We start from the raw sequence: 55,613 nt of genomic DNA, 5'->3' as shown, positions 1-55,613 counted from the left end.
GAGCGCGGCGGGCAGGAAGATCGCGACGAGTGCGACGGTTGCGCCGAGGACCCCGCCGGGGCTGCCGTGGGCGACGGCGCCGAGGTACGCGGCGAAGGTGAACAGCGGCCCGGGTACGGCCTGTGCGGCGCCGTACCCGGCCAGGAAGTCGGCGTGCCCCACCAGGTGTGTGGCCACTGTCTGCGACTCGAGCAGCGGCAGGACGACGTGGCCGCCGCCGAAGACGAGCGAGCCCGCCTGCGCGAAGACCCCGAACAGGCGCACGGCACCGGTGCCGTGCGCGGCGATCGGGGCCGCGACGAGCAGGGCGGCGAACGCGACGAGCGCCGACACCGCGACCCAGCGGGGGAGCCGGACGGCGCCGCCCGTGTCGGTGGCGCCTGCATCCACGCCCACGGCGACGACGCCGCGGAGCCACACGGCGCCGACCACACCGCACACCGCGATCACCGCGACCTGCGGCCCCGGGCCGGGGACGAGCAGCACCACGATCGCGGCTGCGGCAGCGACGGTCGCCCGTCGGCGGTCCGGCGTGAGCGAGCGCGCCATGCCGAGCACCGCCTGCGCCACCACCGCGGCTGCGGCGGCCTGCAGCCCGAGCAGCCACCCGGCGCCGGCCAGGTCGGGCGTGCCGGACACGAGCAGGGCGAACGCGACGAGCAGCACCGCGGACGGCAGCGTGAACCCGCACCAGGCGGCGAGGAGTCCGAGCATCCCGGCGCGCTGCAGGCCGAGTGCCATCCCGACCTGGCTCGACGCCGGCCCGGGCAGGAACTGGCAGAGCGCGACGAGGTCGGCGTAGGCGTCGTCGCCCAGCCACCGCCGACGCACCACGAAGGCTTCGCGGAAGTACCCGAGGTGCGCGACCGGCCCGCCGAACGAGGTCAGCCCGAGCCGCAGGAACACCAGGAACACCGTGGCCGCGGACGACCGCAGGGGCTCGGGGCTCGTCGTCACCCGCTCATCTTGACGACGGCAGATGGTTCAGTCAACATTGAACTGATGAACATGCGGCAGCAGGACCTCGAGCAGCGCGCGGCGCAGCACGCGGCCCTCGGCGACGTCGCACGCCTGGCGGTCGTCGACCTGCTCGCGGCCTCCGACGCCAGCCCGAGCGAGGTCCGGGCCGCCCTCGGCCTGTCCGGCCCGCTCCTCGCGCACCACCTGCGCGTCCTCGAGCAGGCCGGCCTGGTCACGCGGCGCCGCTCCGACGGCGACGGCCGTCGCAGCTACCTGCACCTCGAACCGAGCGGTGTCCCGCACGGGGCGGCGGCGGTGCCGGGTCCGGTGTCGCGCGTGCTGTTCGTCTGCACCGGCAACTCCGCCCGCTCCCCGCTGGCCGCGGGCGTCTGGGCGCAGGTCAGCGAGATCGGTTCCCTGTCCGGCGGGACGCGTCCCGCCCCCGCCATCGCCCCCGGCGCGGTCGCCGTCGGTGCGCGCCACGGCCTCGACCTCGGCGACCACGTCCCGCGGTCCTTCCACGACGTCGTCGCCGACGGCGACCTGGTCGTCACGGTCTGCGACCGTGCGCACGAGTCGATCGACGACGGTGACAGCCTGCACTGGTCACTGCCGAACCCCTCGCGCACCGGCACGCCGGAGGCGTACGAGGCCACCTACGCGGACCTGCGGTCCCGCGCCACGGCCTTCGCTGCGCGCCTCGCCGCCTGACGCGGCCCCACGAACGGAACGCCCCGATGAGATCCCCCCTCCTCATCGGGGCGTTCTCCCTGTGCCGTGGTCGGCACGCACCGCCGGGCGGGAGGCTCGGGGCGGGCCCGCACCGTGCCTCCCGTCCGTCCCGTGGCGGCCCCACGGCCGAGCGCGTCGCCGCGGGGACCGCGCGCTCCGGGACGGTGCGTTCAGGGACCGCAGTGATCCGCGACGAGCCCGAGGACCTGCTCGGTGTGGCGTTCCGCCGTCGCGAGTCGGGCGTGCTCGATCGCGGCGTCGGTGTGCGGTCGCAGCAGGTCCCGGTCCGAGGCGAGTTCGATGATCGTCGTGGCGAGCCCGAACGCGGTCTCGTCGTCCGTCAGGACGGCGGCGGATCCGAACTCGCTCGCCAGACGGATGTCGGAGACGATGACCGGACGGTGGTCGCGGAACGCCTCGAGCGCGGTCATCGGCTGGCCGTCGTGCTCGAGCGAGCAGATGACCGCTGCGTGCCCGCAGAGCAGCAGGTCGTGGACGCCCTGCAGGGACAGGCGGCCGTGCACGCGCACCGACACCGGCGTGCGCGTCGGAGGGACGGTCCCGCCGGCGACGTCGACCCGGACCGCGTGCGCCCCCAACCGGATCTCGACCAGCCGGATCGCGTTGAACAGCACGTCGAGGCGCTTGTCCGGCGTGAACCGCGACGCCCAGACGAGCCGGAGCGGGCCGAGCTCCGGCGGTGGCGGCGGTGTCACCGTGCGGTTCCCGATGGCGTTGGGCACGACGTGCACCTCGTCCAGGCCGGCGGCACGCAGGACTCCCGCCTGTCGGGTGGTCGAGGTGACGACGACGTCGGCGGCCGCGGAGACAGCGACGGCCATCCTGCGGCGCGCGTCCTCCATGGGGTGGCCGCCGACGCGGTGCCGGCCGGTCCGGAGCCCGGTCACGACGCGGTGGGCACGACGTGCCAGGGGCGCGAACGCCGCGGCGGTCCGCCCGCGGATCGGAGCGGAACCGTGCACGGTGTGGATCGTCGGCAGCCCGAGCGAGCGCGCCGTGGTCAGGGCTGCGGCGGCGAGACCGAAGTCCGAGTGGGTGACGACGAGACCGATCCGTTCCTCGAGCATCACCGTGCCGAGGTGCCGACGCACCCGCACCGAGTTGCGGACCACCGGCAGGTCCGCCCCCGGGACGCTGATCGACGGCTCGACCTCGAGCAGGCGCACACCGGACTTCCGCAGGTCGGCGGTGTCGCTCGTCGGGGGAGTCGCCACCCAGACGACGTGTCCGGACGCGGCGAACGCCTTCGCCTGCTGGACCAGGGCGGCTCGTTCGCCGCGCATCGCCGACAGCGGGAAGTCGCTCACGAGCAGGACGGTGACCTTCGCAGCTGCCACGTCAGCTGCCGGGCCCGATCAGGGGTGTGGTCTGACGAGGGGTGCGCATGCGGTCTCTCACGGTTCGTGGCAGGACGGGGTGTTCGGAACCGTAGGGGTTCAGAAGACGATCGTCTAGTGAACTCGCCCACCGGCTGAGCGCCCCTTCACGACACCCCGGGCGGACGTCCAGCCGCCGGTGCGCCACCGGATTCGGACCAGACGGCGTCCTCGCACCGTCGCGGCGACTACCGTCGGGAACGGCCGGCCCCGATCGCGGGGCAGCCACCGGCCAGGGGACGACGGGGGACACCATGCAGCAGCGCACCACCACCACGCTCGCGACGCTCACCGCGACGATCGCGCTGGCGGTGACGCTCAGCGGGTGCACGGTGACGACGTCGACTTCGACCGCTTCGTCCTCGCGGACCGTCACGCCGGAGGCCTTCGAACAGGTCGTCGTCGACGCGCTGGCGGACATCTCGGACGCGACGCCCGAGGTCGACTGCGGCGAGGACGACATCGCGATCGAGGACGGCGCCGAGGTGCACTGCGACGTGAACACCGCGGGCTACGACGTGGTCTACGACTCGGTGTCCACCATCAGCACCGACGGGGGCGACGAATACCACGTGGACGTGGAAGTGGCCGACCAGCCCAAGGGCTGACCGGCCACGGCAGGGTGTCCGGCGACTAGCGGTCGGACGCCTCGACGACGCAGCTCTCGACCTGCTGGGCGGCCTCGGAGTCGTCGGCGAACGGCGTCGGCGCGTCCGAGGTGGTGGTCGACTCGTCGGCGACGGCCTGCTTCGCGACGTCGTTCACGGCGTACAGCGGACCGTCGAAGCCGTCGGCCGTGGGGTCGGCGGTGGTCGCCCAGACGGTGATCTCGTCGTCGTTCGAGTCGTTGCTGTCCGCCGGGACGATCGCCGCACCGAGGTACCAGCCGCCGTCGCCCTCCTGGACGTTCGCGAACTCGGTGGTGTCGTGCGACCCGACCGCCTCGTCGATCATGTCGACGGTGGCACTCGCGGCAACATCGCACTGCGCCGACTGGGACTTCTGCTCGGAGCCGGGCACCTTGCCGACGGGGTCGATGTTCTGCGCTCCGCCGGGGTCGCAGGCGGTGAGCAGCAGGGCTACGGTGGCGGCGCCGAACAGCGCCGTGACGGTCTTCGCTCGCGTGGACATGGGCCAGAACGTAGGCCGCTCGCGGTGGGCGACGGTTCAGGGGGAGCGTCCCCCGACACCGGTCACCCGACACCGGTCACCCGGCACCGGCCGGCCGGCCGGGCGCCGCGTACCCCGTTCTGTCCGCGAAGATGTGTGCGTGGCCCGACGGCGGCCTACCGTGGCACCGGATCAGGGAACCGTCACCGCGGCGGATGCTCCTCTTCACCAGGGAGCAACGTTGAAGTATGTGAACTACGCGGGCACCGTCCGTGTCCTGACGAGCGACTCGATCGCCGAAGCGGTGATCCGCTACGCGGCCGCGCTGCACCAGAGCCGACTGAGCGACGTCGTGTCGATCCCCACCGCCGATGACTTCGGGGTGGCGAGCACCGTCGAGGTGCTGCTGGCCCCGGGTGTCCCGGTGGCGGTGGAGCCGGCACCGGACGACGACCTCGAACCCGAGGGCGAGGCGTTCCTGCTCGAGGTCGCGCGCCGCACCGAAGCGGTGCTCGCCGTGGACACGAGCGCCGCGCCGCCGGACTTCGGGCGCTAGCCAGCGGTCCGCGTCCCCGCGTCCGCAGGCCCTCCTAGGTCACGGGCCCCTCGGTCAGGTCCGACCGGGTGTCCGCGTGGATCACCTCGTCGTGCTCGAACGTCAGTGCGGCGGCACGCAACCGCTCGACGAAGTCCGCGTCCTCGCGCTCGAGCTCGTCCTCGTCGGCATCGGCGACGACGAGCTGGCTCGACGGGCCGATGAGCACCTTGGTGGTCGTCATGGTGCCGTCCGCCGCCACCGAGGGGATCGCGACGGTGTCCGCCCGGTTGCCGCCGGCCAGGGCCGCGGCGTACTCGATCACGGCATCGGCCACGTCGTCGCTCGTCAGGATCGTCGAGCGGTCGTACTGGATCTGCTTCATGTGGCGACCTCCTGGAGCACAGCAAACAGTGCCCTCGCTGGTCGCCGTACAGGAACCCGGCGCGTCGCTCGTTGCGCGGACGCCGAGATCTCGGGAGGATCGTCACGTGCCCGAGACGATGCACCGCCTGCTGCGGGAGATCCAGACCGTCGAGCCGTCGGTCGCGGCCGAGGCCCTGGCTCGGACGCACACCACGCACGACCTGTCGGTCGAGCCGACGGACGCCGAGTTCGTCTTCGAGGAACGGATCCGCGGGACGTCGCTGCTGTCGCTCGAGTCCACCCGCTGCACGGGCGACCTGCGCGGAGCGATCGAGCCGGGCAGCGAGATGATGATCGTCTGGATGAAGTCGGGCGTCGCGCAGCTCGACGGCGAGCCGGTGCAGATCGGCCGCCCGATGCTGTTCCGGCAGGGCCCGCAGCGCTTCCGGTGGATCGACTGCAACAAGGACGTCCTGCGCATCGACCGCGCGATCGTCGAGCAGGTCGCAGCGGAGCGTGGGGACTGGGCCCCGGGTCCGCTCGAGTTCCGTCCGCGGCACGTCCCCGAGGGCGCACCGCTGGCGGCCTGGTGGCTGATGGTCCGGTCCGTCGCCCAGGAGGTCCTGGCCGGACCGGAGACCGTGCCGGTCGAGCGTGAGCGAGAACTCGCCCGCTTCGCCGCCGGTGGCCTGCTCACCGCCATCCCGCACTGGCCCGTGGGCCAGCACGAACCGGTCGTGGCCGCCACGGCCCGGTTCGCCCGAGCCGAGACGTTCCTGCTCGAGCACGCCACCGAACCGATCAGCGTCGACGACGTCGCCGAGGCCGCCGGCCTGAGCGTGCGCGGCGTGCAGGCGGCGTTCCAGCGCCACCACGGCATCACCCCGACGATGTACCTGCGTCGGATCCGGCTGCTGCTCGCGCGCGAACAGCTCGAGTCCGGAGACGGCCGGAGCGTCGCCGAGATCGCCCGTGCCACCGGGTTCGCCCACCTGGGCCGGTTCGCGGGGAGCTACCGCGAGGAGTTCGGCGAGCTGCCCCGGCAGACGGCGTCCACCGCCCGCGACGGCGCACGCGCGTAGCCGAGCCGGCGCGTGGCCGAGCCGGCGCGTGGCCGCCGAGCGGCGCGGCCCCGCAAGAATCCCGCAACCGCCCGTCGTCCGGCCGGTCGCCGACGGTCGTCGTCCTACGGTGGCGCTGCACGGACACGCAGCCACGACGACTGGAGACCCCATGGCCGGCTCAGCAGCACCACCCGTCCCGACCTCGGCACCCGCTCCGGCGGTTGCTGCCCCGTCGACGTTCGGTCGGCGGCTCGTCGAGGACGCCGCACACGCCAGGGAACACCTGCTCTTCACCGCCGTGCTCGGGTCGGCGCTGCTGCCGCGGATCGTGCGGCGGCTCCTGCTGCTCGTCGCCGGGGCCCGCGCGGAGTCCGGTGTGGGCGCCGGGTTCTCGCTGACGGGCGATCCCAGGCACCTGACGATCGGCCGGGGCGTGTTCTGCAACCGGAACGTCACCGTCGAGGCCGTGGCACCCGTGACGATCGGTGCGAACACCGCGATCGGCATGCAGGTGCTCATCATGACGAGCCACCACGACATCGACGCCGACGGCCGGTGGAACGACGTCCCGACGGGCCGCCCGGTCCTCATCGAGGAGCACGTCTGGATCGGCGGTCGGGCAACGATCCTGCCGGGGGCCCACATCGAGCACGACGTGGTGGTCGCAGCCGGCGCCGTGGTGGTCGGCCGCCTGGCGGCGCACGGCGTCTACGCCGGCGTCCCCGCCAAGCGGATCCGTGCGCTCGCCCCGTCCGCGCGGCCGCCGGTGGTGGACCCGGCCGACTGACGGACAGGAGGCCCGTGGCGGCGCCGCCTGGCGCCTCCAGGCCGGTGTCGGTGCCGGTCCGGACACGCCGGCGTCACGCCGAGACGCCGGCGTGTCGTCGAGACGCCGCCCCGTCGTCGAGACGCCGCCGGAAACGGAGGCGTCTCGACGACCCGGCGGCGCCGAACGACGACGCCGGCGTCGTTAAACCGCTCAGCGGCGCGACGAGGTGAGCGGCACCGAGCCCACCCGAGCGGGGATCGGCCACCGAGGCACCCAGCAGCGCACCTGCTCGGCGTACCGGCGGAAGTCGTCGCCGAACCGCTCGTCGAGGTCGGCTTCCTCGAGCGGTCGGACGATGCAGTTCCACACGACGGAACCCGCGACCGCGTAGACGACGACCAGCCACGACGACAGCAGCAGGCCGACGGCGACGCCCTGGGTGATGCCGGCCAGGGCCATCGGGTTCCGCACCGAACGGTACGGCCCCGCGACGACCAGGCGGTTCGCCGTCGCCGAGGGCAGCGGGGTGCCGCCGCCCTTCGTCGACATGGCCGCCGCCGACGCGATGCCGAGTGCGCTCGCCAGCAGGAGCACGACCACCCCGAGGACGGTCGAGGCGCTCACCAGGGGAGCGGGCAGGTCCGGGTGCAGGCCCCATCGGTGCTCCGCGAACGCGATGACCAGGGGGAACACCCCGAGGAACAGACCCCAGAACACGACGATCTGCAGCACGGTCGCGGCGACGTGCCGGGACCGCGGGGCGTCGGCGTCGGCGGTGCGGATCCGCAGCGGGCCGCTCGTCACCCACTCGGTCGGGATCCGTCCGAGCAGCACGAGGCCGAGCGCGAGCACCGAGCCGATCGTGGCCGCGAGCATGATCAGCACGCCCCAGCCGGCCTCGCCGGTTGCCGTGGCCCAGACGGCGAGCGCACCGAGCACCACGGCGGTCCATCCCGTCGTGACGACCGCGGCGGCCCGGACACCGGCGGCGGCGAGGGCCGAGGCCACGACGAACAACGGGACGTCGAGGACGGCGACGAGCACCGGGTCGAGCGAACCGAGCGTGGTGGTCCGGACCCACGGCAGCGTGGCGACGGCGATCCACCAGGCCGCTCCGCCGACGGCTTGCAGCGCGTAGTACCGCCGGCCCCAGGACATGGGTGCACGGTAGCAGTGCCGGCGACGGCGACTGCGGCGGCGACAGGCCGTGCCTGGCGGGCCGAGTGTCTGGGCCGGTCCGTGCGTGCCGTCACCGGGCGCCGGCTCAGCCGGTGTGGTTGATCTGTCCGAGCCAGCGGCCGAAGGACGGGGTGCGCTCGTCGTGCAGCTTCGGCAGGACGGTCGTCTGCAGGCACGTCCGCTCGTCGGTGACGATCCGGGTGCCGGTGCTCTCGTGGAGGTCGACGCTCATGGTGGGCTCCTTCGTGGTCAGTGGAGAGTTCGACACCGCGCGGGGTCGTTCCATTCCCATCTGACCCGGCCCGCACTGCGCAGTCGTCCAGGACCGACGGGTTGTCTCGACCGCATGAGCGAGCACGACGACGAGCAGACCCGGGCCGACTTCGACGACGCGGTGAACATGACCGCCACCGAGTTGCGGAAGTGGCTCGACACCGACGAGTCGAAGTCCGTCGGGCAGAAGCCCTCCGGCGGCGGCGAGTCGACCGGGCACGAGAGCGGTCGGCACATCATCCGCATCCTCCAGAAGCGCAAGGCCGACCGGACCGAGGACGACCTGGCGCACATGCGGAAGGTCGTCGGCTACGTCGCCCGGCACGCGGAGCAGCGCCCCGACGGCGACGTGCACGACACCCCGTGGCGGTACTCGCTCATGAACTGGGGACACGACCCGGAGAAGCACTGACGGCATCGGGCAGAATGGGTGACGTGAACGAGACGGGCATGCCGCGCTTCCGACGGATCTGGTCGACCGTGCAGGTCGGTGTCCTCGCGATCGCCGTCGTGTTCTGCGTCGTGATGCTCGTGATCGGGCAGGGCAAGCTCGACCGGGTGTACGCGGTCGCCGCGGTGTTCTTCGGACTCGCCCTGGTCGGGCACAGCACCTACCTGTGGCTCGTCGCCCGGGCGAACCGTCGTCCCTGACACGCTCCTGCTCCGGCGCGACCCCGACTAGGCGTTCTGGTGGACCCGCAGCCAGTCGACGGTCATCTGCTGCGGGAACTGCGTCGAGTCGTCGGGCGACCCGGGCCACGTGCCGCCGACCGCGACGTTGAGGATGACGAAGAACGGCTTGTCGAAGACCCACGGGTTCGAGCCCACGTCGTCGCGGGTGAGGGTCCGGTACGCGACACCGTCGACCGTCCAGGTGATCGAACCGGGGCGCCAGTCGACCCCGTACACGTGGAAGTCGTCGGCGAACGCTGCGCCGGACGGAGCCGTGCACGACGCCGAGATGCCCTGGGCACCGGAGTACCCGGGCCCGTGCACCGTGCCGTGCACGATCCCCGGCTCGTACCCGACGTTCTCCATGACGTCGATCTCCCCGCACGCGGGCCAGCCGACCTGCCCGATGTCCGCGCCGAGCATCCAGAACGCCGGCCAGATGCCCTGCCCCCGAGGGATCCGGATCCGCGCCTCGATGCGGCCGTACTGCGCGGTGGAGGTGCCCTCGGACTTCAGCCGGGCCGAGGTGTACGAGCCGTCGGCTTCGCGCTGTGCGGTGATGACGAGGTTGCCCGCGCCGTCGAGCGCCGCGTTCCGCCGCGAGTCCGTGTAGGTCTCCAGTTCGGCGTTGCCCCAGCCGCCGGCACCCAGGTCGTACCGCCAGACCGCCGGGTTCGGTGCACTGCCGGCCGGGCCGTCGAACTCGTCGGCGGCGAGCAGGACGGGTTCGGCAGTCGGGGCCGCAGCCCCGGTCGCCGCCTGCGCCGACCCGTCCGCGCCGATCGCCGTGACGCCGAGCGCGGTGGCGGCAGCGCCTGCGAGTCCGAGCGACACGAAGCGCCGTCGATCGATGTGCTGGTCCAAGTCGTGCTCCCTGCAGCGCGGCGGTGGTGTGGTCGTCGGATCATGCACCATCGGGGCGCGTCTGACCAGGGTCTGACCGTGTTCGGTCCACACCGCGCACACCGCGGCCGGCGCTGACGGACCCGTCAGCCGAAGCGCAGTGCCAGCGGCACGAGCAACCCGGCGACCCAGACGAGCACCATCACGAGGGCGCCGATCGCGATGAACCGTCGGCGGCGCCGCAGCTTCGGGCTCCGCTCCTCGCCCCACATCTGCGCACGCACGAGCACCCGGTTCGCCTGCTCGACGACCTTCCGCACCTCGGGGTCGTCGACGTCGAGGGCACCGGAGCGGGCGTGTTCGGCGATGACCGCGGCTTCGTCGACGGTCAGGTCGTCCTTGCGCATGCTCCATCTTCGCACCGTGCTCAGGGGTACGGCCCGGCTGTGCGGGAACGGACCGACGACGGGTACCAAGGACGCATGGGACATCGGTACCGCGGGAAGATCGTCGTCATCACCGGAGCATCGAGCGGCATCGGGAGGGCCGCCGCACACGAGTTCGCCCGGCAGGGCGCCACACTCGTGCTCGCCGCGCGCGGGCACGACTCGCTCGAGGCCGCTGCCGCCGAGTGCCGGAAGCTGGGCGCCGAGGCGATCGCGATCCCGACGGACGTCGCCGACGAGCGCCAGGTCAAGGATCTCATCGGCACCGTCACGACGCGCTTCGGTCGCATCGACGTCTTCGTCGGCAACGCGGCGCTGTTCGTCTACGGCCTGTTCGAGCAGACCCCCACCGAGGCGTTCAAGCGCGTCGTCGACACGAACCTCTACGGGCACCTCAACGCCATCACGCACCTGCTGCCGCACTGGAAGCAGCGCGGGAAGGGCACCTACGTGCTGGTCGGCTCGATCCAGTCGCTGCTGTCCGCCCCGTACCAGTCGGCGTACGTGACGAGCAAGCACGCGGCGCTCGGCCTGGTCGACGTGCTCGGCGACGAGTTCGCGGGCACCGGCATCAGGTTCACCGCCCTGCTGCCGTCCACGATCGACACCCCGATCTACCAGAACGGCGCCAACTACACCGGCAAGAACTCGCACCCGCTGCCGCCCACCGTCTCGGTCGAGCGTGCCGGCCGTGCCGTGGTGCACGCCGCCACGCACCCCAAGCGCTACCGCTTCGTCGGGCGACTGCAGGCATCGCTCGTGCCGCTGCAGTACGTGTTCCCGGGCCTGTTCCACAAGATCACGAAGCCGATGGTGGAGACGTTCGCGCTCCGCGGCAAGGGCGCCCCGACCGACGGCAACCTCTACGCCCCCGCCGACGCCGCGAACGCGACGGACGGCGGCTGGGTCGCGAAGCGACGGCGCGTCACGCGCCCGGTGCTGTGGGCCGGAGCGCTCGTGGCGATCGCGGCCGTCGCCCTGGGCCGACGCCGCTGACGGACTGGAGGCCCGGTGCCAGCTGGCACCGGGCCTCCAGTCCGCTCGTGCGTGCGCCCGGTCTCGCCAGGTACCGCAGCCGTTCTGGGAAGGAACGGGCGGCTAGAAGAGCTTCGCGCTCGCGCGCCGGGCACCCTCGCCCAGCGACTCGAGCTTCGCCGCGGCGATCTGCGGGTGCACCCGTCCGCCCAGGCCACAGTCGGTGCTGGCGATGACACGCTCGCGTCCGACGACCGAGGCGAACCGCTCGATGCGCTGCGCAACCAGGTCGGGGTGCTCGACGACGTTCGTGGCGTGGCTGACGACCCCTGGGACGATGACCTTGCCGTCGGGCAGCGTGACGTCCTGCCAGAGCGCCCACTCGTGCTCGTGGCGGGCGTTCGCCGCCTCGAACGAGTACGCGCCGGCGTCGATCTCGAGCATCAGGTCGACGATGTGCCGGAGCTCGATGTCGGTGGTGTGCGGGCCGTGCCAGGACCCCCAGCACAGGTGGAAGCGCACCCGGCTCGTGTCGAGGCCGCGGAGCGCGTGGTTGAGCGCCTCGACGCGGATGCGGGTGAAGGCCCGGTAGTCCTCGATGCTCGGCTCGGGGTTGATCTGGTCCCAGTTCTCGGCGATCGAGGGGTCGTCGATCTGCAGCACGAGGCCGGCGTCGAGGACCGTCGTGTACTCCTCGCGCAGAGCATCGGCCCAGGCCCAGATGTGTTCTTCCTCGGTCGCGTAGTACTCGTTCGCGATGCGGGCGGCCGAACCGGGGGAGAGTGCTGTGATGAAGCCGTTGTCCGCGCCGGCGGCCTCGACCGCGTGCTTGAGGTTCGCGGCGTCGGTGGCCGCGGCCTCGTGTCCGGTGTAGGTGATCGGGCCGGTGGTGGTCGGGAACGCGGTGGCGTTCTTGCCGGTGCCGATGCCCGACTCGGGGTCCGTGTAGGCGTCGTGGAAGATCGTCCAGTCGCGGCGGTCCGGGAAGCTCGTCAGCCGGATGTTCCCCGGGGTGGACCGGACCGGCTGCTGCGAGAAGATGTTCTCGTCGGTCAGGCTCAGGCCGCTGACGCGCTGGAACGAGTAGCCCCACCAGGCGCCGTAGTCGACGCTGTTCGACATCGCCTTGCCGAACTCGCCGTCGCCGGGCTGCGTGATGCCGAGCGCGGTCTGCCGTGCGACGACGTCGTCGACGGCCGCGCTCGTCAGGGCCCGGACCTCGTCGGTGGTCTCGAGCGTGAAGCCGTCGGCGGCGACGGGCCGCGCGGCGTTCGCGGCGATGAGCTCGGGGGTCCGGGGGAGCGATCCGGCGGTGGTGGCCTGGATGCGGTCGGTGTTCTCGAAGGGCATGCGCTGCCTTCCTCTCGATGGGGACGGACTGTCGGGAGTCGGGGGCCGCGCGCGAGGCTTCGCGGTGCGCTGCAGTGCCACTCTGCCACGAGGGATCGGGCCCGTTACGTTCCGCGACTGTGGATGCGTGCGGACGTCGAACGACATGGCCGACGTCGTCCGACACCGACTCGGTCGCTCGTTGCGCGCGCGGACGGTTACAGGCGCGTGCGAACGACAGGGTCGATGTCGTGCGACGTCGACGCTGTCGTTCCGCATCGCGCCGCCCGCGCCGCCGCGCATCGCGCCGCCCAGCCCGCCGCCCGCCCCGCCCCGCGCACGCCCGCCGACGCACGGGGACACGATCGTCGCGCCGCCGGGCCGCCCGTCGTACGGTCGACCCATGAGCACGACGAACCCGACCACCCCGGCCGCTCCGACCTTCGCCGGAGCGTGGACCGCCTGGCACGACGACCACGAACAGGCCCGGGCGAGCGAACACGGGTTCCTCGCGATCACCAGCATCCGCTGGCTCACCGCCACGCCGGAACGCTTCGAGGACGCACCCGGCAGCTGGTCGACGGACGAGGACGGCCCGGTGGTCGCACTGGCCGACGGCGAGACGATCGAGGTCGACGGGCAGCACGTCAGCGGGACGCACCGGTTCGGCCCGCTGCCGGAGCGCTCGAGTACGAACGTGGTGTGGCGCGACGGCGACGAGACCGTGGTGATCGAGGTCGCCCGGCGCGGCGGCAGCGACCTGCTGCGCCCGCGGCACCCGTCGAACCCGACCCGCGTCGGCTACCACGGCACCCCCGCGTACGCACCCACCGAACGCTTCGTCGTGGACGCGCACTTCGAGCCGTTCGACACCCCGCGCGAGGTCACCGTCGGCAGCGTCGTCGACGGCCTGCTGCACGTCTACGAGGCCCCCGGCGTCCTGACGTTCGACCTCGACGGGCCGCGGTCGCTCCTGGCGTTCAACGGGCACGCCGGCGGCCTGCACGTGCTGTTCACCGACCGCACGAGCGGGGTCACGACGTACGCGGCGAACCGGAGTCTCGACATCGCCGCACCGGATGCCGACGGTGCCACCCGCATCGACTTCAACCGGTCGACGAACCTGCCGTGCGCGTACACCCCGCACGCGACCTGCCCGCTGCCGCCCGCCGAGAACCGGCTCGACGTCGCGATCGAGGCAGGCGAACAACGCCCCGCAGCCTGACCGCGGAGCAGGCACGGCCCGACGAGCACGCACGGCCCGCACCGGCGCAGCCGACCCGTCCGGGAGAATGGGGGAGCCATGCCACGACCCACTTCCCGCATCCCGCTCAACACCCTCGCCGTCCCGTTCGGCCTCGCCGGCTTCGCCGAGACGTGGTCGTACGCCGCCCCCGTGCTGCACCTGCCCACCGTGGCGCCGCAGGTGTTCTGGGCGATCGCGGCCGTCGCGTGGGTGTGGCTGCTCGGGGCGCACGCCGTCCGGGGCGCACGCGTCGGCGAACGGCTCGTCGACCAGCTCCGCCACCCGGCCCAGGGGCCGATCGCCGCGCTCGTCCCCGCGACCGCGATGCTGCTCGGCGTCGACCTGGCGCGGTTCGCCCCCGTCGCCGGGCAGGTCGTCGTGCTCGCCGCCGTGGCCACCGCTGCCGGGTTCGCCGCCTGGCTGCTGAGCACCTGGTTCGAGGGCCGGCTCGCCCTGGAGTCCGTGCACGGCGGCTACCTGCTGCCGACCGTCGCCGCGGCCCTGGTCGCCTCGGTCGCCACGCACGAGGTCGGCGTCGGCTGGCTGTCCTGGCCGGCCCTCGGCGTCGGCGTGTTCTTCTGGGGCGTGATGACCGGCCTGCTGCTCATCCGGCTCGCGTTCCGACCGGCGCTGCCCGGGCCGCTCGTGCCGACGATGGCGATCCTCGTCGCACCACCGGCGGTCGCCACCCTGTCGCTGTTCGCGCTCACCGACGGTGCGGTCACCCTGCCCGTGCAGGCAGTCGCCGGGCTCGGTGTCCTGATGGTGCTCGTGCAGCTGGCCCTGCTGCCGCGGTACGTCCGACTGGGGTTCTCGCTCGGGTTCTGGTCGTTCGTGTTCCCGGCCGCCGCGGTCGCCACCGCATCGGTCGAGTGGTTCCGGGCACTCGCACTGCCGTCCGCCTGGATCCCCACCGCCGCGTTGCTGGCGCTGCTGAGCGTGCTCGTCGCGGTCGTCGGTGCCCGCTCCATCGGCCTCGCCGTGCACCACCTGCTCGGACAGGCCGAGCGGACCCTGCACGACGCCGACGACGAGGACGCCGCTCCCGGCCCCGTGACGGGCGCGACGCGCGTGGTCTGACGAAGCGGGGCGGTCGGGCCGCGAAGGCGGCGGACGGGAGGCCCGTGGCGGCCCCGCCCCGCGCCTCCCGTCAGGTCGCGGGGACGCGTCTCCAGCCGCTGGTCGCCTGCCAGGCGGGCGCGTCGAAGCGGAAGACGCTGCCCATGCCGGGCTGGTCGAGGGCGCGCGTGATCGGGACGCCGCGCAGGTGGGCCAGGAGCAGCGCGCCGACCGCACCGTGCGACACGATCGTGACGTCGCCGGTGGCGCAGTGCCGGCGGACGGCCGCGACGATGCGCTCCTGCGCGTCGACCGCCCGTTCCCAGCCGCGGACCGACTGCTCGGGCTCGGCGAAGAACGCGTCGACGACGGCCTCGAACTCGGACGGCGGCAGGTAGCCGGTCGCGCTCCGGTCGATCTCGCCGAGCAGGGGGTCCTGCTCGACGGGCAGCTCGACGGCGAGGGCGAGCAGGTCGGCGGTCTCGACGGCCTTGCGCTCGGTGCTCGAGACGATGCGGCGGGAGCCTGGCGTCCACGCGAACCGGTGCGCAGCCGTGGCCCGTGCGCGGCCCTCGTGCGACAGCCCCCACGACTCGATCGGGACCGCGGGGTCGACGACCACTTCAGCGTGGGTCAGGAACGACGAGACCATCCGGCGATCCTCGCACGGTGCGCGCCCGCCCCTGGCCCAGTCTGGTGCGAGGTTGCCCGCTCCGTGCCGCCCTGTTCCGCCGCACCGAGAGGGCAACCTCGCACCGAACGATGCCGCCGCGCCGCCGCGCCGCGCCGCACCGAGCGCCGCCGCACGTCACACGGCGACACCGTCGGTCACGTTCCGCAACACCGCTTCGCGGCCCGGCCGAACCGTCCTAGCGTCGCCCCATGACCGTGCCCGACCGCATCACCCTCGTCACCGCGCTGCAGGGCGCCGGGTGGCACCCCGCCGCCTGGCGCGCCGCCGGCTCGGCAGCACAGCGCCTCACGAGCCTCCGCCACTGGCGCGACGTCGTCGTCGAGCAGGACCGGCTCGGCATCGATGCCGTCACCCTCGAGGACTCCTTCACCGCCGGCCCCACCGACCCCGGCGGCGACCTCGACACGTCGACCGTCGTCGGCCGCCTCGACGCGCTCCTGGTGGCGAACGCGGTCGCCCCCGCGACCCGCGCGATCGGTCTGGTGCCGACCGTCTCGGTGACGCACACCGAACCGTTCCACGTCGCCACGGGCCTCCAGACCCTCGACCACGTCTCGCTCGGGCGGGCCGGGTGGTGGATCCAGGTGAGTCCGTCGACCCGTGAGGCCGCGCTGTTCGGCCGCCGCCCCGGCGGCGACGACGCGGCCACGTTGTTCGACGAGGCACGCGAGGCTGCCGAGGTCGTCTCCCGCCTCTGGGACAGCTGGGACGACGACGCGATCATCCGCGACGTCACGACCGGTCGCTTCATCGACCGCGACCGCATCCACAACGCGGGGTTCTCCGGCTCGTTCGTGTCGGTGCACGGCGCGTCGATCGTGCCGCGGTCGCCGCAGGGGCGGCCGCCGGTGTTCGCGCTCGCGCACCGGGCCGACGCGGCCACGTTCGCCGTGGACGCCGCTGACGTCGTGCTGGTCACGCCCGGCTTCGACGGTCTGGAGGAAGGTGCTGCGCTGGCACTCGTCCGTGCCGCCGAGCAGGTGGCCGGGTCCGACCTCCGTCGTCCGGTCCTCGCGGACCTCGCGGTGCTGATCGGTTCGTCCCCGGCAGCCGCCGCCGACGACCTCGCCGCGCTCGACGCGGCAGCGGACGCCCCCTACGCCGTCGGCTCCGGGTCGGACACGTCCGTGCTCGCGACGACGGTGCCGGACCTGGTGAGACGCATCGGGGACCTGCGGGATCTCGGCTACGCCGGCGTGCGGCTCCGGCCACTGCGCATCCCGGTCGACAGCACCGCCATCGCGCGGCAGCTCGTCCCGGCGCTCGTCACCGCGGGGCTGCGCGCCGACGTGGCGTCCCGTCCCACCGCCGACCTGCGCACGCGGCTCGGCATCGCGCCGTCCGTCAGCCGGTACGCGCGTCCTGCCGTCACCGGTGCCGGTGCCGGTTCCGTCTCCTCGGGGGTCTCAGCATGAGCACCAAGCGTCAGGTCCACCTCGCCGCCCACTTCCCGGGCGTCAACAACACCACGGTCTGGAGCGACGACCGCGCCGAGAGCCAGATCGCGTTCTCGTCGTTCGAGCACTTCGCCCGGAACGCCGAGCGGGGGTGCTTCGACTTCCTGTTCCTCGCTGAGGGGCTGCGGCTGCGCGAACAAAAGGGACGCATCCACGACCTCGACGTCGTCGGCCGACCGAACACGCTCGCGATCCTCGCCGCGCTGGCCGGGGTCACCGACCAGCTCGGGCTCGTCGGCACGCTGCAGACCACCTTCAACGAGCCCGTCGAACTCGCGAAGCAGCTCGCCACGCTCGACCACCTGACGGACGGCCGTGCGGGCTGGAACGTCGTGACGAGCTCGGACGCGTTCCACGGCGCGAACTTCCGCCGGGGCGGGTTCCTCGACCACGCCGACCGGTACACGCGGGCCGCGGAGTTCGTGGAGCTGTCGCGCGAGCTCTGGGACTCGTGGGAGTCGGACGCGATCGTGGCAAACGGGTCGGGCGCCGCCGGGGCGCGGGCCGCCGGCGTCTTCGCCGACCGCTCCCGCATCCACGACGTCGACCACCACGGCCCGCAGTTCGACGTGACCGGCACGTTCCCGGTCCCGCGCAGCCCCCAGCGACACCCGGTGATCGTGCAGGCCGGCGACTCCGACGAGGGCCGCGACCTCGCCGCCGGGCACGCCGAGGTGGTCTTCTCGCTGCACACCGAGTTCGACGACGCGCAGGCGTTCCACCGCGACGTGACCGAGCGACTCGAACGGGTCGGCCGGTCGAAGGACGAGCTGCTGATCCTGCCCGGCGCGACCTTCGTGCTCGGCGACACGGCGGACGAGGCCGAGGAGCGTTCCCGGGCGATCCGCCGCGCCCAGGTCAGCCCGGCGACCGCGATCGCGTTCCTCGAACAGGTGTGGAACCGCGACCTGTCGTCGTACGACGTCGACGGCCCGCTGCCCTCGGTCGAGCCGGACCTGGAGGGGGCCGACATCACCCGTGGCCGTGTCCGTCACAGCCGCGATGTGCCCGCGCTGGTGCAGTCGTGGCGCGACCTCGCCGCGGCCGAACACCTGTCGATCCGTGACCTGGTCATCCGGGTCTCGACCCGCGGCGGGTTCGTCGGGACGCCCGCACACATCGCCGCCGAGATCGACCGGTACGTGCAGGAGCGCGCCACCGACGGCTTCGTGGTCGTGCCGCACACCAACCCGTACGGCCTCGACGAGTTCGTCGACCGGGTCGTCCCGCTGCTGCAGGAGCGCGGCGTCTACCGGCAGTCGTACGACGAGGGCGCGACGCTCCGCCAGACCCTGGGCCTGCCCGGACGGGTCCTCGACCGGCAGCGGGTGCTCGCATGAGCCGGGTCCCGCTCTCCGTCCTCGACCTCGTGCCGGTGAGCAGCGGGTCGACCCCCGCCGAGGCCCTGGCGAACACGGTCGACCTGGCCGTCGCCGCGGAACGTGCCGGGTACGCCCGCTACTGGCTCGCCGAGCACCACCTCAACCCCGGTGTCGCCGGCAGTGCGCCGACCGTCGTCATCGGTGCGGTCGCCGCAGCCACCTCGACCATGCGGGTCGGCAGCGCCGCGACCCTGGTCGGCAACGTCCGCGGGCTGCAGATCGCCGAGACCTTCGGCACGCTCGCCGCGCTGTACGGGCCGCGCATCGACCTCGGGCTCGGCCGCTCAGGAGCACCAGCACCGGGCACGCCGAAGCCACCCTCGCTCGTCCCGAGGACCGACCAGGTCGTCGACGGCCTGCTCGTCCCGGCCCCGTTCGAGTTCCGCATCGCGCCCGGCAGCCGGTTCGCGCTGCAGGGGGAGCTGCTCGGACGGGTGCCGGGCGACGTCGACCGGTTCGCGGGCGAACTCGACCTGATCCGCGGGTTGTTCGCCGGCACGTGGTCGCGGGACGGCGGGGTGGTCGAGGCGCCCCCTGCCGCGGGCGCCGAGGTCGAGCTGTGGATCCACGGGTCCACCGGCGGCGAGAGCGCCCGGACCGCCGGCGCGCTCGGCCTGCCCTACGGCGCGAACTACCACACGTCGCCGGGCACGGTCCTGGCGTCCGTGCAGGCGTACCGCGATGCCTTCCGTCCCGGCGTGCTGGACGCCCCGCACGTCATCGTGTCGGCCGACGTCCTCGTGGCGCCGACCTCGGCCGAAGCGGACGAACTCGGGCTCGGGTACGCCCAGTGGGTGCACTCGATCCGTTCCGGCGTCGGGGCGATCGAGTACCCGACGCCGTCCGAGGCCCGGCAGCGCCCGCTCGCAGCCGACGCTGCAGCCACCGTTGCCGATCGGCTCGCGACGCGGTTCGTGGGCGATGCCGCGCGCGTCGCCGACCGCCTCGAGGTGCTCCGTCGCGCCACCGGTGCCGACGAACTGCTCGTCACCACGATCACGCACGACCACGACGCCCGGGTGCGCTCGTACGAGCTGCTCGCCGCGGAGTGGGCGGCGCGCGCCGCCCTGCCTGAGCCGGCGGCCGCCGCGCGCTGACCGACGCGGAACGACTCCGTCGCTGTCGTCCGACAGCGACGGAGTCGTTCTCGTGCGCAGCGCACGGTGCGGAACCGGGCACGGGATGCGTAGTCGGGCACGGTGCGGCCTGGAGGCGCGGTGCCGGGCCGCCGCGTGCCTCCCGTCCGCACCGTGCCGCCTTCGCGGGCCGGCGCGGTGTTGGCCGCTGGGTGCGGGCGTGCAAGCTCGCACGGTGCGGCCAACCGGGCACGGGATGCGGAACCGGGCACGGTGCAGCCTTCGCACGCGACGCTTGCTCGTCAGCTGTTGTCGAGCGGCAGACCCTCGGGGTTCACCTCGGACGTCTTCACGGCCTCGTTCGACAGGTTGTAGGCCGCGAGCCACTTCGCGTAGGTACCGTCCTCGATGAGTTCGTCGATCGCTGCCGCGACGGGCTTCGCGATGCCGCTGCCCTGCTTCGTCGTCGCGGCGATGAGCCCCTGCAGTGACGAGCCGGCGCCGGAGTACGTGCCCGCGGTCTTCGTCGGCTTCGCGGTGCTCTTGCTCTGCGTGTTCTGGTAGGCGATCGTCGGGTTCGGACCGAAGTACGCGTCGATCTTGCCCGAGTCGAGCGCGAGCCTCACCGCGTTGCCGTCCGGGTAGTACTTGATCGTGAAGTCCTTGCCCTCGGACCGGAGCTCCTTCTGCCACTCGAGCAGGATGTTCTCCTGGTTGGTGCCGGAACTGACGGACAGGGTCTTCCCGGCGAGCACGGACGGGTCGCCGTCGAACCGCAGCGAGCTCGAGGCCAGCACCTGGAACGCCAGGTTGTCCTGCCGGTACGAGGCGAAGTCGTACTTCTCCTTGCGCTGCTCGGTGACCGTGACGTTCGAGAAGCCGGCGTCGTACTTGCCGCTGTCGATGCCGACGAACAGGTTGTCCCACGTGGCGTTCTGCACGTCCGCGCGCAGCCCGAGCTTCGCGGCGACGAGCCGTCCGAGGTCGGGCTCCGAGCCGGTGATCGTCTTCTGGTCGTCACCGGTGAAGGCGAGCGGTGGGAACCCGGCGGGCAGGGCACCCACACCGATCGTCAGCTTGCCGGACTTCCGGACGGCGGCAGGGAGCGCGTCGTGCAGCGTCGTGTCCTCGGTGACCTCGAGGGTCGTCTCCTTCGCGGCACCGTTCGAGGCGGCGCCGATGGTGACGGAGCCGTCGGGTGCGCCGCTCGTGTCGGCGGGAGCGCCCGCGGAGCACCCGGCGAGGGCGACGACGACGCCGGCAGCGAGGACGAGGAAGCCGGCGCGGTTGCGCCAGCGGGACGGGGTGATCGTGGACATGGTTCTCCTTGGGGGGCGTGCGGGGATCAGGGGTCAGCGGACGCGGGACAGGAAGTCGCGCGTGCGGGTGTGCTGCGGGTGGTCGAGCACCTGGGCCGGCGGCCCCTCCTCGACGACCCGCCCGTGGTCGAGGAACACGACGTGGTCGGCGACCTCGCGGGCGAAGGCGATCTCGTGCGTGACGATGACGAGCGTGGTGCCCGTGTCCGCCAACCCCCGGATGACCCCGAGCACCTCCCCGACGAGCTCCGGGTCGAGTGCCGAGGTCGGTTCGTCGAGCAGGACGACCGACGGCTCGAGCGCCAGCGCCCGCGCGATGGCCACACGCTGCTGCTGCCCGCCGGAGAGCTGCCGCGGCCGGGTGTCGCCACGGTCGCCGAGTCCGACGCGCTCGAGCAGGGCCGCCGCGCGGTCGCGCGCCACGGCACGGGGGACCCCGGCGGCGATCGGCCCCTCGGCCACGTTCTCGAGCGCGGTCAGGTGCGGGAACAGGTTGAAGTGCTGGAACACGAACCCGATGCGGGCACGCTGCCGCAGGATGTGCCGCTCGGGCAACTCCTTCCAGCGGGGGACCCCGTCGCGGCCGGTGCGCAGGCGGACGCCGATGGGTTCGTCGCCGACGATGACGACCCCGCGGTCGAGCGGTTCGAGGTGGTTGATCGCCCGGAGCAGCGTGGACTTGCCCGAACCGGAGGGGCCGAGGACGACGGTCACGCTGCCGGACGGCAGCGACAGGTCGACGCCGTCGACGACGACCGTGTCGCCGAACGCCTTGACGGCTCCGTGGATGCTGATCGCTGCGCTCATCAGATGGTCCTGTCGTCGAAGGTGGAAGCGGGGCCGGACGCGACCACGCGCGCGGCGGAGGCGGACTGCCGGGGGCGATCCGGGCCTCCAGGCCGTCCCGACCCGCGTCCGGAACCGCGACGCACGGCGGCCCGCACCCGCTGGAACGGCGTGGGCGGCAACGTCCGGACCGAACCTCGGGCGGTCCACCGCTCGACGTAGTACTGGACGATCGAGACCGCGCTGGTGAGCACGAGGTACCAGATCGTGGCGACGACGAGCAGCGGGATGATGTCCGTCGGGTAGGTGCTCGACAGGTTCTGCACCACGCCGAACAGGTCGAGCAGCGAGACGTAGAACAGCAGTGACGAGGCCTTCAGCAGTCCGACGACCTGGTTCACGAACGCCGGGACGATCGACCGCAGCGCCTGCGGCAGGATCACCCGCACGAACTGCCGGCGACGGGGGAGCCCGAGTGCCTGTGCGGCCTCGTGCTGCCCGTGGTCGACGGCGAGCACCCCGGCGCGGACGATCTCGGACGCGTAGGCGATCTCACTGAGGCTCAGCCCGATGACCCCGATCGCCAGGTCCCCGAGCACGTTGGCGGTCGGCACCTGGAGCTGCGGCCCGAAGGGGATCCCGATGCCGATCGTCGGGTAGAGCGACCCGAGGTTGTACAGGAAGACGAGCACCAGGATGAGCGGCACCGACCGGAACAGCCACACGTAGCCCCACGCCAGCCCGGACAGCACCGGGTTGCGCGACAGCCGGGCGACGGCGACGACGATGCCGCCCGCGAAGCTGATCACGGCACTCAGCGCCGTCGCGGTGAGCGTCAGCTGCAGGCCCGTCAGCACCGCCGGACTGAACAGCCACTTCCCGACGGCGGGCCAGCCCCACTGCTCGTTCGTGAACAACGTCTCGCCGAAGTTCAGCAGCACGACGAGCACAAGGGCGGCGGCGATCCACCGCGCGGGGTGCCGCAACGGCACGACGCGCCGGTCGAGTGCGGCGCGTCCGGCCGCGTCGATGGTCGCGTGCTCCTGCCTGGAGGCGCGGCTCGCCCCGGTCGTCCGGCCCGCGTCGTCGACGCTGGTCGCCTCCCACTGCGGGGCCCTGGTGGTGTCGGTCATGTCGCGACCGTAGGAGGGCCGGACGCCGCCGACAACGCCTCGCGCAACACCCCGCCACGCGGCGCAACACCCGGCCATCCGGCGCAACGCGGCGTCACAGAACGGTGTCCTGCGTGACGTTCCGTGACGGCCGACGGAGCGCTACCGTTGCGCCATGACAGCGCATCGTGTGACCGCCCCGGTGCCCCCGGCGGACGGCACCAAGGTGAAGGGTCCGGCGTCGTACTTCCCGAGCATCGAGGCGACGTACGGGCGCCCGGTGCAGGAGTGGCTCGACCTGGTCGCCGACCGGCTCGACGGCCACCAGCACATGGAGGTCGTCGGGTGGCTCAAGGCCGAGCACGGCCTCGGGCACGGGCATGCGAACGCCCTGGTCGCCTTCGTGAAGCAGGCGCTGGCCTCCTGAGCGGTTGCGCGCTCGCTCGTGGTTCAGCGGGTGTCGGTGGTGTCGGTCGCGCTGCTTGCCGCGTGGCGCTGCGGGTGTCGGTGGTCGTTCCTAGCGTGGGGGCGTGGCCGAACCCGTCGATGCGTGGTGGCGCCGCCGACAGTGGTCGCGCGGCGAAGCGGTGCCGTACGCCGTCGGTCAGTTCCGCGCCGACTGGGCGCCGTACCCGGTGCTCATCCGGCAGTACCACCCCGACTGGAACCACGGCGTCGTCCTGACCCAGGTCCCCCCGGCGGCCGAGGTCCTGCTCACCTGGGAGTGCGACGTCGGGCACGTGTTCGTCGCGACCCCGTCCGAACAGCGGTCCCGTCCGGGCCGTGAGCGGCGCCGCTCCGTGTGGTGCCCCGAGTGCGCGGTGCAGGCGCAGCCGCAGCGGTGGCCGGTGCTGCCGTCGGACTGGCCCCAGGCGGTCCCCGTGCCGCAGCGGGTCGTCCGGAGCGCGGGACGACAGACGCTGCCCGCGGCTCCGGTGCGCGGGGTCCCGGCCGGCGCCGTCGCGTCGAGCCGTTCCCGGTCCCGTCGGTCCGTCGCCGGGGCGGCCGGTGGGGCGCCACGGCGGAGCGCCCAGTCCGTTCCCCGCACGATCTGCCCGAAGACCCCGCGGCTGCCGTCGGGTGAGTCGTTCACGAGCGTCTGCGCCCCGGCGACGGCCTCGGCGGTCGAGGCCGAGCTCCGGGGCATGCTGTCCGAGCGGTTCGCGTTCACCTACGACCACTCCGCGATCCGGCTCGACCGCCCGTTCTTCGACCACGTCGAGGCCTGGCCCGACATCATCCTGCCCGAGCTCCGCGTCGCCATCGAGTACGACTCCACCGGGCGGCACGGGCTCGAGCACGTCGGCCCGCGGCAGGAGACCGACCGGAAGAAGGACCGCGCCGTCCGCGCCGTGGGGTGGGAGGTCGTCCGCATCCGCACCGGACGGCTGCCGGCGCTCGGCCCGCACGACCTGCAGGTGTCGGGCATCTCCGGCCGCACCGTCGATCGCCTGGCGGACACCCTGCGTGATCTCCGGGGCGCCCTGTTCGTCGACGCGTACGCCCGGTGACGCCGTCGATCGGGGTACACGCACGACCCGGCGGGGTACGGCCCGGCTGGGAGCGGCCGCAAGGGACGGGTAGGCATACATGGTGACCACCGTCTTCTGTCTCCACGCCCTCGGCGCGAGTTCCGAGGAGTTCGCGCTGCTGCGCGCCGAACTCGTCGGCGACCTCGACCTGATCGGCATCGACCTGCCCGGCTTCGGCCGCAGCCCGGCGTCGTCCGGCACCACCGTCGAGGAGATGGCCGTCCTGGTGGAGCGCGCGATCGGGGCGAGCGGCTCGACCGAATGGGTACTCCTCGGGCACTCGATGGGCGGCAAGGTCGCCACGGTGGTCGCCGACCGGACGATCTCCGGTGCGAACGGTCTGTTCGGCCTGCGTGCCGTGGTGCTCCTCGCCGCGTCCCCGCTCGCCCCGGAGCCGATGGACGAGGACCGCCGCCGGTCCATGCTGTCGTGGGCGGTCGACGGCCCGATCAGCGCCGACGACGCCGAGGAGTTCGTCGCCGCGAACACGGCGTCGACCCTCGCGCCCTCGCGGCACACAGCGGCGGTGCGAGACGTCGAGCGGACCGACCCCGAGGCCTGGCGGGACTGGCTGACCCGCGGCAGCCGTGAAGACTGGTCCGACGCGGCGCCGAACCCGGTGCCCGCCCTCGTGCTCGCCGGTGCCGAGGACGGCGACCTCGATGCCGACGCCCAGCGCCGCCTGACCGTGCCGCACTGGCCGAACAACGAGCTCCACGTCGTCGACGGCGCCGCCCACCTGCTGCCGTGGGAGCAGCCCGAGGCCGTGGCCGCGCGCATCCGCGACTTCTGGCAACGCCGGGTCGCTGGGTCACCGGTCGTCCCCGTGGAGCACGCCCGCGTGATCGCCTCGCCGCGGGTCAGCGCCCGCACCCGGGGCCTGCTCGCCGCTCGTGCCCTGCCCGATGACCCGGCGGCCGCACCGCAGGCCCTCACCCCGACGCAGCTGGACACCCTCCGCGCGGTCGCCAGGATCGTCGTCCCGCAGCCCGGTTCCGACCAGGTCGACCTGGCGCTGCGGGTCGACGCGCAGCTCGCCGCCGGGCTCGGCGACGGCTGGCGACCCGACGGGCTGCCGGTGGACGCCGAGGCTTACCGTGCCGCGCTCGACGTCCTCGCCGCACCCGCCCGCGATGGTGCGCTCGACCAGGCGCTCGAGGCCGTGGCGGTGGGTCGGTACCGCGCCGACGGTGGCCTCGACGCCGAACAGCTGCGTGCGTGGTTCGAGGACGCCAGCGTCGACCTGGTGAAGCACTGGCTCGCGCACCCCGCCACCATGGCCGCCATCGACTTCGACGGCTACGCGAACGGTGGCGACGGCGTCCGCAAGCAGGGCTTCCGACTGTTCGCGGCGGGGGAGCGCGAGGCCTGGGAGCCCGAAGCCCCCGCACCCCACACCACGATCGACACCGCACCGACGACCGGAGCTGCACGATGAGACTCGACGGACAACGCACGTACGGCACGGACGGCGTCGTCGACGTGGTGGTGGTCGGCACCGGAGCCGGCGGAGCCCCGCTCCTCGCATCGCTGGCCCGCCGTGGCCTGACGGTCGTCGCGCTCGAGGCCGGCCGTAACACCGAGCCGGGCGACCACGTGCCGGACGAGGTCGCCGCCCCCGGTGACATCAACTGGATGGACGAGCGGCTGAGCGGTGGCGGAGCCCCGACGGCCTTCGGTCCGAACAACAGCGGGACGGGTGTCGGCGGTTCGACGCTGCACTGGGGCGCGTTCACCCCGCGGCCGAGCGCCCACGACCTGCGGCTCCGCACCGAGAGCGGCGAAGGGCAGGACTGGCCGATCAGCCACGCCGAGCTCACCGGATGGATCGAGCAGGTCGAGCACGACGTCGGTGTCGCCGGTCCCGAGCACTACCCGTGGGACCCGTCCCGCCGCTACCGGATGCGCCCGCCGGCCCGGAACGCTTCTTCGGACATGATGATGCGCGGCACCGCTGCCGCAGGGATCACCGCGACCGATGCCCCGGTCGGGCTGACCACCGAGGACCGCCACCAGGAGCACCACGGGCTGCGCCAGGCCTGCGTGTCCTGCGGGTCGTGCCACCAGGGGTGCCGCAACGGTGCGAAGGTGTCGATGGACACGACCTACCTGCCGGCGGCCGTGGCCTTCGGTGCCGAGATCCGACCGGAGTCCTTCGTGCACGGCATCGAGCTCGACTCGAGTGGTCGCGTCGAGGCGGTCGTGTACACCGCGGGTGGGCGCGAGCACCGCCAGCGCTGCCGGTCCCTGGTCCTCGCCGCGGGCGGTGTCGAGACCCCGCGGCTGCTGCTGCACACCGGTGTCGCGAACGGCAGCGGGCAGGTCGGTCGCAACTTCACCGCGCACGGAGCCACCCAGGTGTGGGCGCGGTTCGACGAGTCGATGCGTTCGTACCGCGGGTACCCGTCGTCGATCATCACCGAGGACTTCGTGCGGCCGGCGGACGCCGACTTCGCCGGCGGCTACCTCATCCAGAGCCTGGGCGCGCAGCCGCAGACCTTCGCCACGTCGCTGGTCCGAGGCGGCGGACTCCGCGGCGCAGAACTCGTCCGGGCGCTGCACGACTACCCGTTCTCGGCCGGCGTCGGCATCAACGCCGAGTGCCTGCCGTACGACGACAACCGCCTCCAGCTGACCGACGAACTCGACGAGCACGGTGTCCCGCGTGCGCGGGTCTCGTTCACCCCGGGCTCGAACGAAGAGGCGATCCGCCGCCACGCGGTCCGCACGATGACGACCATCGTCGAGGCTGCTGGCGGTCAGGACGTCCGGGTGCTCGAACGCACGGCGCACACCATCGGCACCGCGCGGATGGGCACCGACCGCGAGACCTCCGTCGTCGACCAGGACGGCCGCTCGTGGGACGTCCCGAACCTGTGGATCGCTGACAACTCGGTGTTCCCGAGCGCGGTCATCGCGAACCCGGCGCTGACGATCATGGCGCTCTCGCTCCGCACCGCGGATCGCATGCTGCAGGCCGCCTGAGCGGGCGTCCCGACCGGCTGCGCACGCGCCCAGACCGCCCGTCGCGGCTCAGCCCCGCAAGGCGAGCGCCTCGCTCGTCCACCGCGCGTGCAGGTCCCACGGGTCGTGGGCCCCGGCGGCGACGGCGTCGACGTGGGCGAGCAGCTCCGGCGTCACCCGGAACCACTCGGTACCCGGGTACCGGCTGGCCGCGAACGTGGCGTGCCGCCGGCGCTCGAGCGTCCGGTCACCGAGCTCGAACGCCAGCAGGTCCTGGTGCGGGATGGCCGCGAGCCGCTGCCGGGGGTTCATCGTCGTGCCGATCTTGATGCGGTCACCGAAGTCGTCGCGCATGCGCAGGTAGTAGACGACGTCGACCCGTGGGGGAGCCAGATCGCCGTCGGGTACCTCGCCCCACCGCCACTCGCATCGGGCGCACACCGCACCGGAGGGGTAGCGCACCCCGATCCGGGACGCGCACACCGGACACGGGCCGGGCAGGGCGTCCTCGACGCCGGGGTGCTCGGCGGCGAGGTCGGCGACCAACGCGACGTGCGCGCCGCACAGGGGGACGCCCGCGAGTCCGTCCGCGAGGACGCCTGCGCAACCCGGGACGCAGCACGACGAGGTGACCATGCGCCGAACGCTAGCCGGACCCACCGACGCGCCCCGGGCCTCCCGGCCGTTGCGCGCGCCGGGCGTGCCGGGCGTCCCTGGTCGAATCGGGCGTACCGACCAAGAACGGGCACGCAGGCCCGCCGTCAGTCGGTGAAGATCACCCCGACCGGCTCGCGCTTCTCCTCCTGGAACTCGTCCTCGCCACGACCGAGCGCCCAGTACGCCGACAGCGACATCTCGCGCTTCTCGAGCCCCCAGTCGTCCTGCAGCAGTCGACGGATCGCCTTCATCGCGGTCCGCTCGCCGTGCGCGAAGACCTGGACCGGCCGGGAGGCACGCGGCAGCCCGCGGGCCGTCTCCAGCAGGAGCGTGCCCGGCTGTGCGCCGGTGGCGTCCCGGTGCAGCCACCGCAGGTCGACCCCGGCCGGGTGCCGGAGGTCCTGCTCGTCCGCGGGCGCGGCTACCTCGACCAGGGCGACCCCGGTGGCGGTGTCGGGCATCGACTCGAGTGCGGCCCCGATCGCGGGCAGGGCGCTGTCGTCACCGAGCAGCACGTGCGTGAAGGCCGGGTCGGTGGTCGGTGCGTAGCCGCCGCCGGGTCCGGACAGGGCGATCCGGTCGCCGGGCTGCGCGGAGGCTGCCCATGGACCGGCGAGGCCCGCGTCGCCGTGCACGACGAAGTCGATCGCGATCGTCCGCGTGGTGTGGTCGACGGCGCGCACGGTGTAGGTGCGGCGGGCGGGGCGGTCGTGCTTCGGCAGGGTCTCGCGCAGGGCCTCGAGGTCGTACGGCGGCACGAGCCCCAGCGACGGCTTCGCGAGCAGGAGCTTCACGTACTTGTCGGTGGCGGCGAGGCGGTCGGGGTCGGCCTGGGCGACGAAGTCCTCGAACGCCGAGCCGCCCAGGTGCACGCGCACCATGTGGGGCGAGAGTCGCTCGGTGCGGTCGACGACGAAGACGTGCTGCTGGCGTTTGGGTTTCGAGGTCATCGTGGGGGAGCTTCCTCTCGGAGGTTCGGCGTCACCTGGGTGATCCCTGCTTGACGCGCGCATCAGTAAGGTTAGCCTTACCTCATGGACTCGACCGTCATCCCGTTCTCCGAGCTGCTGCGGCGACGCACGCGGCGCTCGCACGGTGCCTCGGCCACGAGCGGCTTCATGCAGGACCTGCTCGGCGGCGACTGCGACGTCGCCGACTACGCCGACCTGCTCGGACAGTACGCCTTCGTGTACGACGCGCTCGAGCGGGCGGCGGAGCGCATGGCCGACCACCCCGTGGCGGCGCCGTTCGTCACCGCGCAGCTCACCCGGATGCCGGCGATCCGCGCCGACCTGGAGTACCTGATCGGCCCGGACTGGTCCGAGCTGGTGTGCCCGCTGCCCGCGACGACCGCGTACGTGCGACGGCTGAACGAGGTCGCGGCCGAGTGGCCCGGCGGCTTCGTGGCACACCACTACACGCGGTACCTCGGCGACGTGTCCGGCGGGCACGTGATCGGGCAGGTGCTGGCGGAGCGGTTCGGGTTCGACACGAACGGGATCCTCTTCTACATCTTCGACCAGGTCGCCGACCCGAGCGACTTCGAGCACACCTACCGGGCCCAGCTCGACGCCGCGCCGTGGTCGGCCCACGAGCAGGAACGGGTGATCGCCGAGGTCGAGCTGGCCTACGAGCTGAACCGCGGGCTGCTCGCCGGCCTCGATGCCCGACGTGCGCCGTTCCGGCAGGAGCCGGGCGGGGCCTCCGTCCCGGCCTGACGCGGCAGCGGCAGCCCGGCACCGGGCCCGGACCCCGCCCCGCGTCCGTCCGGACGGTCGACGTCATGCGCCCCCGGGTGCCGATACGCTGCTGGGACCCGGGACCAGCCTCCCGGACGACCCGGAAAGGACTCCATGACGGCGATCGACGGATCTGCACGCCACGAGCGCGCGCGGGACGACGTCAGCGGTGCGGTCGACAGCGACCTGCGCGCCGACGTCCGGTACCTCGGCAACCTGCTCGGCCGGGTGCTGCGCGAGAACGGGGGCGACGAACTGCTCCACGACGTGGAGTCACTGCGCGCGGCCGTGATCGACGCCTACGAGGGCGACCACGCCGAGGGCGCCGCACGTGCCCAGGCGATCGTCTCGGGCATGTCGGCCGAACGCGCCGAGGCAGTGGCGCAGGCGTTCACCACCTACTTCCACCTGACGAACCTGGCCGAGGAGCACCACCGCGTGCGCGTCCTCCGGCAGCGCGGTGACGACGGCGGCGTGCCCGGGGACTCGTTTCCCGCCACGTACGCCGAGCTCGTCGCCGAGGTGGGCGAGGCCGAGGCGGCCGAGCGGCTCCGCACCCTGCGGTTCCACCCGGTGCTGACCGCCCACCCGACCGAGGCCCGCCGGCGCGCGGTCACGACGGGTGTCCGCCGCATCACGGACCTCATCGACGAGCGTGACCGTGCCCGCAACGCCACGGCCCGCGCCGAGAACGAGCGCCGCCTGCTCGAGGAGATCACGACCCTCCTGCGCACCTCGCCGCTCCGCACCACGCGGCCGACCCCGCTGGACGAGGTCCGCACCGCGATGAGCGTGTTCGACCAGACCCTGTTCGAGATCGTCCCGCAGGTGTACCGCCTGCTCGACGACCGGCTGCAGGGCGACGACGCCGGCCGGGCGCCCGTGATCGCCCCCGCGTTCGTGCGCTTCGGCACCTGGATCGGCGGCGACCGCGACGGCAACCCGCACGTCACCGCCGACGTCACGCGTCAGGCCGCCGAGATCGCGGCGGAGCACATCCTGCTCGGCCTCGCCCGCGCGACGACCCGCATCGGCAGCGCCCTGACCCTCGACGCGAGCGACACCCCCGCCGACGCCGGGCTCACCGCCCTCGTCGCCGCGCAGGAGTCGCTCGACCCGGGCATCGCGGAGCGCATCGGTGTCCGCGCACCGAACGAGACGCACCGACGTGCGCTCCTGTTCGTCGCCGCGCGCATCGACGCCACCCGGACCGGCAGCACGCCGCTGGCCTACGACGGGCCCGAGGCGCTGCTGGCCGACCTCCGTGTCATCCAGGCCTCGCTCATCGCCGCCGGTGCGATCCGACCGGCGAACGGTGAACTGCAGAACCTCCTCTGGCAGGTCGAGACCTTCGGGTTCCACCTGGCCGAGCTCGAGGTCCGCCAGCACTCGCAGGTGCACCGCACGGCCCTCGCCGAGATCCGCGCCGGTGGTGAACTGAGCGAGACCACGGAAGAGGTCCTCGCCGTCTTCCGCACGATCGCCGGGCTGCAGTCCCGCTACGGCGTCCGCGCGGCGAACCGGTACATCGTGTCCTTCACGCAGTCCCCGGCCGACCTGGCGAACGTGCACGAGCTGGCCGTCGCCGCGCTCGGGTCCGCCGAGGCCGCGCCGGTGCTCGACGTGATCCCGCTGTTCGAGACGTTCGCCGACCTGCACGCCAGTGTCGACATCCTCGACGAGGCCGTCCGCACCGAGGCGTTCCAGCGACGCCTCGCCGCGACCGGCCGTCGGCTCGAGGTCATGCTCGGGTACTCGGACTCCTCGAAGGACGTCGGCCCGGTGTCCGCGAACCTGGCGCTCTACGACGCCCAGGCCCGCATCGCCGACTGGGCCCGCGACAACGACATCGAGCTGACCCTGTTCCACGGCCGCGGCGGCTCGCTCGGCCGCGGTGGCGGTCCCGCGAACGAAGCCGTCCTGGCGCAGCCGCCGGGATCGATCGACGGTCGGCTGAAGCTCACCGAGCAGGGCGAGGTCATCTTCGCCCAGTACGGCGACCAGGACATCGCCGCCCGCCACCTCGAGCAGATGGCCTCGGCGACGCTCTTCGCCTCGTCGCCGTCCAACGAGGCACGGACCGCCGCCGCGGCCGCCCGCTTCGCCGACCTCGCCCAGCAGCTCGACGACGTCTCGCGCGTCGCCTTCTACGACCTGGTCAAGGCCGACGGGTTCGCGCCGTGGTTCGCCCGGGTCACCCCGATGGAGGAGATCGGCCTGCTGCCCCTCGGCTCCCGCCCGGCCCGTCGCGGGCTGTCGGTCGAGTCGCTGGAGGACCTCCGCGCCATCCCGTGGGTGTTCTCGTGGACGCAGGCGCGCATCAACCTCGCCGGCTGGTACGGGCTCGGATCGGCGCTCGAGGCCGTCGGCGACGTCGACGTGCTCCGCGCCGCCTACGCGGAGTGGCCGCTCTTCGCCGCGATGATCAAGAACGTCGAGATGTCGCTCGCGAAGACCGACGAGCACATCGCCCGCCGGTACCTCGAGCTCGCCGACCGTGACGACCTCGCCGCGAAGGTGCTCGACGAGATGGTCCGCACCCGCGACTGGGTGCTCCGCGTCTCCGGCGGCAGCGACGTGCTCGAGGACCGACCCGTCCTGGCCCGCGCCGTGCGCCTGCGCAGCCCGTACGTCGACGCCCTGTCGCACCTGCAGCTCCGTGCGCTGCGCGCCATCCGCACGTCCGGCAGCACGGACCCGACGGACGCCGACCACCGGCTCCTGCTGCTCACCGTGAACGGGATCGCCGCCGGCCTGCAGAACACGGGCTGACGCCCCCACCCCACGGACAGGAGGCCCGGTGCCAGCTGGCACCGGGCCTCCTGTCCGTCTCCGCGCACGTCCCGAGCCGCGCCCCCGAGCGGCCACGAAGTGTCGGCCGCGCGGTCGCCGCGCGACGGCTCCCGACCGCTCGGCGTCTCGCACGGCTGCCCTCGCCGAGGGGTCACGACACGTCGGGTGGACCCGGCCGAATGGTCACGACGCGTCGGTTGCGCCGTCGCCGGGCGACGGAACGTGACCGCTCGGCGGACGTGAGCGGGGTGTCGTGACCGCTGGAGCTTCGCGCCGCTGCCCTCGCCGAGGGGTCGCGACACGTCGGGTGGACCCGGCCGAGTGGTCACGAAGCGTCGGCTGCGCCGTCGCCGAGCGACGGAGCGCGACCGCTCGGCGGACGTGAGCGGGGTGTCGTGACCGCTGGAGCTTCGCGCCGCTGCCCTCGCCGAGGGGTCGCGACACGTCGGGTGGACCCGGCCGAGTGGTCACGAAGCGTCGGCCGCGCGGTCGCCGGGCGACGAAACGCGACCACTCGGCGGACGTGAGCGGGGTGTCGTGACCGCTGGAGCTTCGCGCCGCTGCCCTCGCCGAGGGGTCGCGACACGTCGGGTGGACCCGGCCGAGTGGCCACGACACGTCGTCTGCGCCGTCGCCGGGCGACGAAACGCGACCACTCGGCGGACGTGAGCGGGGTGTCGTGACCGCTCGCGCTTCGCGCCGCTGCCCTCGCCGAGGGGTCGCGACACGTCGGGTGGACCCGGCCGAGTGGCCACGACACGTCGTCTGCGCCGTCGCCGGGCGACGAAACGCGACCACTCGGCGGACGTGAGCGGGGTGTCGTGACCGCTCGCGGCGGCGGACGGGAGGCCCGTGGCGGGCCGGCACCGGGCCTCCCGTCCGTCCGCGCGCACGTCGCGGGCCCGCGATCCGTGAGCAGCAACGGTCGCCTCCGGCACCGCGACCCGACAGTTGCTGCTCACGAAGTGCCCTGTCGAATCGATTCGGGGACGCGTAGCGTGTCCGAGGTGACGACGGAGCGCATGCCGAGACCGACGACGACCGTGCTGCCCCCGATCGTGCCGCTGGCGCTCATCGTCGGGGTCTCGCCGTTCGCGACCGACATGTACATCCCGGCGCTCCCGGCCATCGCGCGGGACCTCGAGACGACCCCCGGCGCCGTGCAGCTGTCGCTCACGGCGTTCCTCGTCGCGTTCGCGGTGGGTCAGCTGCTGGTCGGCCCGGTGAGCGACGGGATCGGTCGTCGGCCGATGCTCGTCGCCGGGACCGCCCTGTTCGCCCTGGCGTCGGTCGGCTGCGCACTCGCCCCGGACGTCGTGACGCTGGTGGTGGCCCGCGTGGCGCAGGGACTCGCCGGTGCGGCCGGTGCTGTCGCGGGGCGGGCGATGGTGTCCGACGTGACGAGCGGTACCCGGATGGCGAAGGTGTTCGGCACCCTCGCGGCCATCAACGCGATCGGCCCCGTGGTCGCCCCGCTGGCCGGGGGAGCGGTGCTGACGATCGGCACGTGGCGGCTCATGTTCGTCGTGCTGGCGGTGCTCGGTGCCGTGTTCTTCGTGGCCGTGGTGCTGCGCTTCCGCGAGACCCTGCCGCCCGAGCGTCGCGGTGGCGTCGGGTTCGCCGCGAACGGGCGGCGCATCCGCGAACTCCTGGCGATCCCGCGCTTCCGGGCGTACGTGTTGAGCGGCGTGCTGTCGACGGTCGGGTTCTTCGCGTACATCGCGACGAGCTCGTTCGTGTTCCAGTCGGAGTACGGGCTCTCCGAAGGGCTGTACACGCTCGTCTTCGCCACGAACGCGTCGATGATGATCATCACCACGCTGCTGTTCGGCCGGCTCGTCGGGCGGGTCACCGAGGATGCCCTGCTGACCCTGGGCCTGGTCGTCGGGACCCTCGGTGCCACGGCCGTGGTGGTGTCGGCGCTCCTCGACCTCGGGCCGGTGCCGGTGTGGTGCGCACTCGCGGCCGTGACGGCCGCGTGGGGCTTCGTCCTGCCGGCTGCGATGACCCGGACGCAGCACGTCGGCTCGGCACACCCGGGCACCGCGGCCGCGCTGCAGGGTGGGCTGACCTTCGGCATCGGTGGCCTCGGCACCCCGCTCGCCGGCGCCCTCGGCGGGACCGCGCTGGCCATGGGCGGGGTCATGGCGGCGCTGATGGCTGCGGCCGTCGTGGTGCAGGTGACGGCGACGCGGCGAAACCGGTCCCACACCTGAGGGTCTGAGCCGGTAGGTTGCTGGTTGCAAGGCGCACCGATCTGAGGAGACCCACCGAGATGGACATCGTCGTACACGAGGCGGAGACCGACACCGCCGTGCTGGAGTGCAGTGGCCGGCTCAACATGGTCTCCGCACCCACGTTCCGCGAGACCGTCGCCCAGATCGTCGGCAACGGGCGGTCGCGGCTCGTCGTCGAGCTCTCCGGGGTCGAGTTCATGGACTCCTCCGGCCTCGGCGCACTGGTCGGCAGCCTGAAGACCGCGCGACAGGCCGGCGGCGACCTCCGCATCGCGGCACCGTCGGAACAGGTGCAGATGGTGCTCAAGCTCTCCAACATCGACAAGATCCTGCGGACGTACCCCGACGGGGACGCCGCGGTGACCGACTGGTGATGACCGCCCCCGTCGCCGAGCACATGCTCGCACTGGCGTGCCCGCCGGACGACGTGTCCGCCGTGCACGAGTTCCTGGCGGGCGTGTGGCAGCACGAGCCGACCGTCTCCGCCGAGGACCGCATGGCCCTCGAGCTCGCACTCGTCGAACTCACCTCGAACGTCATCGAGCACGGCGCGCGTGCGGACGGTGTCTCGTGCGAACTCCGGCTCCAGGTCGGCAACGAGCGTGTCCAGGCGCTGCTCTCCGACGACGGGGTCGCCGCCACCGTGGACCCCGATGCCGCCGTGCTGCCGGACGACTTCGCCGAGGGTGGCCGCGGGCTGGCCCTCGTCCGCATGGTCGTCGACGACCTGCGGTACGAGCGCGTCGCGGACCGGAACCGCTGGACGGTCCTGCGGTCGCGGCACTGACCAGGGCCAGGACCAGCACCAGCAGCCGGACCGCTCATCCGCACAGCGCACTGCGCGGGCCGCAAACCGCAATGACGCGGAGACGATTGACGCGTTTCCCGGACACCGTGTCACGATTCGCGCGATGACTGTCGACCCTGATCCCCGGATCCGGTTCGAGACGTCCGGCGCCGGACTCGACGCGGCCGTGCAACTGTACGAAGAGGCCTACGAGAGTTCGGGGTTCTCGGCGTCCCGGACCGGTCGTCCGTTCGCGTACCGGTTCCAGGTCGTGGGCGACGACGCGATGACCTTCCGCTCCACCCGGTTCGACGGGCGGATGCGCGGCGAGGTCGAGGTCCCCGACGAGTACGTCGTGATGTGGACCTCGGACGGTGGCGGCCGCGTGGACGTCGGTCGGCAGGAGGTCGACTTCGCACCGGGGACGCCCCGGGTGTTCCCGTCGCGACGCCCCTTCGTGTTCGACCTGCAGGACGTCCGGCAGAGCCTGGTTCAGTTCGACCGCACGTACCTCGAAGGCCTCGCCGCCGAGGTGCACGGCACCCGGCCAGGCCCCCTGGTGTTCGACCACACCGCGGCGCCCCGGCCCCAGGACCTCCGCGCGTGGAACGCCCAGGTGCAGCGCGCGGCAGCCGTGGTGCTCGGTCAGGCGCCACTCACCGGCCTCGCCCTCGCCGAGACGGTGCGCGAGACTGCGCTGGCCTTCCTCGACACGTTCCCGCACGAGTCCATCGCCCCCGACGTCACACTGCCGCAGGGTGCAACCGGGCGCGTCCGCGAGGCCGTCGAGTTCATGCACGCCTTCGCACACACCCCGATCACGACGACCGACGTCGCCGAGCACGTCGGACTGAGCGTCCGGGGGTTGCAGCAGGCCTTCCAGCGGCAGGTCGGCACGGCACCGAACGCCATGCTCCGGGGCATCCGCCTGGACCGCGTGCACGAGGAGCTCCGACGCGGGGCGGCCGGTGACCTGACGGTGGCGAGCGTGGCACTGCGCTGGGGCTTCGCGCACCTCGGCCGGTTCTCGGCGGCGTACGCTGCGCGCTTCGGACAGTACCCGCGTGACACGCTGCAGCAGCCGCGGGGAGCGGTGCCGCACGCCTGACCGGGGCAGGACGCCCCGCGTCACACTCCGGCTCGGTGCGTCGCCGGTTCGCTACGCTGCCCGGATGAGCGGACCGCGACCGTGGGTGGTCATCCCGGGCATCTGGAACTCGGACCCCGACCACTGGCAGTCCGTCTGGGAGCGCAACCGGCAGCACGACGAGCGCGAGCGGCACGACCAGCGTGATCAGCAGACCCGCCGCGCCGTCCGCATCGCCCCCGACTCGTGGAGCGCCCCCGTCGCGGACGACTGGCGCGCCGCGATCTCGACGGCCGTCGCCGCGTGCAGCGAACCCCCGGTGCTCGTCGCCCACAGCCTCGGCGTCCTGGCCGCGGCCGACTGGCTCGCCACCACGACGACCGCACCCGCCCTGGTCGCCGGTGCCTTCCTGGTCGCACCGCCCGATCCGCTCGGCGACGCGTTCCCCGCCGAGGCATCGGGCTTCGCGCCGCCGCGTCGGGTGCCCCCGGAACAGCAGGTTCCGACGCACCTGGTCGTGAGCGACGACGACCCCTACTGCGGTGCGTCCCGTGCCCTCGAGTTCGCCGCCGCGATGCGCGCAGACGTCGTTCGTGTGGGTGCCCTGGGGCACGTGAACGTCGCCAGCGGTGTCGGCGGCTGGCCTGCCGGCCGGGAGCTGCTGCGGGCCTTCGAGGACGGCCTCCGACGGACGCGGTGACGGCGGGCCGCGACACGCCGCTCACTTCCGAGCCGATATGGCAGGCGGTGCAGCGACACACCGCGGATGTCCCGCATTTCGCCCCGCGCGATATTTATCCTTCGGACATGGAGACCCAGTCCGGCGCACGCACCCCGCTCGTGGACCCGTTCGGCCGCGAGCTCGAGGAGTGGCTCCGCGACGCCCCGGCCACCCGCGCGCCGTACGTGCCGGACCTCGTCGTCCCGCCGGTCACCGGCCCCGTGCAGCGCCCCGGCTTCGTCGCGGACAGCACGACCACCACCGACGAGACGCTGGCTGCCGTCGCCGTCACCGCACCGGTCGACGCGACGACCGACTCGGCTCCCGTCGCGGCCCCGGCCTTCCGCCGCGACCGTGCCCGCCACGCCGCCGTCTGCGCCCCGTCGTTCCCCGAGCCGCCGGAGCGCCTGGCCCTGCGCATCGAGGACCTGGCCGTCGAGGTCTCGCGGTCCACGGGTCGCAGCACCATCGACCGCATCGTCCTGCTCGAGGACGAGGTCCGCCGCCGTGACGAGGACCTCGCGCGCCTCGCCGCGTGGGAGGCCACCGTCGCCGGCTCCGACGACCCCGAGGTGACGGCCGCCCGCGCCTTCGCCCACACCGTCTTCTCCGACCTGCTCGCCGACGCCGCCGCTGAGGCGGACCGCCGCGACCGTGCCGCAGCCCGTCGCGCAGCGACCGCGCCGGTGGCGCTCGTGACCCGGCCCGCGCGCCTCCCGGCGCGCGCAGCGCAGGACGCAACAGCAGCACACGACGCAACTGCAGCACAGGACGCGACCGCACCACAGGACGCGACCACAGCGCAGGACTCGACACCCACCCGGGGACCCGCCCCGGTCGTGGAACTCGTCGTCCCGGAACGCGACGAACCCGTCCGACCGGTGCTGGGCCTCCCGGCCGTGTCGCCGGTGTCCGCGTCCACGCGACCCACCCCGCTCGTCCTGCCCGCCACGGGCCCGACGGTCATCGACCGCGCGGCCTTCGCCGCCGCCCTCACGGCGCACCAGGGCACCACCGCGAGCACGCCGGTCGTCCTACCGGACGCCGTCGCCGCACCCGTCGTCCCGGCTCCGGCTCCGGCTCCGGTCGCGGACGCCGCCGACGCGGCGGTCACCACGACGCCGGGCCCGGCCGGCTGGTGGACGCGACTCGTCGAGCGTCTGCTCGGCCTGCTCGGTCGTCGCTGACCGTCCTCGGTCCGGCCCTCGTCCGGTCGCACCGGCTCCGGTTGCACCGGCTCCGGTCGCACCGGATCCGGCTGTACTGCCTCCGGTTGCACCCTCTCTGGTCGCGCCGCCTGGAGGCCCGGATCACCTCACACGGTCCGGCTGCCCGTGGCGGTGCGGTCGCCTCGGTAGACTGACGGGATGCCGACGCTCCGCGAACTCCAGGCCGTGATCGAGGACCTGTGGCCCGCCGCCGGTGCCGAGTCGTGGGATGCCGTCGGGCTCGTCGCGGGTGACCCGGACGCCACCGTCGAGCACGTGCACCTCGTCGTCGACGCGGTCCCCGCCACCGCCCTTGAAGCCGTGGAGCTCGGCGCCGGGCTCCTCCTGACGCACCACCCGCTGCTGCTCCGCGGGGTGACGACGATCGCCGAGTCCACCTACAAGGGCAGCGTCCTCGCGACCCTCGTGCGCGGCGGCAGCGCCCTGCTCGCGGCGCACACCAACGCCGATGTCGTGACGACCGGCACCTCGGCCGTCCTGGCAGACCGCCTCGGGCTGACCGCGCAGCGCCCGCTCGACGCCGGAGCCGACCCCGACACCGGCATCGGTCGCGTCGGTGTCCTGCCCGCGGGAACCACCCTCGGCGCGCTCGCCCGGAAGCTCGTCGACCTGCTGCCGCCCACCGCGACCGGGGTCCGCGTCTCCGGCGACTTCGACCAGCCCGTCCACACCGTGGCGCTCTGCGCCGGTGCCGGCGACTCCCTGCTCGGGCATCCGGCGGTCCTGGACGCCGACGTCTACATCACGAGCGACCTCCGGCACCACCCGGCGTCCGAGTTCCGCGAACAGGCACTGCTCGGCGGCGGACCCGCGCTCATCGACACCTCACACTGGGCCACCGAGTGGCTCTGGCTCGACGTCGCGGCAGAGCAGCTCCGCGCCCACGCCGGGGTCCGCGTCACCGTGAGCGACCTCCGTACCGACCCGTGGGACTTCGCCGTCCTGCCGGCCGCCGAACCCACCACCCCCACAGAAGGAGCCTGACCATGAAGGCAGCACCCGAGGACCAGGTCATCCTCCTCGACGTCCAGCGTCTCGACAACGACGTCACCCGCATCGCGCACCGCATCACATCGCTGCAGAAGGGCGACCGGCTGACCGAGCTGAGCAAGCAGGCCGCGGGCCTCCGCAGCGAACTCGTCGCCGCCACCGGCGAGGTCGAGGACGCCGAGCGCGACCTCGCCCGTCTGGAGTCCGACACCGCGGTCGCGCAGGCCCGTGTCGAGCGCGACACCACGATGCTGCAGAACGTCGCGAACGCGAAGGACGCCGCCGGACTGCAGAGCGAGCTCGACTCGCTGCAGCGGCGCATCGGGGGCCTCGAGACCGCCGAGCTCGAGATCATGGAGAACCTCGACGGGCTCCGTGCCCGGGTCGGCGACATCGAGGGCAAGCTCGCCGAGGTGGAGTCCGCTCGCAGCGGTCTGGTCGCCGAGCGCGACGCCGAGATCGCCCGGCTGACCGCCGACCGCGAGTCCGCCGAGCAGGCCCGCGCCGACGTCGCCGCGAAGGTGCCGGCCGAGCTGCTCGCCCTGTACGACCGGCAGCGTGCTCGCTACGGCTTCGGCGCCTCGCTGCTGCAGGGTGGCGTGTCGACGGCCTCGGGCGTGGCGCTCAACAACTCCGACCTGCAGACCATCCGCCGGGCTGCGCCCGACGACGTGGTGCTGTGCCCCGACAGCGACGCGATCCTGGTGCGGACGGCCGAGTCCGGGCTGTAGACGCGAGCGACGTCCGGAGCGGAGGCGCGGTGCCGGCTGGTGCCGCGCCTCCGCTCCGTCGTGGGCCGGTCGCAACGCGTCGCCTGCGGCGGTGCCGGTCGACGGCAGGTGGCCAATCGGCGAACCTGAGCGGGGAGTCGTGACCGCGCGCGCCGCCCGGCGGGAGGCTCGTGGTTGCGCCGCGCCGCGCCTCCGGTCCGTCGTGGGCTGGTCGCAACGCGTCGCTCGCGTTGCGCCGACTGGTCACAAAGTGTCGGCTGCGGCGGTGCCGGCCGACGGTTGGTGACCACGCGGCGAACCTGAGCGGGGAGTCGTGACCGCGCGCGCCGAGCGCGCCGAGCGCGCGCCGGCCAACACGGCACCGAGAAGGGGCGAATGGGCCGGCCGTACGCCGGGTTCTGTCCCGCCGCTTGCGCGGCGGTGACGGCCATCTCTCTCGGACCGACGTTGCCGTCGGCCTCCAGCGGTCTACCCGAGGACTCGGCGAGCAGCCTCAACGTCCTCTGTCTGACCTTGCTCCGGGCGAGGTTTACCGAGCGGATCCGGTCACCCGGACCCCTGGTGGTCTCTTACACCACCGTTTCACCCTTACCGACGTTGCCGCCGGCGGTCTGCTTTCTGTGGCACTGTCTCGCGGATTGCTCCGGGTGGGTGTTACCCACCGCCCTGCTCTGTGGAGCCCGGACGTTCCTCGGCGCTCCCGGGGGAGCGACGCGACCGTCTCACCGACCCATTCGCTGGTGCGAGTCTACCCGGGTCCGCGGCGCCCGTCGCGGCGCCCGACGCCGCCCGACGCAGGACGTGCGCGCGACCTGCGCGCGTCGCTGATGAGAACGGGCGTCCCTGGTCGGAAGTTCGGACCGGGTACGCCCGTTTCGACCAGGTACGCCCGCGACGGGCCCAGCGCTACCGACTCCGCGCGGCCAGGGTCGCGGCGCCGATGATGCCGGCGTTGTTGCGGAGCGTCGCGGGGATGATGTCCGCCTGCAGGTCGAGCAGCGGGAGGAACTCCTCGTACTGCTTCGAGACCCCGCCGCCGACGACGAAGAGCTCGGGGGAGAGCAGCGCTTCGAGCGTCGAGTAGTACTTCTGCAGGCGCTTCGCCCAGTGCTTCCACGACAGGTCGTCGCGCTCCTTGGCGGCGAACGAGGCGCGGGACTCGGCGTCGTGCCCCTCGATCTCCAGGTGGCCGAACTCGGAGTTGACGATGAGCACGCCGTCGTTGATGAGCGCGGTGCCGATGCCGGTGCCGAGCGTCGTCACGATGACCAGGCCGTCCTTGCCCTTGGCCGCACCGAACTGCTGCTCGGCGAACCCGGCGGCGTCGGCGTCGTTGACGAAGTGGATGGAGCGGCCGAGTTCCTTCTCGAACAGCGCCTCGGCCTCGAAGCCGATCCACTTCTTCGACACGTTCGCGGCGGACATCGTCTTGCCGTCCCGCACGATCGCCGGGAAGCAGACCCCGACGGGGACGTCGTCACCGGGGGCGAGCTCACCGATGATCTCCTTGACCACCGCCGTGATGTCCTGGGGCTTCCCACCCTCGGGCGTGGCCTTCTTGATGCGGTCCGTGGTGAGGGCGCCGGACGCGACGTCGACGATCGCGCCCTTGATGCCCGTACCACCGATGTCGACGCCGACTGCGAGGGAGGTCATGAGGTTGTCGTGCCTTTCGGTTGCCTGCCGGAGGTGTCCGGTCAGGAGACGGTGAGGAGCTCCGCGCCGCGTTCGGTGACGACGAGGGTGTGCTCGAACTGCGCGGTCCACGACTTGTCGCGGGTCGACACGGTCCAGCCGTCGGACCAGATGTCGGCTTCGATGCCGCCGAGTGTGAGCATGGGCTCGATGGTGAACACCATGCCGGGTTCGATCACCGTGTCGTACTGCGGTGCGTCGTGGTGGGGGATGATCAGGCCGGAGTGGAAGGCCCGACCGACGCCGTGTCCGGTGTAGTCGCGGACGACGCCGTAGCCGAAGCGCTTCGCGTACGCCTCGATCGCGCGGCCGATCACGTTGACCTGGCGACCGGGGGCGACGGCCTTGATGCCGCGCTCGAGGGCGAGGCGCGTGCGGGTCACGAGGTCCTCGACCTCCTGCGACGCCTGGCCGACGACGAACGTCCGGTTCGTGTCGCCGTGCATGCCGTCCTTGTAGGCGGTGATGTCGATGTTGACGAGGTCGCCCTCCTGCAGGACGGTGTCGTCGGGGATGCCGTGGCAGATGACCTCGTTGAGGCTCGAGCAGAGCGACTTCGGGTAGCCGCGGTACCCGAGCGTGGAGGGGTAGGCACCGTGTGCGACGACGAACTCGTGCCCGATGCGGTCGAGCTCGTCGGTGGTCACGCCGGGGCGGATCGCCTGCCCGACGGCGTCGATGGCCTGCGACGCGATGCGTCCGGCGACCCGGATGCGCTCGACCTCGTCGGGCGTGTAGGTGTCACCGAGGCCGTGCTCGTGCGGCTCGACCTTCCCGACGTACTCCGGACGCTCGATGTCCTTCGGGACGGCGCGGTGCGGGGAGATCCGGCCGGCGGTCAGGTGTCCGTGTTCGTCCCGGGGCATGGCGACCACTCTAGCCGCGGCGCGACGCGCCGAGCGCAACGGCTGCACGGTGCGGCCTGGCTGGGTGGACGCGACCTCCTGGAGGCCCGGTGCCGGTCCGCCGGACCGGCACCGGGCCTCCAGGGGGTCAGGTGGGTACGGTGGGCGGCATGAGCGACGAACGCATCGAGTCCCAGTGGTGGTTCAACGACAAGACCGGCCAGGTCGAGCAGGGTCCCCAGTCGCCGCAGCGCGACCGGATCGGCCCGTTCGAGTCGCGCGAGGAGGCGCAGCACGCGCTCGACCGCATCGCCGCGAACAACGAGAAGTGGGACGCCGAGGACCGCTGAGCACCGCGGTCGGCGGCCTGTCGGCACCCTGGTGACGGCGCGTCGCACGGCCCCGCGCACACCGCCGGACCACTAGCCTGGGACGAGGCCCGCCAGCGGCCACCCGATACACGGAAAGGTCGTGCATGGACAAGCAGACGGACTTCGTGCTCCGCACCATCGAGGAGCGCGGGATCAAGTTCATCCGACTCTGGTTCACGGACGTCATCGGGACGCTGAAGTCGGTGGCGATCGCCCCGGCCGAGGTCGAGGGCGCGTTCGCCGAGGGCATCGGGTTCGACGGCTCCGCGATCGAGGGCCTCACCCGTTCGTACGAGGCCGACGTCCTGGCACACCCGGACCCCTCGACGTTCCAGATCCTGCCGTGGCGCGGCGAGATCGATCCCACCGCGCGGATGTTCTGCGACATCACGACGCCGGACGGGCAGCCCGCCGTGGCCGACCCCCGCAACGTGCTGAAGCGCACCCTGGCGCGGGCGAGCGACCGCGGGTTCACGTTCTACACGCACCCCGAGATCGAGTTCTACCTGCTGAAGAGCCGCGAGTGGAAGGACGGCGGCCCGCAGCCCGTCGACCAGGCCGGCTACTTCGACAACGTCCCCGGTGGCAGCGCGCACGACTTCCGCCGTCGGTCCGTCCGCATGCTCGAGGACCTCGGCATCTCGGTCGAGTTCTCGCACCACGAGGCCGGCCCCGGGCAGAACGAGATCGACCTCCGCTACGCCGACGCACTGACGATGGCGGACAACATCATGACGTTCCGCACCGTGGTGAAGGAAGTGGCGATCGAGCAGGGCGTCTACGCGACGTTCATGCCGAAGCCGATCTCCGGCCAGCCCGGCTCCGGCATGCACACCCACGTCTCGCTGTTCGAGGGCGACCAGAACGCCTTCTACGAGGCGGGCGGCCAGTACCAGCTGTCGCAGACGGCCAAGCACTTCATCGCCGGTGTGCTGAAGCACGCGCCGGAGATCACCGCGGTGACGAACCAGTTCGTCAACTCGTACAAGCGGCTCTGGGGCGGCGACGAGGCCCCCTCCTTCGTGACCTGGGGACACAACAACCGTTCGGCCCTGGTGCGCGTGCCGCTCTACAAGCCGAACAAGGGCCAGTCCGCACGCATCGAGTACCGCGGCATCGACTCGGCGGCGAACCCGTACCTGGCGTACTCGCTGCTGCTCGCCGCCGGCCTCAAGGGCATCGAGGAGGAGTACGAGCTCCCCGCCGAGGCCGAGCACGACGTCTGGAGCCTCAGCGACTCGGAGCGGAAGGCTCTCGGGTACAGCCAGCTGCCGTCGAGCCTCGACCACGCCCTGAGCCTCATGGAGGACTCCGAGCTGGTCGCCGAGACCCTCGGCGAGCAGGTGTTCAACTTCGTGCTGCTCAACAAGCGGCAGGAGTGGAAGCGCTACCGCGACCAGGTCACCCCGTTCGAGCTCGACACCAACCTCGGCGCGCTCTAGAACCGAGCGCCCTGACCCCTCGGGAGCACGTTCCACATGACCGGTCGGACGACGACGTCACGTTCGGAGCTGGCCCGTCTGGGGTTCGCCGAGCTGTCGGAGAGCCTGGAGCGCGCTGCCGACCTGGAGGCCCGGTTCGGCCCCGACGTGCCCCTGCCGGTCGCGGCGTCTTCCGCGCTCTGGGGCGGCACCGCTGATCCCGACGGCGCCCTGCGGATGCTCGAGCGGCTGCTCGAGCGGGCACCGGACGAACTGCGCACCGTCCTGACGGACGACGCAGCGACCGAGCGCCTGATCCACCTGCTCGGCGCGTCGATCGGCCTCGGGGAGTTCCTGCACCGACGGCCCGCCGAACTCGACCTGCTGCTCGAGCCGGTCGCCGAACCGTGGTCGCAGGAGCGGTACACGGCGTCGCTGACCGAGGCGGTCGACGGCGCCACGGGTGAGGACGCCCGGATGCGCCTGCGCGTGCGCTACCGCCGGCACCTGGCCCAGATCGCGCTGTTCGACGTGCTGCACGACGTGCCGACCGATGCGTTCCCCGCCGTGGCGGCGGGCCTCGCCGACCTGGCCGGCGCCACCCTCGACGCCGCCGTCGACATCGCCCGGCGCGAGGTGCCGTTCCCCGCGGCCGACGTCGCGGCGACCCCGCTCGCGGTGATCGCGATGGGCAAGGCCGGTGCGCGCGAACTCAACTACGTCAGCGACGTCGACGTCATCTTCGTCACCGAGTCGACCGACGACATCGCCGTCGACCGCGCCGTGCTCGTCTCCACGCGCATCGCGATCGCCGCCATGCACGCGATCACCGACCTCGCCGCCGAACCCGCCCTGTGGGAGGTCGACGCGAACCTGCGCCCCGAGGGCAAGGACGGAGCACTCGTCCGCACCCTCGACTCGCACGTGGCGTACTACGAGCGCTGGGCGAAGGGGTGGGAGTTCCAGGCGCTGCTGAAGGCCCGTCCGATCGCTGGCTCCGCCGACCTGGGTGCCCGCTACGCCGAGGCCGTCGCGTCGTTCGTGTGGAACTCCGCGACCCGGCCGGGGTTCGTCGAGTCGGTGCAGCGGATGCGCGAGCGGGTGACGGAGCACATCCCGGACGCCGACGTCGACCGGCAGCTCAAGCTCGGCCCCGGCGGCCTGCGTGACGTCGAGTTCACGGTGCAGCTCCTGCAGCTCGTGCACGGCCGCGACGACCCGTCCGTCCGGGTCCGGTCGACGCTCGAGGCCATGGACGCCCTGACCGACGCCGGGTACGTCGGCCGTGCCGAGGCCGCGCGGTTCGGGCCGGACTACGCCCTGCTCCGCGTGCTCGAACACCGGATCCAGCTCCGCCGCCTGCAGCGGACGCACCTGATGCCCTCCGACGAGGAGGAGCTGCGGGTGCTCGCCCGGTCGAGCGGTGTCGCGGCATCGGCGCCGGCGCTCGAGGCCCGCTGGCGTGCCGTGAAGCTCGAGGTCCGTGGGCTGCACGAGCGCCTGTTCTACCGTCCGCTGCTGTCTGCCGTGGCTTCGACCGAGGACGAGATCGTCCTGACCAACGACCAGGTCGTCGACCGCCTGGCAGGCGTCGGTTTCGTCGATCCCACCGGCGCGGTCGGTCACATCCGCGCACTCACCCAGGGCACGAGCCGGCGTGCGGCGATCCAGCGGAACCTGCTCCCGGTGCTCCTGCGGTGGATGGCCGAGGGGCCGGCACCGGACCGCGCCCTGCTCGCCTTCCGGCGGCTGAGCGACGGCCTGGGGGAGTCGAGCTGGTTCCTCCGGATGCTGCGGGACTCCTCCGGTGCCGCGCACTCGCTCACCACCGTGCTGTCCGAGTCGGCGTTCCTGTCCGGGCTGCTCGAGCGGTTCCCCGAGGCCGTGGCCTGGCTCGACGAACCCGAGGCGCTGCTGCGTCCACGACCGATGGACTCGCTGCTCGCCGAGATGACCGCGACCACCGCCCGGCACGGCAACGACGTCGACGGCGCCGCGGCCCTGCTGCGGTCGGCCCGCCGCCGCGAGACCCTGCGGCTCGGCATGGCCGCCGTCCTCGGCTCGCTCGACGTCGACGGTCTCGGCCCGGCCCTGACCGACGTCACCGAGGCCACCCTCGCCGGAGCCCTCGCACTCGCCCGCCGCGACGCCCCCGAGGGCTTCGAGTTCGGCATCATCGCGATGGGCCGGTACGGCGGACGGGAGCTCGGCTTCGGGTCCGACGCCGACGTGCTGTACGTGTACCGGGCACCCGACCTGGCACCCGAGGTCGCGTCCCGGACCGCCCAGACGATCGTGCGCGAGCTCAACCGGCTCACCGAGGACACGATCCACCCGCTCGACCTGGACATCGACCTGCGGCCCGAGGGCAAGAACGGCCCCGTCGTACGGACCCTCGAGTCGTACGGCGCCTACTACGCCCGCTGGTCGCTCACGTGGGAGGCCCAGGCGCTCCTCCGCGCACGGGGCGCCGTCGGCGACGCGCAGCTCCTCCGCGACTTCGAGCACCTCGCCGACCGCACCCGGTACCCGGAACAGATCGACGACCACCAGGTGCGCGAGGTCCGCCGCATCAAGGCCCGGGTGGAGTCCGAGCGGCTGCCCCGCGGCGCGGACCCGGCCAGGCACCTCAAGCTCGGGCGCGGGTCGCTCAGCGACGTGGAGTGGTTCGTGCAACTCCTGCAGCTGCAGCACGCGCTCGAGATCCCCTCGCTCCGGACGACGTCCACGCTCGAGGCCCTCGACGCCGCGGTCGACGCCGGACTGGTCGGAGCCGAGGACGGCGAGCGGCTCGGAGCCGCCTGGCGTTTCGCGTCGCGCACCCGCAGCGCTCTCGTGCTGTGGTCGGGGAAGACCACCGACGTCCTGCCCGTCGATCGCGTCCAGCTCGAGGGTGTCGCTCGTCTGATGGAGTACCCGCCGGGCTCCGCGAGCCGTCTCGAGGACGACTACCTCGGCATCACGCGGCGAGCCCGACAGGTGTTCGAGCGCGAGTTCTACGGCGCCTGACCCGCCCGCGACACGCCCGGATGTCTTCTGACGGACCCGACCTGAGCACCCGTCGAAGGTGAATTCTCCGCGTCGCGCTGCGTCCCCCGACGACCCGTCCTTCGTACCCCTGCCCGGAGTGCTGTCGGAGCCGTTACCGGGCCGTGACCGAACTCCCACCGGACCGCCAGGGGACCTTTTCCGACGTCCCCCGACACGCCCGGTGACCTCCTGCTGACCTGGGCTTTCCGTCGGATTCGGCCCGTGCCTCCAGGCCGCACCTGTTGCCCATCCGGACGACGGTCGTCGGAACAGTGGTCCGCAGGAGTGCTGTCAGCACGACGGGGGACTGCTCCGACCGGCCGAGAGGGGGACCGGTGTGTACCCCGTAACACGCCCGTAACGCCCCCGGACGGGGGTCGCGTTGCGGCGGCCCCCAGGTTCTGCATCAATGGCATCACCCGAACCGCCCTGATTCCCCGATGAAGCGGAATCTCCACCTCGAACGTTGAAGCAGGGATCAGTGTTCACCTTCATTCTGCAGATCAGGCAGATGGTCGAAGGCCACCCCGAGTTCTACCTGTTCGCCGTGTACTCCGCGGTGATCTGGTTGCTCTGGTTGCTCAAGGTCGTCATCTCCGCCCGCTACCGCCCCTTCACCGGCACCTTCGTCGGTACCACCAGCGTCGTCGTCCCCGTCGTGGACGAACCGCTCGACCTGTTCCGTGACGTCATCGGCCGCATGGTCGAACAGCGGCCCGGCGAGATCATCGTCGTCATCAACGGAGCCCGCAACGAGGCGCTCGAAGAGGTCTGCGACGAGTTCGCCCCGCTCGTCCGCTGGACCCACACGCCCATCCCGGGCAAGCGGAACGCCGTCAAGGTCGGCACCGAGATGTCCAACGGCGACATCACCGTGCTGGTCGACTCCGACACCGTCTGGACGCCCGGCGCGCTCGAGGAACTCCTCCGGCCGTTCGCCGACGAGTCCGTCGGCGGTGTGACGACCCGGCAGCGCATCCTCGAGCCGGAGCGCAGCTGGATCACCCGCTGGGCCGACTGGCTCGAGAACTCGCGGGCGCTCTACTCGATGCCGGCACAGAGTGTCCTCGGGCAGATCGGCTGCCTGCCCGGGCGCACCATCGCGTTCCGCCGGAGCATCCTCATGCGGGTCATGGACCGGTTCATGCACGAGAAGTTCATGGGCGTGTTCCTCGAGGTCTCCGACGACCGCACGCTGACGAACCTCACGCTCAAGGAGGGGTACCGCACCGTCTACCAGTACACGTCGCTGGTCTACACGGACGCCCCGCTGCAGGTGAAGAAGCTGTTCAAGCAGCAGCTCCGCTGGGCACGTGGATCGCAGTACAACACGCTGCGGATGCTGCCGTGGATGCTCGGCCACGCCCCGATCCTGGCGGCGTTCTTCATCACCGACATCATCCTGCCGTTCATGCTCTTCGGCGTGATCGCGGGCTGGGTCTACCGCGCCTTCACCGGCCAGGGCGAGAACCTGTACCAGGGCATCCTGTCGCAGTACGGCTTCTCGACCGGCTTCGTCTACGTCGCGGCGCTCATGGTGATCTCGAGCGTGCTGAGCATGGCCATCCGCCAGATGCGGCACCTGTCCGAGAAGCCGAGCGACTTCTTCCGCCTGCCGATGTTCATCATCGTGTCGACGTTCTTCCTCATGCCGATCCGGCTCATCGGCTTCTTCCGCCTGGCGCACGCGTCCGGCTGGGGGACCCGTGCCGGCGCCTACGCCGGTGGTCCGATGCAAGAGGAGCCTGTGGACGCCGCCCAGCCGCTCTCGTCCACCACGCAGGTGCCGGTCAGCCCGATCGACGCGGAACGTGCCCGGATGGCCGGGGCGGGCGCAGGTCCGTCCGGTTCGGGCTCGGGCTCGGGTTCGCCGTCCCCGCTCGAGACCGTCGACCAGGTGGCCGTCGACCGTGCGTTCGACGAGCTCTTCGGCGCCGACGCGGCGACCAACTCCACCACCACCGTGCTCGCCACCCGTCGCGAGGCCGCAGCCGCGGTCGCGCAGCAGGAGGCCCAGCGAGCAGCTGCGCCGGCTCCCGCCCGAGCCCGCCGCTACAACCCGTACGCAGCGATCCCGTACGTGATCGGCATCGCGATCTTCGCCCTGGAGGCGTTCCTCATTGTCTGACTTCATCCGTTCCTCGAGTGCTTGGTGGGCGCAGTCCAGCAAGCACGCCCGCCGGACGGCCATCGGCACGACGGCCATCGTGCTCGCCCTCGGCCTCATCACCTGGTCGGTGTGGATCTCGCCCTCCGGCCCCGTCTCCACCGCCGTGCACCAGGCGCTCGGCGTCGAGGCGCCGAAGGCCAAGAAGGTGTCCGCCGCCGAGCTGCAGACGCAGCTCGATGCCGCCCAGGAGCGCATCTGGTCGCTCGAGGGCAAGCTCGACTCCCGCACGGCCCAGGCCGGGTCGCGCGGTGACCAGATCACGGAGCTCAAGGCGCAGATCGCGTCGCTCCAGTCCCAGCTCGGTGCCGCGAAGAGCTCGGGAGGCACGTCCAAGGTCGACGCCGCGGGTTCCGGCAACAACGGGTCGGGCTCCGGCGGATCCGGCGCGGGTTCCGCCGGCGGGTCCGGGTCGGGTCCGTCCGACAACGGGTCCGGCAGCGGTTCCGGATCCGGCAACGGATCCGGCTCGGGCAGCGGGTCCAAGCCGAACCCCGGCCCCTCGACCGATCCGGGGGCCACCCCGGTCGTGACGCCGACGAAGGCCGAGATCCTCGGGCAGCAGTCGCGCTGGTACGGCCTCTACACCGCGCAGTCGCCGTTCAACTGGGCCGAGTACGACGAGGTCTCCCAGCAGGTCGGCACCGCGTCGAACATGACCGGCTTCTTCCAGGGCTTCGACCAGGAGTTCAACGCCACCGCGGTGCAGCGCTCCTGGGCCAACGGCCGCGTGCCCCTGATGACGTGGGAGACGGTGCCGGCGCAGACCAGCAACGACCAGAAGTACGTCCCCGGGTACACCAACGAGGACATCTCCGGCGGATCGTTCGACGCCTACCTGACGAAGTACGCCAAGGCGCTGAAGGCCAACGGGCAGCCGATGGTCATCCGTCTCGACCACGAGATGAACGGCTCCTGGTACAACTGGTCCGAGGGTGACGCGCAGAAGAACCCGGCCGGCTCCTACGTCAAGATGTGGCAGCACGTGCACGACGTCTTCCAGGCGAACGGTGCGAACAAGTACGTCATCTGGGACTGGTCCCCGAGCCGCATCGACAAGCTCGGCAACCCGAAGTACCAGACGCTCGACTACATGCGGCAGTACTACCCGGGCTCGGACTACGTGGACTGGGTCGGCATGAGCGGCTACTACCGCGACGCCGACGAGCAGCCGTCCTTCGCGAACACGTTCGGAGCGACGCTCGCGCAGCTCCGCCAGATCGCGCCGGGCAAGGGCATCATGCTCAACGAGATCGGGGCGACCGAGACCGGCACCAGCGTCGCGAACCCGCAGAAGACGCAGTGGATCGACTCGCTCTTCGACGCGCTGGCAGACCCCGCCAACAAGGACATCGTCGGCTTCGCGTACTTCAGCGAGACGGCGACCACGATCATCGACGGCAAGCGCACCACGAACGACTGGCGTCTCAACTCCCGCGCCGATTCCCTCAAGGCCTTCGCCGAGGGCATCAAGCGCAACGACATCGACTACGACCTGCAGGAGGTCACGCAATGAGCGAGTCCAAGAAGTCGACCGCATCGGCCGACACCCGTCCCGCACCCGTCATCAGCGTCATCGGCACCGGCTACCTCGGTGCCACCCACGCAGCCGCCATGGCCGAGATGGGCTTCGAGACGATCGGTGTCGACATCGACCCGTCGAAGCTCGCCGCGCTGTCCGCCGGCGAGGTCCCGTTCTTCGAGCCCGGGCTCCCCGAGCTCATCACGAAGCACGTCGCCAGCGGCAAGCTCCGCTTCACCGCCGACATCGCCTCGGCCGTCGCCGCCGCGGACGTCCACTTCGTCTGCGTCGGCACCCCGCAGAAGGCCGGATCGCACGCCGCGAACCTGGCCTACGTCGAGAGCGCCACCCGCGGTGTCGCCGAGAACCTCACCCACCCCGGGCTCATCGTCGGCAAGTCGACGGTCCCGGTCGGCACGGCATCGCGGCTCCGCGGCATCGTCCGCGAGTTCACGCCCGCCGGCATCGACGCGGAACTCATCTGGAACCCCGAGTTCCTGCGCGAGGGCAAGGCCGTCGAGGACACGCTGCACCCGGACCGCCTGGTCTGGGGCGGCGCGTCCGAGGCTGCCGACGCCGTGATCCGCGAGGTCTACGCCGCACCCATCAACGAGGGCACCCCGGTCATCACCACCGACCTCGCCACCGCGGAGCTCGTCAAGGTCAGCGCGAACGCGTTCCTCGCCACGAAGATCTCGTTCATCAACGCGATCTCCGAGATGTGCGCCATCACGGGCGCCGACGTCTCCACGCTCGCCGACGCCCTGGGCCACGACGCCCGCATCGGCCGGAAGTTCCTGAACGCCGGTCTCGGCTTCGGCGGTGGCTGCCTGCCGAAGGACATCCGGGCCCTCATGTACCGCGCCAACGAGATCGGCGCCGGACAGGTCGTCGGGCTCATGCAGCAGGTCGACGAGATCAACATGGGGCAGCGCCAGCGGGTCATCGACATGGCGATCGACTCGGCCGGGGGGTCGGTGCTGAACCGTCGCGTGGCCGTCATCGGCGCCGCGTTCAAGCCCCTGACCGACGACGTCCGCGACTCCCCGGCGCTCAACGTCGCCGCGGCGCTGCACCTCCGCGGCGCCCAGGTGACGCTCTGGGACCCCGAGGCGATGGAGCCCGCGAAGCGCTCGTTCCCGACGCTGAGCTACGCCGAGTCGATGACGGACGCGATCGAGGGCGCCGACGTCGTCCTCGTGCTCACCGAGTGGGACGACATCATCACCGCCGACCCGGTCGCCCTCGGTGACCTCGTCGGCCGCCGCGTCGTCATCGACGCGCGCAACTGCCTCCCGGTCGCCGACTGGGTCAAAGCGGGGTGGACCGTCCGTTCCCTGGGACGTCCCACGCCGGTCACGGGTGCACCCGTGAGCGTCGCAGCGGGGACGAACGACGCGTTGGCCACGAGCCGCTAGTCACCGTTCGCGAGACGGGGTCCGTGCCGGGCGGCTCGGGCCCCGTTCCCGTGCGCCCGGGGCCTGGTCTGTCCGGGCGTCCATGGTCGGAAGTTTCCTCCAGGGACGCCCGATTCCGCTTCCCAGTCCAGCTGGGATGGGAAGGAACGTGCGTCGCGACCAGCCTGGAGGCCCGGTGCCCGCCCGCCGGACCGGCACCGGGCCTCCAGGCGGTCGCGTCCGCACCCCGCGCCGAAGCGACACATTCCTGCGGATGGTTCGCGGCACACTGTCGCTGTCGCGGCACAGAGGAAGGGCCCCGCACCTGACGGTGCGGGGCCCTTCCTGTGTCAGCGAGACTCAGACGCCGAAGTACAGCTCGTACTCGAACGGGTGCGGGCGCTGGGCCAGCGGGAGGATCTCGTTCTCACGCTTGTAGTCGATCCAGGTCTGGATGAGGTCCTCGGTGAAGACGTTGCCCTTCGTGAGGAACTCGTGGTCGGCCTCGAGCGCGTCGAGCGCCTCGTCGAGGGACCCGGGGACCTGGGGGATGCCCTTTGCCTCTTCCGGCGGGAGCTCGTACAGGTCCTTGTCGACCGGCTCGTGCGGCTCGATGCGGTTCTGGATGCCATCGAGGCCCGCCATCAGCTGCGCGGCGAAGGCGAGGTACGGGTTGCCGGAGGCGTCGGGCGCACGGAACTCGATGCGCTTGGCCTTCGGGTTCGTGCCCGTGATCGGGATGCGGATCGCCGCCGAGCGGTTGCCGGCCGAGTAGACCAGGTTGACCGGGGCCTCGAAGCCCTTGACCAGACGGTGGTACGAGTTGATCGACGGGTTGGTGAAGGCGAGCAGCGCCGGGGCGTGCTTCAGGATGCCGCCGATGTACCAGCGGGCGAGGTCCGACAGACCGCCGTAGCCGTTCTCGTCGTAGAACAGCGGCTTGCCGTCCGACCAGAGCGACTGGTGGGTGTGCATGCCCGAACCGTTGTCGCCGAAGAGCGGCTTCGGCATGAAGGTGGCGACCTTGCCCCACTGGTCGGCCGTGTTCTTGACGATGTACTTGAACTTCAGGATGTCGTCCGCGGCGTGGACCATCGTGTCGAACTTGTAGTTGATCTCCTGCTGACCGCCGGTGCCCACCTCGTGGTGCGAACGCTCGAGCTCGAAGCCCGCGTCGATCAGCTTGAGGGTGATGTCGTCGCGCAGGTCGGCGGTCTTGTCGACCGGCGACACGGGGAAGTAGCCGCCCTTGTAGGGGGTCTTGTTGGCGAGGTTGCCGCCCTCTTCGTCACGACCGGTGTTCCAGGCGCCCTCTTCGGAGTCGACCGCGTAGAACGACTCGTTCTGCGTGACCGAGTAGCGGACGTCGTCGAAGATGTAGAACTCGGCCTCGGGGGCGAAGAACGCGGTGTCCGCGATGCCCGTCGACGCGAGGTACTTCTCGGCCTTCTTCGCCACCTGGCGCGGGTCGCGGCCGTAGATCTCGCCGTTCCGCGGGTTGTAGATGTCGAAGATCATGATGAGCGTGCGCTCGGCGCGGAACTGGTCGACGTACGCCGTGGTGACATCGGGGATCAGCTGCATGTCGGACTCGTGGATCGACGCGAAGCCGCGGATGGAGGAGCCGTCGAACAGCTGGCCGACCGAGAAGAAGTCCTCGTCGACGGTGGATGCCGGGATGTTGAAGTGCTGCTGCACACCGGGCAGGTCCGTGAAGCGGATGTCGAGGAACTTGACGTCGGTGTCCTTGATGAAGGCCAGGACCTCGGAGGAATCGCTGAACATGGGGCCGATCTCCAATGGGTTGGGTGATGTCGGAGGCACCGGTCAAGGCACCCTCCGACGAGGCTATTGACACGGGGTTTCCCGGACATGACTGGTTTGTTTCGGGCGTGTTACGCCCAGGTGGTCGCCTACGCTGGGGACCATGGCCCGCAGCACCTCCAGTCCGTCCGCGCCCTCCGAGCACCCGGACGGGTGGCCGGGCAAGGACCTCGGGCTGCCGGAGGAGGGGCCCCGCAGCGTCGGGCGCATCGGCCGCCGCGTCGTGGCGCTCCTGATCGACGGCGCCCTGGCTGACCTCGTCGCCTACGTCACCGGCGTGTGGTCACCGGTGAACGGGTCGGGCGACATCGCACACACCTGGATCCAGCTCGCGATCTTCGCCGTCCTGCAGATCCTGTTCATCTGCCTGCTGTCCGGCTCGTTCGGGCACATCTGCGTCGGCCTGCGGGTCGTCCCGATGCGTGGGGGCTACGTCGGGGTGTGGCGGCCCGTCGTCCGCACCGTGCTGCTCTGCCTGGTGGTGCCGGCGCTCATCATCGACCGTGACAGCCGCGGAGCGCACGACCGCATCGCCGGGACGGTGCTCGTCCGACGCTGATCGCGTCTGCCGCGGGTGCCGCGGGTGCCGCGGGCGCCGCGGGTGCCGCGGGTGTGCGGCGCGAGGGCCGTGGCTGTCCGCACGGTGCGAGGTCGATCGTCCGGAGCGAGGCTGCCTACTCCGTGCGCGACCCGTCCCCTCGCACCGAGTAGGCAAGCTCGCACGGTGCGAGATTGCGCCGGGCCTCCACCGCAGGCCCTCGCACGGTGCGAGTTTGTACGCCGGCCTTCGCACGGTGCGAGGTTGCGCGCCTGGCCTCCGCCGCCGGACGTCGCACCGTGCGAGGTTGCTCAGCTGACGGGAGGTTCCCTGCTCCGTGCGCGGCCGAAGACCCGCACCGAGCTGGCAACCTCGCACGGTTCAGCGAAGGTCGCACCGTGCGGACCCGTGCGGACCCGCGCGGACCCATGCGGACCCGTGCGGACCCATGCGGACCCGCGCGGACCCGCGCGAACGCCGCAGCCCGCACCCGCCGTCACCCCACGTCCACACGAAGACGCCCCCGACCAGGATCGGTCGGGGGCGTCTTCGTGT

At 72.3% G+C, this 55,613-nt stretch carries 52 protein-coding genes and 1 other RNA gene (1 of these 53 running past the window's edge); 34 read left to right on the top strand and 19 right to left on the bottom strand.

What is annotated here, in order from left to right; translation table 11 throughout:
• Positions 1 to 957, bottom strand: partial view of a chromate efflux transporter gene (gene chrA, locus BIU95_RS06870; RefSeq protein WP_071251126.1) — the 5' portion only. The gene continues 255 nt to the left of window position 1, outside the view; the window shows 957 of its 1,212 coding nt (coding positions 1–957); its start codon is at positions 955 to 957; its stop codon lies beyond the left edge, outside the window.
• A 45-nt stretch (positions 958 to 1,002) separates the two neighbouring features.
• On the opposite strand from chrA, the gene BIU95_RS06865 reads away from it, so the two are divergent.
• Complete coding sequence (locus BIU95_RS06865; RefSeq protein WP_071251125.1) at positions 1,003 to 1,671, top strand: MarR family transcriptional regulator; 669 nt, start codon at positions 1,003 to 1,005, stop codon at positions 1,669 to 1,671.
• Positions 1,672 to 1,862: 191 nt separating this feature from the next.
• Here the strand turns inward: BIU95_RS06865 and BIU95_RS06860 are convergent, their stop codons facing one another.
• Positions 1,863 to 3,050 carry a glycosyltransferase gene (locus BIU95_RS06860; protein ID WP_017885664.1) on the bottom strand — a complete coding sequence of 396 codons (1,188 nt, stop codon included), beginning with the start codon at positions 3,048 to 3,050 and terminating at the stop codon, positions 1,863 to 1,865.
• Between the two features lie 293 nt (positions 3,051 to 3,343).
• On the opposite strand from BIU95_RS06860, the gene BIU95_RS06855 reads away from it, so the two are divergent.
• The gene (locus BIU95_RS06855) at positions 3,344 to 3,697 is read left to right on the top strand and encodes a hypothetical protein (protein ID WP_017885663.1); all 354 of its coding nucleotides are present in this window, start codon (positions 3,344 to 3,346) and stop codon (positions 3,695 to 3,697) included.
• Between the two features lie 25 nt (positions 3,698 to 3,722).
• Here BIU95_RS06855 and BIU95_RS06850 read toward each other — a convergent pair whose 3' ends face one another.
• Complete coding sequence (locus BIU95_RS06850; RefSeq protein ID WP_017885662.1) at positions 3,723 to 4,220, bottom strand: hypothetical protein; 498 nt, start codon at positions 4,218 to 4,220, stop codon at positions 3,723 to 3,725.
• Positions 4,221 to 4,440: 220 nt separating this feature from the next.
• On the opposite strand from BIU95_RS06850, the gene BIU95_RS06845 reads away from it, so the two are divergent.
• Positions 4,441 to 4,755 carry a hypothetical protein gene (locus tag BIU95_RS06845; protein WP_139179682.1) on the top strand — a complete coding sequence of 105 codons (315 nt, stop codon included), beginning with the start codon at positions 4,441 to 4,443 and terminating at the stop codon, positions 4,753 to 4,755.
• Positions 4,756 to 4,789: 34 nt separating this feature from the next.
• Here BIU95_RS06845 and BIU95_RS06840 read toward each other — a convergent pair whose 3' ends face one another.
• Positions 4,790 to 5,119, bottom strand: a complete 330-nt coding sequence (locus BIU95_RS06840) for a hypothetical protein (RefSeq protein ID WP_052481955.1) — start codon at positions 5,117 to 5,119, stop codon at positions 4,790 to 4,792.
• A gap of 106 nt (positions 5,120 to 5,225) precedes the next feature.
• On the opposite strand from BIU95_RS06840, the gene BIU95_RS06835 reads away from it, so the two are divergent.
• Positions 5,226 to 6,182: an AraC family transcriptional regulator gene (locus BIU95_RS06835; protein ID WP_017885659.1), complete on the top strand. Its 957-nt coding sequence runs from the start codon at positions 5,226 to 5,228 to the stop codon at positions 6,180 to 6,182.
• 151 nt (positions 6,183 to 6,333) lie between these two features.
• Positions 6,334 to 6,951, top strand: coding sequence for a DapH/DapD/GlmU-related protein (locus BIU95_RS19055; RefSeq protein ID WP_083389279.1), 618 nt, complete (start codon positions 6,334 to 6,336; stop codon positions 6,949 to 6,951).
• 192 nt (positions 6,952 to 7,143) lie between these two features.
• On the opposite strand, the gene BIU95_RS06825 is transcribed toward BIU95_RS19055, so the two are convergent.
• Positions 7,144 to 8,091, bottom strand: a complete 948-nt coding sequence (locus BIU95_RS06825) for an isoprenylcysteine carboxylmethyltransferase family protein (protein WP_071251123.1) — start codon at positions 8,089 to 8,091, stop codon at positions 7,144 to 7,146.
• A gap of 106 nt (positions 8,092 to 8,197) precedes the next feature.
• Positions 8,198 to 8,344 (bottom strand): hypothetical protein, encoded by a 147-nt coding sequence (locus BIU95_RS18590; protein ID WP_156155412.1) that lies wholly within the window; start codon positions 8,342 to 8,344, stop codon positions 8,198 to 8,200.
• Positions 8,345 to 8,458: 114 nt separating this feature from the next.
• Between BIU95_RS18590 and BIU95_RS06815 the strand changes: the two genes are divergently transcribed.
• Together BIU95_RS06815 and BIU95_RS06810 are read left to right on the top strand one after the other, a co-directional pair.
• Entirely contained in the window at positions 8,459 to 8,797 is a 339-nt protein-coding gene (locus tag BIU95_RS06815; RefSeq protein WP_071251121.1) for a DUF3140 domain-containing protein, read from the top strand.
• Between the two features lie 23 nt (positions 8,798 to 8,820).
• Positions 8,821 to 9,036, top strand: a complete 216-nt coding sequence (locus BIU95_RS06810; protein WP_139179681.1) for a hypothetical protein — start codon at positions 8,821 to 8,823, stop codon at positions 9,034 to 9,036.
• Between the two features lie 27 nt (positions 9,037 to 9,063).
• Here the strand turns inward: BIU95_RS06810 and BIU95_RS06805 are convergent, their stop codons facing one another.
• Both BIU95_RS06805 and BIU95_RS06800 read right to left on the bottom strand, forming a co-directional pair.
• Entirely contained in the window at positions 9,064 to 9,921 is an 858-nt protein-coding gene (locus BIU95_RS06805) for a family 16 glycosylhydrolase (protein WP_071251115.1), read from the bottom strand.
• Between the two features lie 125 nt (positions 9,922 to 10,046).
• Entirely contained in the window at positions 10,047 to 10,307 is a 261-nt protein-coding gene (locus tag BIU95_RS06800) for a hypothetical protein (RefSeq protein ID WP_017885652.1), read from the bottom strand.
• Between the two features lie 75 nt (positions 10,308 to 10,382).
• Between BIU95_RS06800 and BIU95_RS06795 the strand changes: the two genes are divergently transcribed.
• A complete protein-coding gene (locus BIU95_RS06795; protein WP_042541176.1) occupies positions 10,383 to 11,342 on the top strand; it encodes an SDR family oxidoreductase in 960 nt (319 codons plus the stop codon).
• 102 nt (positions 11,343 to 11,444) lie between these two features.
• Here the strand turns inward: BIU95_RS06795 and BIU95_RS06790 are convergent, their stop codons facing one another.
• Positions 11,445 to 12,671 carry a cobalamin-independent methionine synthase II family protein gene (locus BIU95_RS06790; RefSeq protein ID WP_071251113.1) on the bottom strand — a complete coding sequence of 409 codons (1,227 nt, stop codon included), beginning with the start codon at positions 12,669 to 12,671 and terminating at the stop codon, positions 11,445 to 11,447.
• Positions 12,672 to 13,053: 382 nt separating this feature from the next.
• Between BIU95_RS06790 and BIU95_RS06785 the strand changes: the two genes are divergently transcribed.
• Positions 13,054 to 13,875 (top strand): DUF1684 domain-containing protein, encoded by an 822-nt coding sequence (locus tag BIU95_RS06785; RefSeq protein WP_071251111.1) that lies wholly within the window; start codon positions 13,054 to 13,056, stop codon positions 13,873 to 13,875.
• A gap of 78 nt (positions 13,876 to 13,953) precedes the next feature.
• The gene (locus BIU95_RS06780; protein ID WP_071251109.1) at positions 13,954 to 14,976 is read left to right on the top strand and encodes a transporter; all 1,023 of its coding nucleotides are present in this window, start codon (positions 13,954 to 13,956) and stop codon (positions 14,974 to 14,976) included.
• 70 nt (positions 14,977 to 15,046) lie between these two features.
• On the opposite strand, the gene BIU95_RS06775 is transcribed toward BIU95_RS06780, so the two are convergent.
• Positions 15,047 to 15,607: a histidine phosphatase family protein gene (locus BIU95_RS06775; RefSeq protein ID WP_071251107.1), complete on the bottom strand. Its 561-nt coding sequence runs from the start codon at positions 15,605 to 15,607 to the stop codon at positions 15,047 to 15,049.
• A gap of 230 nt (positions 15,608 to 15,837) precedes the next feature.
• On the opposite strand from BIU95_RS06775, the gene BIU95_RS06770 reads away from it, so the two are divergent.
• The 3 genes from BIU95_RS06770 to BIU95_RS06760 are packed head-to-tail and all read left to right on the top strand — an operon-like array spanning position 15,838 to position 19,585.
• Complete coding sequence (locus BIU95_RS06770) at positions 15,838 to 17,064, top strand: LLM class flavin-dependent oxidoreductase (RefSeq protein ID WP_071251105.1); 1,227 nt, start codon at positions 15,838 to 15,840, stop codon at positions 17,062 to 17,064.
• Positions 17,061 to 18,446 (top strand): NtaA/DmoA family FMN-dependent monooxygenase, encoded by a 1,386-nt coding sequence (locus BIU95_RS06765; RefSeq protein ID WP_071251103.1) that lies wholly within the window; start codon positions 17,061 to 17,063, stop codon positions 18,444 to 18,446. The genes BIU95_RS06770 and BIU95_RS06765 overlap by 4 nt, the downstream gene beginning before the upstream one ends.
• Positions 18,443 to 19,585: an LLM class flavin-dependent oxidoreductase gene (locus BIU95_RS06760; protein WP_071251101.1), complete on the top strand. Its 1,143-nt coding sequence runs from the start codon at positions 18,443 to 18,445 to the stop codon at positions 19,583 to 19,585. Before BIU95_RS06765 ends, BIU95_RS06760 begins: the two co-directional genes overlap by 4 nt.
• 281 nt (positions 19,586 to 19,866) lie before the next feature.
• Here the strand turns inward: BIU95_RS06760 and BIU95_RS06755 are convergent, their stop codons facing one another.
• From BIU95_RS06755 to BIU95_RS06745, 3 genes are read right to left on the bottom strand one after another with little or no spacing between them, the layout of a single operon-like run.
• Positions 19,867 to 20,883 carry a transporter substrate-binding domain-containing protein gene (locus BIU95_RS06755; protein WP_071251099.1) on the bottom strand — a complete coding sequence of 339 codons (1,017 nt, stop codon included), beginning with the start codon at positions 20,881 to 20,883 and terminating at the stop codon, positions 19,867 to 19,869.
• Positions 20,884 to 20,916: 33 nt separating this feature from the next.
• Positions 20,917 to 21,690: an amino acid ABC transporter ATP-binding protein gene (locus tag BIU95_RS06750; protein ID WP_071251097.1), complete on the bottom strand. Its 774-nt coding sequence runs from the start codon at positions 21,688 to 21,690 to the stop codon at positions 20,917 to 20,919.
• A complete protein-coding gene (locus tag BIU95_RS06745; protein ID WP_071251095.1) occupies positions 21,690 to 22,802 on the bottom strand; it encodes an amino acid ABC transporter permease in 1,113 nt (370 codons plus the stop codon). The genes BIU95_RS06750 and BIU95_RS06745 overlap by 1 nt, the downstream gene beginning before the upstream one ends.
• Before the next feature lie 154 nt (positions 22,803 to 22,956).
• Here BIU95_RS06745 and BIU95_RS06740 point away from each other — a divergent pair, with 154 nt between their 5' ends.
• The 4 genes from BIU95_RS06740 to BIU95_RS06725 all read left to right on the top strand — a co-directional run bounded on the left by BIU95_RS06740 (position 22,957) and on the right by BIU95_RS06725 (position 27,298).
• Entirely contained in the window at positions 22,957 to 23,208 is a 252-nt protein-coding gene (locus BIU95_RS06740; protein ID WP_071251093.1) for a DUF4287 domain-containing protein, read from the top strand.
• A 103-nt stretch (positions 23,209 to 23,311) separates the two neighbouring features.
• Positions 23,312 to 24,292, top strand: a complete 981-nt coding sequence (locus BIU95_RS06735) for a hypothetical protein (protein ID WP_071251091.1) — start codon at positions 23,312 to 23,314, stop codon at positions 24,290 to 24,292.
• An 82-nt stretch (positions 24,293 to 24,374) separates the two neighbouring features.
• On the top strand, positions 24,375 to 25,751 hold the full coding sequence (locus BIU95_RS06730; protein WP_175470733.1) for an alpha/beta fold hydrolase: 1,377 nt from the start codon (positions 24,375 to 24,377) through the stop codon (positions 25,749 to 25,751).
• Positions 25,748 to 27,298: a GMC family oxidoreductase gene (locus BIU95_RS06725; RefSeq protein ID WP_071251089.1), complete on the top strand. Its 1,551-nt coding sequence runs from the start codon at positions 25,748 to 25,750 to the stop codon at positions 27,296 to 27,298. The genes BIU95_RS06730 and BIU95_RS06725 overlap by 4 nt, the downstream gene beginning before the upstream one ends.
• A gap of 48 nt (positions 27,299 to 27,346) precedes the next feature.
• Here BIU95_RS06725 and BIU95_RS06720 read toward each other — a convergent pair whose 3' ends face one another.
• Both BIU95_RS06720 and BIU95_RS06715 read right to left on the bottom strand, forming a co-directional pair.
• Complete coding sequence (locus tag BIU95_RS06720) at positions 27,347 to 27,913, bottom strand: GIY-YIG nuclease family protein (protein ID WP_071251087.1); 567 nt, start codon at positions 27,911 to 27,913, stop codon at positions 27,347 to 27,349.
• Between the two features lie 125 nt (positions 27,914 to 28,038).
• A complete protein-coding gene (locus BIU95_RS06715) occupies positions 28,039 to 28,884 on the bottom strand; it encodes a siderophore-interacting protein (RefSeq protein ID WP_071251085.1) in 846 nt (281 codons plus the stop codon).
• A gap of 84 nt (positions 28,885 to 28,968) precedes the next feature.
• Between BIU95_RS06715 and BIU95_RS06710 the strand changes: the two genes are divergently transcribed.
• The 10 genes from BIU95_RS06710 to BIU95_RS18585 all read left to right on the top strand — a co-directional run bounded on the left by BIU95_RS06710 (position 28,969) and on the right by BIU95_RS18585 (position 40,248).
• Positions 28,969 to 29,652 (top strand): heme oxygenase (biliverdin-producing), encoded by a 684-nt coding sequence (locus tag BIU95_RS06710; RefSeq protein WP_071251083.1) that lies wholly within the window; start codon positions 28,969 to 28,971, stop codon positions 29,650 to 29,652.
• Between the two features lie 135 nt (positions 29,653 to 29,787).
• Entirely contained in the window at positions 29,788 to 32,445 is a 2,658-nt protein-coding gene (locus BIU95_RS06705; RefSeq protein ID WP_017885634.1) for a phosphoenolpyruvate carboxylase, read from the top strand.
• Positions 32,446 to 33,473: 1,028 nt separating this feature from the next.
• Positions 33,474 to 34,682, top strand: a complete 1,209-nt coding sequence (locus BIU95_RS06700) for a multidrug effflux MFS transporter (RefSeq protein ID WP_254783297.1) — start codon at positions 33,474 to 33,476, stop codon at positions 34,680 to 34,682.
• Between the two features lie 59 nt (positions 34,683 to 34,741).
• Positions 34,742 to 35,077 carry an STAS domain-containing protein gene (locus BIU95_RS06695; protein WP_017886068.1) on the top strand — a complete coding sequence of 112 codons (336 nt, stop codon included), beginning with the start codon at positions 34,742 to 34,744 and terminating at the stop codon, positions 35,075 to 35,077.
• Positions 35,077 to 35,490, top strand: a complete 414-nt coding sequence (locus BIU95_RS06690) for an ATP-binding protein (protein WP_017886069.1) — start codon at positions 35,077 to 35,079, stop codon at positions 35,488 to 35,490. Before BIU95_RS06695 ends, BIU95_RS06690 begins: the two co-directional genes overlap by 1 nt.
• A gap of 124 nt (positions 35,491 to 35,614) precedes the next feature.
• Entirely contained in the window at positions 35,615 to 36,598 is a 984-nt protein-coding gene (locus BIU95_RS06685; RefSeq protein WP_071251079.1) for an AraC family transcriptional regulator, read from the top strand.
• Positions 36,599 to 36,662: 64 nt separating this feature from the next.
• Positions 36,663 to 37,277 (top strand): alpha/beta hydrolase, encoded by a 615-nt coding sequence (locus tag BIU95_RS06680; RefSeq protein WP_071251077.1) that lies wholly within the window; start codon positions 36,663 to 36,665, stop codon positions 37,275 to 37,277.
• Positions 37,278 to 37,384: 107 nt separating this feature from the next.
• Positions 37,385 to 38,485, top strand: coding sequence for a hypothetical protein (locus BIU95_RS06675; protein ID WP_071251074.1), 1,101 nt, complete (start codon positions 37,385 to 37,387; stop codon positions 38,483 to 38,485).
• 180 nt (positions 38,486 to 38,665) lie between these two features.
• Complete coding sequence (locus tag BIU95_RS06670; RefSeq protein WP_071251072.1) at positions 38,666 to 39,511, top strand: Nif3-like dinuclear metal center hexameric protein; 846 nt, start codon at positions 38,666 to 38,668, stop codon at positions 39,509 to 39,511.
• Positions 39,512 to 39,513: 2 nt separating this feature from the next.
• Positions 39,514 to 40,248: a zinc ribbon domain-containing protein gene (locus BIU95_RS18585; protein WP_017886073.1), complete on the top strand. Its 735-nt coding sequence runs from the start codon at positions 39,514 to 39,516 to the stop codon at positions 40,246 to 40,248.
• Between the two features lie 372 nt (positions 40,249 to 40,620).
• On the opposite strand, the gene rnpB is transcribed toward BIU95_RS18585, so the two are convergent.
• The 3 genes from rnpB to map form a co-directional block, all read right to left on the bottom strand.
• Positions 40,621 to 40,981: RNase P RNA component class A (rnpB, locus tag BIU95_RS06660), an RNA gene on the bottom strand.
• Positions 40,982 to 41,154: 173 nt separating this feature from the next.
• Complete coding sequence (gene ppgK, locus BIU95_RS06655) at positions 41,155 to 41,904, bottom strand: polyphosphate--glucose phosphotransferase (RefSeq protein WP_042537019.1); 750 nt, start codon at positions 41,902 to 41,904, stop codon at positions 41,155 to 41,157.
• A 41-nt stretch (positions 41,905 to 41,945) separates the two neighbouring features.
• Positions 41,946 to 42,809 (bottom strand): type I methionyl aminopeptidase, encoded by an 864-nt coding sequence (gene map / locus BIU95_RS06650; RefSeq protein WP_042537238.1) that lies wholly within the window; start codon positions 42,807 to 42,809, stop codon positions 41,946 to 41,948.
• Between the two features lie 149 nt (positions 42,810 to 42,958).
• Here map and BIU95_RS06645 point away from each other — a divergent pair, with 149 nt between their 5' ends.
• From BIU95_RS06645 to BIU95_RS06620, 6 genes are all read left to right on the top strand, one after another.
• Positions 42,959 to 43,138, top strand: coding sequence for an SPOR domain-containing protein (locus BIU95_RS06645; RefSeq protein ID WP_017886076.1), 180 nt, complete (start codon positions 42,959 to 42,961; stop codon positions 43,136 to 43,138).
• Between the two features lie 125 nt (positions 43,139 to 43,263).
• Positions 43,264 to 44,601, top strand: a complete 1,338-nt coding sequence (gene glnA, locus BIU95_RS06640; protein ID WP_071251070.1) for a type I glutamate--ammonia ligase — start codon at positions 43,264 to 43,266, stop codon at positions 44,599 to 44,601.
• 36 nt (positions 44,602 to 44,637) lie between these two features.
• Positions 44,638 to 47,589 (top strand): bifunctional [glutamine synthetase] adenylyltransferase/[glutamine synthetase]-adenylyl-L-tyrosine phosphorylase, encoded by a 2,952-nt coding sequence (locus BIU95_RS06635; RefSeq protein ID WP_071251068.1) that lies wholly within the window; start codon positions 44,638 to 44,640, stop codon positions 47,587 to 47,589.
• A 502-nt stretch (positions 47,590 to 48,091) separates the two neighbouring features.
• The gene (locus BIU95_RS06630) at positions 48,092 to 49,738 is read left to right on the top strand and encodes a glycosyltransferase family 2 protein (protein ID WP_071251066.1); all 1,647 of its coding nucleotides are present in this window, start codon (positions 48,092 to 48,094) and stop codon (positions 49,736 to 49,738) included.
• A complete protein-coding gene (locus BIU95_RS06625) occupies positions 49,731 to 51,293 on the top strand; it encodes a glycosyl hydrolase (protein WP_042537023.1) in 1,563 nt (520 codons plus the stop codon). The genes BIU95_RS06630 and BIU95_RS06625 overlap by 8 nt, the downstream gene beginning before the upstream one ends.
• Positions 51,290 to 52,717 carry a UDP-glucose/GDP-mannose dehydrogenase family protein gene (locus BIU95_RS06620; protein ID WP_017886081.1) on the top strand — a complete coding sequence of 476 codons (1,428 nt, stop codon included), beginning with the start codon at positions 51,290 to 51,292 and terminating at the stop codon, positions 52,715 to 52,717. The genes BIU95_RS06625 and BIU95_RS06620 overlap by 4 nt, the downstream gene beginning before the upstream one ends.
• A gap of 339 nt (positions 52,718 to 53,056) precedes the next feature.
• On the opposite strand, the gene glnA (BIU95_RS06615) is transcribed toward BIU95_RS06620, so the two are convergent.
• Positions 53,057 to 54,481, bottom strand: coding sequence for a type I glutamate--ammonia ligase (gene glnA / locus BIU95_RS06615; protein ID WP_017886082.1), 1,425 nt, complete (start codon positions 54,479 to 54,481; stop codon positions 53,057 to 53,059).
• Between the two features lie 142 nt (positions 54,482 to 54,623).
• Here glnA (BIU95_RS06615) and BIU95_RS06610 point away from each other — a divergent pair, with 142 nt between their 5' ends.
• On the top strand, positions 54,624 to 55,079 hold the full coding sequence (locus BIU95_RS06610) for an RDD family protein (protein WP_017886083.1): 456 nt from the start codon (positions 54,624 to 54,626) through the stop codon (positions 55,077 to 55,079).
• Positions 55,080 to 55,613 lie beyond the last annotated feature (534 nt).

It is taken from the genome of Curtobacterium sp. MCBA15_007, assembly GCF_001864905.1.
Classification (GTDB): Bacteria; Actinomycetota; Actinomycetes; order Actinomycetales; family Microbacteriaceae; genus Curtobacterium; species Curtobacterium poinsettiae.
Note: the sequence above shows the minus strand (reverse complement) of the source record. Positions and strands in the feature narration are given on the sequence as shown.

Excerpts from the sequence above, each read along its gene's own strand:
- BIU95_RS06865 (WP_071251125.1), top strand. The coding sequence starts at position 1,003 with ATGAACATGCGGCAGCAGGACCTCGAGCAGCGCGCGGCGCAGCACGCG.
- BIU95_RS06855 (WP_017885663.1), top strand. The coding sequence starts at position 3,344 with ATGCAGCAGCGCACCACCACCACGCTCGCGACGCTCACCGCGACGATC.
- BIU95_RS06850 (WP_017885662.1), bottom strand. The coding sequence starts at position 4,220 with ATGTCCACGCGAGCGAAGACCGTCACGGCGCTGTTCGGCGCCGCCACC.
- BIU95_RS06840 (WP_052481955.1), bottom strand. The coding sequence starts at position 5,119 with ATGAAGCAGATCCAGTACGACCGCTCGACGATCCTGACGAGCGACGAC.
- BIU95_RS19055 (WP_083389279.1), top strand. The coding sequence starts at position 6,334 with ATGGCCGGCTCAGCAGCACCACCCGTCCCGACCTCGGCACCCGCTCCG.
- BIU95_RS06825 (WP_071251123.1), bottom strand. The coding sequence starts at position 8,091 with ATGTCCTGGGGCCGGCGGTACTACGCGCTGCAAGCCGTCGGCGGAGCG.
- BIU95_RS18590 (WP_156155412.1), bottom strand. The coding sequence starts at position 8,344 with ATGAGCGTCGACCTCCACGAGAGCACCGGCACCCGGATCGTCACCGAC.
- BIU95_RS06815 (WP_071251121.1), top strand. The coding sequence starts at position 8,459 with ATGAGCGAGCACGACGACGAGCAGACCCGGGCCGACTTCGACGACGCG.
- BIU95_RS06800 (WP_017885652.1), bottom strand. The coding sequence starts at position 10,307 with ATGCGCAAGGACGACCTGACCGTCGACGAAGCCGCGGTCATCGCCGAA.
- BIU95_RS06795 (WP_042541176.1), top strand. The coding sequence starts at position 10,383 with ATGGGACATCGGTACCGCGGGAAGATCGTCGTCATCACCGGAGCATCG.
- BIU95_RS06790 (WP_071251113.1), bottom strand. The coding sequence starts at position 12,671 with ATGCCCTTCGAGAACACCGACCGCATCCAGGCCACCACCGCCGGATCG.
- BIU95_RS06785 (WP_071251111.1), top strand. The coding sequence starts at position 13,054 with ATGAGCACGACGAACCCGACCACCCCGGCCGCTCCGACCTTCGCCGGA.
- BIU95_RS06780 (WP_071251109.1), top strand. The coding sequence starts at position 13,954 with ATGCCACGACCCACTTCCCGCATCCCGCTCAACACCCTCGCCGTCCCG.
- BIU95_RS06775 (WP_071251107.1), bottom strand. The coding sequence starts at position 15,607 with ATGGTCTCGTCGTTCCTGACCCACGCTGAAGTGGTCGTCGACCCCGCG.
- BIU95_RS06770 (WP_071251105.1), top strand. The coding sequence starts at position 15,838 with ATGACCGTGCCCGACCGCATCACCCTCGTCACCGCGCTGCAGGGCGCC.
- BIU95_RS06765 (WP_071251103.1), top strand. The coding sequence starts at position 17,061 with ATGAGCACCAAGCGTCAGGTCCACCTCGCCGCCCACTTCCCGGGCGTC.
- BIU95_RS06760 (WP_071251101.1), top strand. The coding sequence starts at position 18,443 with ATGAGCCGGGTCCCGCTCTCCGTCCTCGACCTCGTGCCGGTGAGCAGC.
- BIU95_RS06755 (WP_071251099.1), bottom strand. The coding sequence starts at position 20,883 with ATGTCCACGATCACCCCGTCCCGCTGGCGCAACCGCGCCGGCTTCCTC.
- BIU95_RS06750 (WP_071251097.1), bottom strand. The coding sequence starts at position 21,690 with ATGAGCGCAGCGATCAGCATCCACGGAGCCGTCAAGGCGTTCGGCGAC.
- BIU95_RS06745 (WP_071251095.1), bottom strand. The coding sequence starts at position 22,802 with ATGACCGACACCACCAGGGCCCCGCAGTGGGAGGCGACCAGCGTCGAC.
- BIU95_RS06740 (WP_071251093.1), top strand. The coding sequence starts at position 22,957 with ATGACAGCGCATCGTGTGACCGCCCCGGTGCCCCCGGCGGACGGCACC.
- BIU95_RS06725 (WP_071251089.1), top strand. The coding sequence starts at position 25,748 with ATGAGACTCGACGGACAACGCACGTACGGCACGGACGGCGTCGTCGAC.
- BIU95_RS06720 (WP_071251087.1), bottom strand. The coding sequence starts at position 27,913 with ATGGTCACCTCGTCGTGCTGCGTCCCGGGTTGCGCAGGCGTCCTCGCG.
- BIU95_RS06715 (WP_071251085.1), bottom strand. The coding sequence starts at position 28,884 with ATGACCTCGAAACCCAAACGCCAGCAGCACGTCTTCGTCGTCGACCGC.
- BIU95_RS06710 (WP_071251083.1), top strand. The coding sequence starts at position 28,969 with ATGGACTCGACCGTCATCCCGTTCTCCGAGCTGCTGCGGCGACGCACG.
- BIU95_RS06705 (WP_017885634.1), top strand. The coding sequence starts at position 29,788 with ATGACGGCGATCGACGGATCTGCACGCCACGAGCGCGCGCGGGACGAC.
- BIU95_RS06695 (WP_017886068.1), top strand. The coding sequence starts at position 34,742 with ATGGACATCGTCGTACACGAGGCGGAGACCGACACCGCCGTGCTGGAG.
- BIU95_RS06690 (WP_017886069.1), top strand. The coding sequence starts at position 35,077 with ATGACCGCCCCCGTCGCCGAGCACATGCTCGCACTGGCGTGCCCGCCG.
- BIU95_RS06685 (WP_071251079.1), top strand. The coding sequence starts at position 35,615 with ATGACTGTCGACCCTGATCCCCGGATCCGGTTCGAGACGTCCGGCGCC.
- BIU95_RS06680 (WP_071251077.1), top strand. The coding sequence starts at position 36,663 with ATGAGCGGACCGCGACCGTGGGTGGTCATCCCGGGCATCTGGAACTCG.
- BIU95_RS06675 (WP_071251074.1), top strand. The coding sequence starts at position 37,385 with ATGGAGACCCAGTCCGGCGCACGCACCCCGCTCGTGGACCCGTTCGGC.
- BIU95_RS06670 (WP_071251072.1), top strand. The coding sequence starts at position 38,666 with ATGCCGACGCTCCGCGAACTCCAGGCCGTGATCGAGGACCTGTGGCCC.
- BIU95_RS18585 (WP_017886073.1), top strand. The coding sequence starts at position 39,514 with ATGAAGGCAGCACCCGAGGACCAGGTCATCCTCCTCGACGTCCAGCGT.
- ppgK (WP_042537019.1), bottom strand. The coding sequence starts at position 41,904 with ATGACCTCCCTCGCAGTCGGCGTCGACATCGGTGGTACGGGCATCAAG.
- map (WP_042537238.1), bottom strand. The coding sequence starts at position 42,809 with ATGCCCCGGGACGAACACGGACACCTGACCGCCGGCCGGATCTCCCCG.
- BIU95_RS06645 (WP_017886076.1), top strand. The coding sequence starts at position 42,959 with ATGAGCGACGAACGCATCGAGTCCCAGTGGTGGTTCAACGACAAGACC.
- glnA (WP_071251070.1), top strand. The coding sequence starts at position 43,264 with ATGGACAAGCAGACGGACTTCGTGCTCCGCACCATCGAGGAGCGCGGG.
- BIU95_RS06635 (WP_071251068.1), top strand. The coding sequence starts at position 44,638 with ATGACCGGTCGGACGACGACGTCACGTTCGGAGCTGGCCCGTCTGGGG.
- BIU95_RS06620 (WP_017886081.1), top strand. The coding sequence starts at position 51,290 with ATGAGCGAGTCCAAGAAGTCGACCGCATCGGCCGACACCCGTCCCGCA.
- glnA (WP_017886082.1), bottom strand. The coding sequence starts at position 54,481 with ATGTTCAGCGATTCCTCCGAGGTCCTGGCCTTCATCAAGGACACCGAC.
- BIU95_RS06610 (WP_017886083.1), top strand. The coding sequence starts at position 54,624 with ATGGCCCGCAGCACCTCCAGTCCGTCCGCGCCCTCCGAGCACCCGGAC.